This is a genomic window from Streptomyces sp. R35 (assembly GCF_041053035.1).
In the GTDB taxonomy this organism is placed as follows: Bacteria; Actinomycetota; Actinomycetes; order Streptomycetales; family Streptomycetaceae; genus Streptomyces; species Streptomyces lutosisoli.
The window spans coordinates 7,930,111-7,987,781 of sequence record NZ_CP163440.1 but is presented as its reverse complement, the minus strand read 5'-3'; the positions used below and the strand labels follow the sequence as shown (position 1 = coordinate 7,987,781).

At 70.4% G+C, this 57,671-nt stretch carries 44 protein-coding genes (2 of these 44 only partly in view); 13 read left to right on the top strand and 31 right to left on the bottom strand.

Annotation, left to right across the window (positions count from 1 at the left end):
- The 6 genes from AB5J50_RS36195 to AB5J50_RS36170 form a co-directional block, all read left to right on the top strand.
- On the top strand, positions 1-1,231 hold the 3' portion of the coding sequence (locus AB5J50_RS36195) for an SCO5717 family growth-regulating ATPase (RefSeq protein WP_369262732.1). 2,294 nt of this gene lie to the left of the window's left edge; the window shows 1,231 of its 3,525 coding nt (coding positions 2,295-3,525); its start codon lies beyond the left edge, outside the window; it ends in the stop codon at positions 1,229-1,231.
- A 307-nt stretch (positions 1,232-1,538) separates the two neighbouring features.
- Positions 1,539-3,392, top strand: coding sequence for an ABC transporter substrate-binding protein (locus AB5J50_RS36190; RefSeq protein ID WP_369262730.1), 1,854 nt, complete (start codon positions 1,539-1,541; stop codon positions 3,390-3,392).
- A gap of 59 nt (positions 3,393-3,451) precedes the next feature.
- Entirely contained in the window at positions 3,452-4,519 is a 1,068-nt protein-coding gene (locus AB5J50_RS36185) for an ABC transporter permease (protein ID WP_327432142.1), read from the top strand.
- Positions 4,520-4,542: 23 nt separating this feature from the next.
- Entirely contained in the window at positions 4,543-5,481 is a 939-nt protein-coding gene (locus tag AB5J50_RS36180; protein WP_327435230.1) for an ABC transporter permease, read from the top strand.
- Positions 5,478-6,497: an ABC transporter ATP-binding protein gene (locus AB5J50_RS36175; protein WP_369262728.1), complete on the top strand. Its 1,020-nt coding sequence runs from the start codon at positions 5,478-5,480 to the stop codon at positions 6,495-6,497. Before AB5J50_RS36180 ends, AB5J50_RS36175 begins: the two co-directional genes overlap by 4 nt.
- Positions 6,494-7,501 (top strand): ABC transporter ATP-binding protein, encoded by a 1,008-nt coding sequence (locus AB5J50_RS36170; RefSeq protein WP_369262726.1) that lies wholly within the window; start codon positions 6,494-6,496, stop codon positions 7,499-7,501. The genes AB5J50_RS36175 and AB5J50_RS36170 overlap by 4 nt, the downstream gene beginning before the upstream one ends.
- A gap of 65 nt (positions 7,502-7,566) precedes the next feature.
- On the opposite strand, the gene AB5J50_RS36165 is transcribed toward AB5J50_RS36170, so the two are convergent.
- The 9 genes from AB5J50_RS36165 to rimP form a co-directional block, all read right to left on the bottom strand.
- Complete coding sequence (locus AB5J50_RS36165; RefSeq protein ID WP_369262724.1) at positions 7,567-8,520, bottom strand: bifunctional riboflavin kinase/FAD synthetase; 954 nt, start codon at positions 8,518-8,520, stop codon at positions 7,567-7,569.
- A gap of 170 nt (positions 8,521-8,690) precedes the next feature.
- A complete protein-coding gene (locus AB5J50_RS36160; protein WP_369262722.1) occupies positions 8,691-12,311 on the bottom strand; it encodes a trypsin-like peptidase domain-containing protein in 3,621 nt (1,206 codons plus the stop codon).
- A 284-nt stretch (positions 12,312-12,595) separates the two neighbouring features.
- Positions 12,596-13,501 carry a tRNA pseudouridine(55) synthase TruB gene (truB, locus tag AB5J50_RS36155; RefSeq protein WP_369262720.1) on the bottom strand — a complete coding sequence of 302 codons (906 nt, stop codon included), beginning with the start codon at positions 13,499-13,501 and terminating at the stop codon, positions 12,596-12,598.
- The gene (gene rbfA, locus AB5J50_RS36150; protein WP_369262718.1) at positions 13,498-13,956 is read right to left on the bottom strand and encodes a 30S ribosome-binding factor RbfA; all 459 of its coding nucleotides are present in this window, start codon (positions 13,954-13,956) and stop codon (positions 13,498-13,500) included. The genes truB and rbfA overlap by 4 nt, the downstream gene beginning before the upstream one ends.
- A 33-nt stretch (positions 13,957-13,989) precedes the next feature.
- Positions 13,990-14,283: a DUF503 domain-containing protein gene (locus AB5J50_RS36145; protein ID WP_327432135.1), complete on the bottom strand. Its 294-nt coding sequence runs from the start codon at positions 14,281-14,283 to the stop codon at positions 13,990-13,992.
- 263 nt (positions 14,284-14,546) lie between these two features.
- Complete coding sequence (infB, locus tag AB5J50_RS36140; RefSeq protein WP_369262716.1) at positions 14,547-17,690, bottom strand: translation initiation factor IF-2; 3,144 nt, start codon at positions 17,688-17,690, stop codon at positions 14,547-14,549.
- A gap of 148 nt (positions 17,691-17,838) precedes the next feature.
- Positions 17,839-18,117, bottom strand: a complete 279-nt coding sequence (locus tag AB5J50_RS36135) for a YlxR family protein (RefSeq protein ID WP_327432133.1) — start codon at positions 18,115-18,117, stop codon at positions 17,839-17,841.
- 102 nt (positions 18,118-18,219) lie between these two features.
- A complete protein-coding gene (nusA, locus tag AB5J50_RS36130) occupies positions 18,220-19,230 on the bottom strand; it encodes a transcription termination factor NusA (protein ID WP_327432132.1) in 1,011 nt (336 codons plus the stop codon).
- 2 nt (positions 19,231-19,232) lie between these two features.
- The gene (gene rimP, locus AB5J50_RS36125) at positions 19,233-19,739 is read right to left on the bottom strand and encodes a ribosome maturation factor RimP (RefSeq protein WP_369262714.1); all 507 of its coding nucleotides are present in this window, start codon (positions 19,737-19,739) and stop codon (positions 19,233-19,235) included.
- A gap of 354 nt (positions 19,740-20,093) precedes the next feature.
- On the opposite strand from rimP, the gene AB5J50_RS36120 reads away from it, so the two are divergent.
- Genes AB5J50_RS36120 through AB5J50_RS36110 form a run of 3 tightly spaced genes read left to right on the top strand, consistent with a single transcriptional unit; the run spans position 20,094 to position 22,147 of the window.
- The gene (locus tag AB5J50_RS36120; protein WP_369262712.1) at positions 20,094-20,684 is read left to right on the top strand and encodes a hypothetical protein; all 591 of its coding nucleotides are present in this window, start codon (positions 20,094-20,096) and stop codon (positions 20,682-20,684) included.
- Between the two features lie 35 nt (positions 20,685-20,719).
- Positions 20,720-21,208 (top strand): ferritin-like domain-containing protein, encoded by a 489-nt coding sequence (locus AB5J50_RS36115; RefSeq protein WP_369265605.1) that lies wholly within the window; start codon positions 20,720-20,722, stop codon positions 21,206-21,208.
- A 27-nt stretch (positions 21,209-21,235) separates the two neighbouring features.
- Complete coding sequence (locus AB5J50_RS36110; RefSeq protein WP_327432128.1) at positions 21,236-22,147, top strand: aminoglycoside phosphotransferase family protein; 912 nt, start codon at positions 21,236-21,238, stop codon at positions 22,145-22,147.
- 35 nt (positions 22,148-22,182) lie between these two features.
- On the opposite strand, the gene AB5J50_RS36105 is transcribed toward AB5J50_RS36110, so the two are convergent.
- From AB5J50_RS36105 to dxr, 11 genes are all read right to left on the bottom strand, one after another.
- Positions 22,183-22,425, bottom strand: coding sequence for a ferredoxin (locus AB5J50_RS36105; RefSeq protein ID WP_369262711.1), 243 nt, complete (start codon positions 22,423-22,425; stop codon positions 22,183-22,185).
- A 1-nt stretch (position 22,426) separates the two neighbouring features.
- The gene (locus AB5J50_RS36100) at positions 22,427-23,644 is read right to left on the bottom strand and encodes an NADH-ubiquinone oxidoreductase-F iron-sulfur binding region domain-containing protein (protein WP_369262709.1); all 1,218 of its coding nucleotides are present in this window, start codon (positions 23,642-23,644) and stop codon (positions 22,427-22,429) included.
- Positions 23,641-24,225, bottom strand: coding sequence for a ferric reductase-like transmembrane domain-containing protein (locus AB5J50_RS36095; protein ID WP_369262708.1), 585 nt, complete (start codon positions 24,223-24,225; stop codon positions 23,641-23,643). The genes AB5J50_RS36100 and AB5J50_RS36095 overlap by 4 nt, the downstream gene beginning before the upstream one ends.
- Positions 24,222-25,364 carry an FAD:protein FMN transferase gene (locus tag AB5J50_RS36090; RefSeq protein WP_369262706.1) on the bottom strand — a complete coding sequence of 381 codons (1,143 nt, stop codon included), beginning with the start codon at positions 25,362-25,364 and terminating at the stop codon, positions 24,222-24,224. The genes AB5J50_RS36095 and AB5J50_RS36090 overlap by 4 nt, the downstream gene beginning before the upstream one ends.
- Positions 25,364-25,750, bottom strand: a complete 387-nt coding sequence (locus AB5J50_RS36085) for a hypothetical protein (RefSeq protein WP_369262704.1) — start codon at positions 25,748-25,750, stop codon at positions 25,364-25,366. Before AB5J50_RS36085 ends, AB5J50_RS36090 begins: the two co-directional genes overlap by 1 nt.
- Positions 25,751-25,902: 152 nt before the next feature.
- Positions 25,903-27,600, bottom strand: coding sequence for a proline--tRNA ligase (locus AB5J50_RS36080; RefSeq protein ID WP_369262703.1), 1,698 nt, complete (start codon positions 27,598-27,600; stop codon positions 25,903-25,905).
- A gap of 71 nt (positions 27,601-27,671) precedes the next feature.
- Positions 27,672-28,241 (bottom strand): GNAT family N-acetyltransferase, encoded by a 570-nt coding sequence (locus tag AB5J50_RS36075; RefSeq protein ID WP_369262702.1) that lies wholly within the window; start codon positions 28,239-28,241, stop codon positions 27,672-27,674.
- Between the two features lie 119 nt (positions 28,242-28,360).
- Positions 28,361-29,209 carry a GNAT family N-acetyltransferase gene (locus AB5J50_RS36070; RefSeq protein ID WP_369262700.1) on the bottom strand — a complete coding sequence of 283 codons (849 nt, stop codon included), beginning with the start codon at positions 29,207-29,209 and terminating at the stop codon, positions 28,361-28,363.
- Positions 29,210-29,499: 290 nt separating this feature from the next.
- Positions 29,500-30,657, bottom strand: coding sequence for a flavodoxin-dependent (E)-4-hydroxy-3-methylbut-2-enyl-diphosphate synthase (ispG, locus tag AB5J50_RS36065; protein WP_369262698.1), 1,158 nt, complete (start codon positions 30,655-30,657; stop codon positions 29,500-29,502).
- A gap of 162 nt (positions 30,658-30,819) precedes the next feature.
- Positions 30,820-32,124 carry an RIP metalloprotease gene (locus tag AB5J50_RS36060; protein WP_369262696.1) on the bottom strand — a complete coding sequence of 435 codons (1,305 nt, stop codon included), beginning with the start codon at positions 32,122-32,124 and terminating at the stop codon, positions 30,820-30,822.
- Positions 32,121-33,377 carry a 1-deoxy-D-xylulose-5-phosphate reductoisomerase gene (dxr, locus tag AB5J50_RS36055; RefSeq protein WP_369262694.1) on the bottom strand — a complete coding sequence of 419 codons (1,257 nt, stop codon included), beginning with the start codon at positions 33,375-33,377 and terminating at the stop codon, positions 32,121-32,123. Before dxr ends, AB5J50_RS36060 begins: the two co-directional genes overlap by 4 nt.
- A 188-nt stretch (positions 33,378-33,565) precedes the next feature.
- On the opposite strand from dxr, the gene AB5J50_RS36050 reads away from it, so the two are divergent.
- Positions 33,566-34,015 carry a lamin tail domain-containing protein gene (locus tag AB5J50_RS36050; RefSeq protein WP_327432116.1) on the top strand — a complete coding sequence of 150 codons (450 nt, stop codon included), beginning with the start codon at positions 33,566-33,568 and terminating at the stop codon, positions 34,013-34,015.
- Here AB5J50_RS36050 and secA read toward each other — a convergent pair.
- From secA to AB5J50_RS36030, 4 genes are all read right to left on the bottom strand, one after another.
- Positions 34,012-36,768, bottom strand: coding sequence for a preprotein translocase subunit SecA (gene secA / locus AB5J50_RS36045; protein WP_369262692.1), 2,757 nt, complete (start codon positions 36,766-36,768; stop codon positions 34,012-34,014). The genes AB5J50_RS36050 and secA overlap by 4 nt on opposite strands.
- Positions 36,769-36,804: 36 nt before the next feature.
- The gene (locus tag AB5J50_RS36040) at positions 36,805-37,209 is read right to left on the bottom strand and encodes a hypothetical protein (RefSeq protein WP_369262690.1); all 405 of its coding nucleotides are present in this window, start codon (positions 37,207-37,209) and stop codon (positions 36,805-36,807) included.
- Positions 37,210-37,419: 210 nt separating this feature from the next.
- Positions 37,420-39,351: an acyl-CoA dehydrogenase family protein gene (locus AB5J50_RS36035; RefSeq protein ID WP_327432113.1), complete on the bottom strand. Its 1,932-nt coding sequence runs from the start codon at positions 39,349-39,351 to the stop codon at positions 37,420-37,422.
- A gap of 154 nt (positions 39,352-39,505) precedes the next feature.
- Positions 39,506-40,312, bottom strand: coding sequence for an endo-1,4-beta-glucanase (locus AB5J50_RS36030; protein ID WP_369262688.1), 807 nt, complete (start codon positions 40,310-40,312; stop codon positions 39,506-39,508).
- A gap of 212 nt (positions 40,313-40,524) precedes the next feature.
- Between AB5J50_RS36030 and AB5J50_RS36025 the strand changes: the two genes are divergently transcribed.
- The gene (locus tag AB5J50_RS36025) at positions 40,525-41,538 is read left to right on the top strand and encodes a LacI family DNA-binding transcriptional regulator (protein WP_369262686.1); all 1,014 of its coding nucleotides are present in this window, start codon (positions 40,525-40,527) and stop codon (positions 41,536-41,538) included.
- Between the two features lie 157 nt (positions 41,539-41,695).
- Entirely contained in the window at positions 41,696-43,747 is a 2,052-nt protein-coding gene (locus AB5J50_RS36020; protein WP_369262684.1) for a TIM-barrel domain-containing protein, read from the top strand.
- A 93-nt stretch (positions 43,748-43,840) separates the two neighbouring features.
- Here the strand turns inward: AB5J50_RS36020 and AB5J50_RS36015 are convergent, their stop codons facing one another.
- The 7 genes from AB5J50_RS36015 to AB5J50_RS35985 all read right to left on the bottom strand — a co-directional run bounded on the left by AB5J50_RS36015 (position 43,841) and on the right by AB5J50_RS35985 (position 55,062).
- Complete coding sequence (locus AB5J50_RS36015; protein WP_327432109.1) at positions 43,841-44,557, bottom strand: hypothetical protein; 717 nt, start codon at positions 44,555-44,557, stop codon at positions 43,841-43,843.
- 34 nt (positions 44,558-44,591) lie between these two features.
- Entirely contained in the window at positions 44,592-46,814 is a 2,223-nt protein-coding gene (locus AB5J50_RS36010; protein ID WP_369265604.1) for a glycoside hydrolase N-terminal domain-containing protein, read from the bottom strand.
- A gap of 89 nt (positions 46,815-46,903) precedes the next feature.
- Positions 46,904-48,898: a beta-galactosidase gene (locus AB5J50_RS36005; RefSeq protein WP_369262682.1), complete on the bottom strand. Its 1,995-nt coding sequence runs from the start codon at positions 48,896-48,898 to the stop codon at positions 46,904-46,906.
- Positions 48,898-51,117, bottom strand: a complete 2,220-nt coding sequence (locus AB5J50_RS36000; RefSeq protein WP_369262681.1) for a 1,4-beta-glucanase — start codon at positions 51,115-51,117, stop codon at positions 48,898-48,900. The genes AB5J50_RS36005 and AB5J50_RS36000 overlap by 1 nt, the downstream gene beginning before the upstream one ends.
- 245 nt (positions 51,118-51,362) lie before the next feature.
- Positions 51,363-52,310, bottom strand: a complete 948-nt coding sequence (locus AB5J50_RS35995) for a carbohydrate ABC transporter permease (RefSeq protein ID WP_369262679.1) — start codon at positions 52,308-52,310, stop codon at positions 51,363-51,365.
- Entirely contained in the window at positions 52,307-53,356 is a 1,050-nt protein-coding gene (locus AB5J50_RS35990; protein WP_369262678.1) for an ABC transporter permease, read from the bottom strand. The genes AB5J50_RS35995 and AB5J50_RS35990 overlap by 4 nt, the downstream gene beginning before the upstream one ends.
- 26 nt (positions 53,357-53,382) lie before the next feature.
- Positions 53,383-55,062 carry a Tat pathway signal sequence domain protein gene (locus AB5J50_RS35985; RefSeq protein WP_369262677.1) on the bottom strand — a complete coding sequence of 560 codons (1,680 nt, stop codon included), beginning with the start codon at positions 55,060-55,062 and terminating at the stop codon, positions 53,383-53,385.
- 363 nt (positions 55,063-55,425) lie between these two features.
- Between AB5J50_RS35985 and AB5J50_RS35980 the strand changes: the two genes are divergently transcribed.
- Positions 55,426-57,671 carry the 5' portion of a glycoside hydrolase family 3 C-terminal domain-containing protein gene (locus tag AB5J50_RS35980; protein WP_369262676.1) on the top strand. Its footprint extends 610 nt past the window's final position, so the window shows 2,246 of its 2,856 coding nt (coding positions 1-2,246); the start codon lies at positions 55,426-55,428; the stop codon falls past the right edge of the window.

Below are 57,671 nucleotides of genomic sequence, written 5' to 3'. Positions count from 1 at the left end.
GTCCTCCGACCGGCTGCTCAACAACAAGAAGCAGAAGGCGAAGAGCGGTCGGCCCGCGGCGGGCGGTGGCCGGTTCAAGCTCGGCGGGAAGAAGGAGGAGGCCGAGCGGCAGCGGAAGCTGGATCTGATCCGGACGCCGGTGCTGTCGTGCTACCGGATCGCCGTGATCAGCCTCAAGGGTGGCGTGGGCAAGACGACCACCACCACCGCGCTCGGCGCGACGCTCGCCACCGAGCGGCAGGACAAGATCCTCGCGATCGACGCCAACCCGGACGCCGGTACGCTCGGCCGCCGTGTGCGCCGCGAGACCGGCGCCACCATCCGTGACCTCGTCCAGGCGATCCCGTACCTCAACTCGTACATGGACATCCGGCGGTTCACCTCCCAGGCCCCGTCGGGTCTGGAGATCATCGCCAACGACGTCGACCCGGCCGTGTCCACGACCTTCAACGACGAGGACTACCGGCGCGCGATCGACGTTCTGGGCAAGCAGTACCCGATCATCCTGACCGACTCCGGTACGGGTCTGCTGTACAGCGCCATGCGCGGTGTGCTCGACCTCGCCGACCAGCTCATCATCATCTCGACGCCGTCGGTCGACGGTGCGAGCAGCGCCAGTACGACGCTGGACTGGCTGTCGGCGCACGGGTACGCGGATCTGGTCTCGCGGTCCATCACCGTCATCTCCGGAGTGCGTGAGACCGGCAAGATGATCAAGGTGGAGGACATCGTCAGCCACTTCGAGACCCGTTGCCGCGGTGTCGTGGTCGTGCCGTTCGACGAGCACCTGGCCGCGGGCGCCGAGGTCGACCTCGACATGATGCGGCCCAAGGTGCGAGAGGCGTACTTCAACCTCTCCGCGATGGTGGCCGAGGACATCGCACGGCACCAGCAGTCGCACGGGCTGTGGACGAACGACGGCAACCCGCCGCCGGTGGCCGCCCCGCCGATGCCGGGTCAGCAGTACATGCCGGGTCAGCCGGTCCCCGGGCAGCCGATTCCTGACCAGGTCCCGCAGCAGCCCCAGCAGCCGCAGCCCGGACAGCCGTACGCCCAGCCGGGACAGCCCTACCCCCAGCAGCCGGGTCAGCCCTATCCGCAGCCCGGTCAGGCATACCCCCAGCAGCCGCAGCCTCCGCAGGCGCAGCCCGGGCAGCCGTTCCAGCCGGGGCAGCCCTATCAGCCCCACCCGGGCCAGACTCCTCCCCCGCCGGCACCCCCTCAGCAGTAACCCGATCGGCTCAATCCGAGAGGCCGATTCCCGCGAAGGCCCGCACCGTCCCGAGACGGTGCGGGCCTTCGCGCGTCCAGGTGCGTTTCGAGCCGTCAGGCCTTCACCTGGGGTGCTTCACCGGTATGGACCAATGAGCGAAAAATGGCCGTCAACTCGTTATTTCCGCAGGCCACATGGGGTGCATGCGCCGTTGACGTGCGGAGACCGCCGCTGATAGACACACACATCAACCCCGCCGGCGTCACCCGATCAAGTCGTTCAACCAGCCATCTCTGTGCAAGCGATGACGCGAGGTCACCGACCCATGAACACACAAGATCACCACCACAGAGGGCGTCCGCGCCCCCGTCTTTCCCGGCTCATCGCCGCCGCGGGCGCCGCCGCGCTCACCCTCACCGCCGGTCTCGCGACCCCGCTCAACCCGGCGCCGCAGCAGGCCCAGGCCAAGGAGGGCAAGAAGGTCCTCACGGTCGCTGTGGCGCAGAGCGTCGACTCGCTGAGTCCGTTCCTGGCGTCGCGGCTTGTCAGTACGAGCATTCACCGGCTCATGTACGAGTACCTGACCAATTACGACCCGGCGGACAACCACGCGATCCCGGGCCTCGCCACCAAGTGGGAACCGTCCGCCGACAAGCTCACCTGGACCTACACGATCCGCTCCGACTCCAAGTGGTCGGACGGTCAGCAGGCCACCGCCGAGGACGCGGCGTGGACGTTCAACAAGATGATGACCGACGAGGGCGCGGCGACGGCCAACGGCAGCTTCGTCGCCAACTTCAGGAAGGTCTCGGCTCCCAGCCCCACCCAGCTCGTCATCGAGCTGAAGAAGCCGCAGGCGACGATGGCCGCGCTCGATGTGCCGATCGTGCCCAAGCATGTCTGGGAGAAGGTCGGGGACTTCACGAAGTTCAACAACGACAAGAGCTTCCCGGTCGTCGGCAACGGGCCGTTCATCCTGACGGACTACAAGGCCGACAGCTACGTCCGCCTCAAGCCCAACAAGAGCTTCTGGCGCGGCGCCCCCAAGTTTGACGAGCTGCTCTTCAAGTACTACAAGGACGGTGACGCGGCCGTCGCGGCGCTGCAGAAGGGCGAGGTGTCCTTCGTCTCCGGTCTGACGCCGGCTCAGTCGGCCGCCCTCAAGACCGAGAAGAACATCAAGGTCAACGACGCCCCCGGCCGCCGCTTCTACGCCCTGGCCACCAACCCCGGCGCCCAGGCCAAGAATGGCAAGCACTTCGGTGACGGCGCCGAGTCGCTGCTGAACCAGAAGGTGCGCCAGGCGCTGTTCATGGCGATCGACCGGGAGACGCTGATCAACAAGGTCTTCCAGGGCCACGCCGTCGAGGGCGAGGGGTACATTCCGCCGCGCTTCTCCACGTACTTCTGGAAGCCTTCGGCGAACCAGACGCTGTCGTACGACCCGGCGAAGGCGGCCCAACTCCTCGACCAGGCGGGCTACAAGAAGAACGGTGACGGCAAGCGCGTCGAGAAGAACGGCAAGCCGATCAACTACCGGATCCTCTGCCACGCCACCGACCCGAACGACAAGGCGGTAGGACAGTACCTGAAGGAGTGGTTCGGCAAGCTCGGCATCGGTGTCACCCTCAACTGTCTGGACAACGTGACCGACCCCTGGCTGGCGGGCACGTACGACCTCGCGTTCGACGGCTGGTCCGTCAACCCGGACCCCGACTTCGTCCTGTCCATCCACACCTGCGCGGCCCTGCCCGCCACCCCCAAGGACACGGGCGCGACGGACAACTTCGTCTGCGACAAGAAGTACGACGAGCTGTACGACCAGCAGCTCGCCGAGTACGACACCGCCAAGCGGACGGACATTGTCAAGCAGATGGAGTCGCGGCTGTACGACACCGGGTACATGAACGTCATGGCGTACCCGAACGCGGTCGAGGCCTACCGCACCGACCAGATCAAGTCGATCGAGACGATGCCGAAGGCCGCGGGCAACATCTACGGCCAGGACGGTTACTGGAGCTGGTGGTCGGCGGTTCCGGCGGGGTCCTCCGGTGCGTCCTCCGACGGTTCGAGCTCGACGGGCGTCATCATCGGCATCGTCGCGGGCGTCGTCGTCCTCGCGGGCGCCGGGGTGTTCTTCGCGATGCGCCGCCGCTCGACGGCCGAGGACCGTGAGTAGCGCACGCCCACGCTCCCGCCAAGGGGAACCCCATGAACGTACGAGCGAATGAGTAGTTCATGACCGCTGAGGCAACACCCTCGCTGGTCGAGGCGACCGACGGTCCGGCCGAGGCCGGGCCGTCGGTCCGCGGGCCGCGGGCGCGCGGCCGGACCGCGTATCCGCGCTATGTGGCGGGCAAGTTGGGCGGCGCGGCCGTCTCGCTGCTCGCCGTCCTCGTCACCAGCTTCTTTCTCTTCCGTCTGATCCCCGGCGACCCGGTCAAGTACATGACGGGCGGCCGCCAGGTGTCCGCCGAGCAACTCGCCAACTACCGCAAGGAGTTCGGGCTCGACCTGCCGATGTGGGAGCAGTTCACCGACTACTGCGGCAAGGCGCTCACCGGCGATCTCGGCACGTCGTACCAGTTCCGTGCCCCCGTCATCGACAAGATCACCGAGGCGCTGCCGAACACCCTGCTGCTCACCGGCACGGCGTTCGTCCTCTACACCGCGCTCGGCATCTTCATCGGTACGCGCTCCGCGTGGCGCAACGGCGGGCTGAGCGACCGGCTCAACACCGGTCTGGCGCTGACCCTTTACTCCATCCCGTCCTTCTGGCTGGGACTGCTGCTCATCATCGTCTTCTCCGTGGGCATGGGCCCGATCCCGGGCCTCTTCCCGACCGGCGGCATGGAGACGGGGGGCAAGGAGGGCTTCGCGTACGTCCTCGATGTCGCCCACCATCTGATCCTTCCGGTGGTGACGCTGGTCGCCGTCGAGTACGGGCAGACCCTGCTCGTCACGCGTTCGGCGCTGCTCGACGAGATGGGCAGCGACTATCTGACGACCGCGCGGGCGAAGGGCCTGCGGGACGATCTCGTACGGCGGCGCCATGCCGTCCCCAACGCGCTGCTGCCGACCGTCACGCTGATCTTCATCAACCTCGGCCGGACGGTGGCCGGTGTGATCCTCGTCGAGACCGTCTTCTCCTGGCCGGGTCTCGGCGGGCTCTTCTACCAGGCGCTGAGCGTGCCCGATCTGCCGCTGGTGCAGGGGCTGTTCTTCGTCTTCGCGGCGGCGGTGATCGTGATGAACACGCTGGCCGATCTGATCTATCCGCTGCTGGATCCACGGGTGGGCCGATGACCACGACCGAGTCGGACGGGCCGATGACAACCGAATCCACGGCGGCCGAGCCGGCCGCGCCGGCGACCGCGAAGGGCCCCCGCGCTCTCGCCCGGCAGCGTCGCCGCCACTCCGCCGCCCGCTTCTGGAAGCAGTACCGCACCCACCGGGCAGGCGTCTTCGGGCTCGCCGCCCTCGGCCTCTTCGCGCTCATCGCGCTGACCGCGCCGCTGACCGTCGGCTCCGACGTGCAGAGCGTGACGAACGCGCCGGGCGATCCGATGGAGAGCCCGAGTGCCGAGTTCCCGCTGGGGACGGATCAGTTCGGGCGCGATCTGCTCGGCCTGGTCGTGTGGGGCGCGCGGGTCTCCCTGCTCGTCGGGCTGCTGGCGGCCGTGCTGTCGGTCGCGATCGGGGCGCTCATCGGGATCACCGCCGGACACTTCCGCGGCTGGTACGCGACCGTGATGATGCGGATCACGGACTGGTTCCTGGTCATGCCGACTCTGGTCCTCGCCATCGCGCTGGCGACCGTGATGACCCGTTCGCTCGGCACGATCATCCTGGCGATCGGCGTCACGACCTGGCCGACGACGGCCCGGCTGGTGCGCGCGCAGACCCTCGCCGTGGAGTCACGGCCGTACATCGAACGCGCGAAGGCGCTCGGCGGCGGGCACTGGCACATCATGTCCCGGCATGTCCTGCCCAATGTGATGCCGCTGGTACTGGCGCAGACGACCCTGATCATCTCCTCCGCGATCCTCGCCGAGGCGACGCTCGCGTTCCTCGGGCTCGGCGATCCGACGGTCGTGTCGTGGGGCGGGCTGCTCCAGGACGCGCGGGAGGCGGGCGCGGTCAGCGCGGGCAAGTGGTGGTATCTGGTGCCTCCGGGTGTCGCGATCGCGGTGGTGGCGCTGGCGTTCACGCTGTGCGGGCGCGCGGTCGAGTCGGTACTCAACCCCAAGCTGGGGGTGGCCCGTTGAGCACTCCGGCCAGGCAGCGGCTCCTGGAAGTCAGGAACCTCGAAGTGACGTACGCCGGAGGGGCCGCCGCCGTACGCGGCGTGGACCTCTCGCTCGACGCGGGCCAGAAGCTCGGCATCGCGGGCGAGTCCGGCTGCGGGAAGTCCACGCTGGCGCTCGCGCTGCTGCGACTGCTGCCCGCGGGCACGCGCACGAGCGGGGAGATCCTGCTCGACGGCGAGGACGTGCTGAAGATGAAGTGGGGCCGGGTGCGCGCGGTCCGCTGGGCGGGCGCCTCGATCGTCTTCCAGGGCGCGATGCACTCCCTGAACGCCGTGCACCGCATCGGTGACCAGATCGCCGAGCCGATCCTGCTGCACAAGAAGGCGACCCCGGCGGGCGCGCGGAAGAAGACGGGCGAGCTGCTCGAACACGTCGGCCTGCCCGCCGCCCGCGCGGACGCCTACCCGCACGAACTCTCCGGCGGCCAGCGCCAACGCGTCATGATCGCCATGGCGTTGGCCTGCGACCCCCAGCTCGTCATCGCCGACGAACCGACCACCGCGCTCGACGTGATGATCCAGGCACAGATCCTCCGCCTGATCGAACAGCTCGTCAGCGAGCAGGAGTTGGGCCTCGTCATGATCAGCCACGACCTGGCGGTCCTGGCCGACACCTGCGACCGGCTCGCGGTGATGTACGCGGGGCGCGTGGTCGAGGAAGGGCCCGCCCAGCAGGTGTACGAGAACGCCCGGCACCCGTACGGCAAGGCCCTGTCGGCCGCCTTCCCGCGCGTCGGCGACACGGCGTCGCGGTTCGCGCCGCGCGGGCTGCCGGGCGATCCGCCGGATCCGTCGGCGCTCCCGGCGGGCTGTACGTTCCATCCCCGGTGTCCGGTGTCGCTGGACGCCTGCGCGACGCAGGACCAGGCACTGCGAGAGGCGGGCGCGGGACGGTGGGCGGCCTGTGTACACGCCGGCGCCGCGGTCCCCGATCCGAGCACCCCGGCGGAAGAAGCCAGGAGCAGCACCCCATGACGACGACCACCCCCCTGACGGCCGCTCCCCTCCTCAGCGCGCAAGGCCTGCACATCGCCTTTCCCGGACGCCACGGCGCCGCCAGGGCCCGGGCCGTCGACGGCGTCGACCTCGACATCCGGCCCGGCGAGATCGTCGCGCTGGTCGGCGAGTCGGGCTGCGGCAAGACGACGCTGGCCCGCTCCCTCCTCGGTCTCGTCCCGCCGACCGGCGGCCACGTCACCTTCGACGGCAAGCCGCTCGACTACTCCACGCGTGCCCTCAAGGCCTACCGCAAGCGCGTCCAGCTCGTCCTCCAGGACCCCAGCGGCTCGCTCAACCCCCGGCACACGGTGTACGACGCGGTGGCCGAGGGACTGCGCATCCACCGGTACGGCGGCGACGAGCGGGCGGCGGTCGCCGAAGCCCTCTCCCGGGCCGGGCTGCGCCCTCCGGAGCGGTTCTTCCTGCGCTACCCGCACGAACTGTCCGGCGGCCAGCGTCAGCGTGTCGTCATCGCGGGCGCGCTCGTCCTGGAGCCCGAACTCATCGTCGCCGACGAGCCGGTGGCCTCCCTCGACGCCTCGGTACGCGGCGAGATCCTCGCTCTGCTCCTGCGGCTGCGCACCGAACTCGGCCTGTCCGCCCTGGTGGTGACCCACGATCTGGGCCTGGCCTGGAACATCGCGGACCGGGTCGCGGTGATGTACCTCGGCCGGATCGTGGAGACCGGCGAGGTCGAACAGGTCCTGACGGCTCCCCGACACCCGTACACCCAGGCCCTGTTGTCCGTCCTCCCGGAGGCACCGGGCGATCCTGTCGTACTCACCGGCGAACCCCCGGACCCCTCCCGCATCCCGTCCGGCTGCCGCTTCCACGCGCGCTGTCAGATCCTCGCGAGCGGGGAGGCGGAGCGGGCGGGCGTGGCCGACGCGTGCCGGGGCCAGGACCTGGAGGTGCTCGGCGGGGGCGGCGGGACGCAGGTGGCGTGCCATTGGGCGCGGGCGACGGCCGCTCACTCATGACGGCGATGGGGGGCGGCCGGTGCCTTTCAGCACCGGCCGCCCCCCATCCGCGTACACCGGGAGAGCTACTCCCCGTCGTACGCCTCGATCAGCTCGCGAGACCGCTTCACGTCGTCGGCGATGGCCTCCAGCAGCGCCTCGATGGAGTCGAACTTGGCCATGCCGCGGACGTACGCGAGGAAGTCGACGGCGACGTGCAGGCCGTACAGGTCGAGGCCGACGCGGTCGATCGCGTACGCCTCGACGGTGCGCTCGGTGCCGTCGAACTGCGGGTTCGTGCCGACGGAGATCGCCGCGGGCATCGCCTCGCCCTCGACGTGCAGCCAGCCGGCGTAGACGCCGTCCGCGGGGATGGCGGTGTGCGGGAGGGTCTCGACGTTGGCCGTCGGGAAGCCGAGCTCGCGGCCGCGCTGGGCGCCGCGTACGACGATGCCCTCGACGCGGTGCGGACGCCCGAGGATCTCGCGCGCGCCCTCGACATCGCCCTCGGCGACGAGCCGCCGGGTGAGGGTCGAGGAGAAGGGCTCGCCACCGCCGGCCTCGCCCGACACATACAGGTCCACGACCTCGACCTCGAAGTCGTAGGTCTCGCCCTGCTCGCGCAGGAAGGCGACATTGCCCGCGGCCTTGTGGCCGAAGCGGAAGTTGGGGCCCTCGACGACGGCCTTGGCGTGCAGCTTGTCGACGAGGACCTTCACGACGAAGTCGGCGGGCGACAGCTTCGAGAACTCGGTGGTGAAGGGGAGGATGAGCAGCGCGTCCACACCCAGGTCGGCACAGAGCTCGGCGCGGCGGTGGTGCGGGGCGAGCAGCGGAGGGTGGCTGCCGGGGCGCACGACCTCGCTCGGGTGCGGGTCGAAGGTGACGACCACGGAGGGCACGCCCAGTTCACGGGCGCGGTCCACGGCATGCTTGATGATCAGCTGGTGTCCGCGGTGCACCCCGTCGTAGGAACCGATGGTGACGACGCTGCGCCCCCAGTCCTCGGGGATGTCCTCCAAGCCACGCCAGCGCTGCACTGTGACCGCTCCTTGTCCGAATCCGAACTCGAACCCGTGTCCGTGATTGCCTCATTCGCAGCTCTAAGGGTGCCATGCCGCGTGCGCTCGGCCTGCATCGGCATCGTGGTGTGACGTATCGCGCAGTGACTCGTCGGGCGATGCCGCGTCGCACGGGGACGAGGAGCAGGTCAGGCGGGCACCCGCACCCCGGCCAGGTTCTCGATCATGCGGCGGGTGCTCGGGCCGACCACCGCGGCCCACTCCTCGGGCGCGCCGGTCAGCCAGCGGGCCACCAGGGCGGCGAAACCCGGGACTTGGCGGGCCAGGTCGACGAGACCGCGGTCGAAGCCCGTGGCTCCGGCCGGGGTACGGACGAGGAGGAGGCCCGCGCGGTGCACCAGCTCGCGCGTGGGCTCCTCACCCCTGCGGTCCGCGCCGGCGGCGGCGGCCTTGAGGAGGGTGTCGAGGACGGCCGGGTCCCGCTCGTGCGCGAGCAGCAGATCCAGCAGCTCGCGCCGCAACGGCCGTGACGCAAGGCTGCCCGGCGCCGCGAGCACCGTCACGAGCGCCGCCCGCACCGGCGTGGGACAGCCCTCCAGCAGGCCGCTGACCAGCGGAAAGAGCACCGCGCGCGTGGTGGGCCCGTATTCCAGGCGCCGATCCACATACGCGGCCACGTGCGCGGCGGCCTCGGGGCGCAGCTCGACGGCCTCCCTCACCATGGCGGCGACGCTGCGGGCGAGGGCGGGCGTGGTGACGTCGGCGAGGGTGCGCAACACCTCGCCCATGTCGGGGCCCGACTGCCGCAGCCGGGTGCGGAAGGCGGCGAGCACCGGGTCCGGGTGGGTGGTGAGCGCGGCGACCAGTGCGCTCGCGGGCAGCTGGGGGTCACCGGCCGTGAAGCGCTCCAGGGCCCCCGGCAGATACCGGGCGCGGGTCCGCGGATCCCGTACGAGGAGACCGAGCGCTCCGCCGTGCAGCGTGCAGTCGGCGGGGCGGGCCAGCAACGCGAGCGCCGCGTAACGCAGCAGCTCCAGGTCGGCCTCGGTCCGCACGAACGGCGCGGCCCGCAACCCGTAGGCCACCGCCGCCACCCGCCGCGCCGGCCGCTCGTCGTGCGCCCACCGGTCCACCGCCCGGCACACGGCCGACGGCTCCTCCTCGGCGAGCACGGCGAGCAACTCGTCGCCGCGCCGGTGCGCACTGGCCACCAGCGCCTCCGCGAGGTCGTCCAGCGCCCGCCGCCGATGCGCGTACAGCAAGGCCTGCGCGGCGGTCGCCACGGTCGCGTGCGGGGTCGCGGGAAGGGGCCGCTCGTCGTCGAACCACTGCGTGAGATGGGGTTGTACGGCGGCGGGGCGGGCGGCGAGGAGCCGGGCCACGGCGTCCAGGCAGCGGGGGACGGCGTCGGCGGCCTCGCTTGCCTCGTCCGCCGGGTGCCGTGCCCCGTCCGCGACCACCAGGCGCCTCAGCAGGTCGAACCGCTCCGTCTCCGGCAGCGGCAGCGCCTCCCAGAAGGGCGGCCCGAACTCCCCCGGTACGGCCCTGCCCCGCTCCCGCCACCGCACGATCCGCTCGGCGAGCAGCCGCAGCACACCGATGTACGGCGTCGCGTCGGGCACGCGCAGCAGGACGTCCGCGCAGAGGTGGGTGGCCCACCAGGCGGGGTCATCGAGCGGTCCCGGTGCCTTGGGCAGCAGGTCGTCGAGGGCATGGACCAGGTCCTCCAGCCGGAGGGCCAGCTCGGCGGTGCCCTGTTGACGGGCCAGGACGAGCAGAGTCTCGACGACGGGTCCGATGCGGTGGCGGGGGACGGGAAGGAGGTGCTCCGGGGAGGACCGGGCGGCGGACCGGGAGCGCCGGGCCCTTCCCTGCGGCGCCGGAGCCGGCCGCCCCCGGTGGACCAGGGCGTGCAGGGCCGGGTCCAGGTCCAGATGAGTGCCCTGGATCCAGTCGGCGAGTTCCTCGTGGGCGAAGCGGTAGCCGTTGCCGGCGGGCACGAGGAGGCCCTCGGTGAGGACGGCGGAGGCCCAGCCGGTGGTACCGGCGAGGCAGTGGCCCGGCGCGGGGCCCCACGGGAAGACGGCTTCGAAGGACGCGCGGTCGAGCTCACCCTGCCCGGGGCCCAGACAGCGTCGCGCGGCCTCGTGCACCTGGCCGGAGACCTGGGCGGCGAGCCGCCGTACGACCGTGCCGCGCAGCCCGCCGGCGGCGGCGAGCCGGACCGCGATACGCAGGCACATCAGGTCCAGGTACGCGGCGAAGACCTCGTCGCGGCCGAGCCGCTCGGCCGGGGCGTCCGGCAGCGCGGCCCGCACCTCGGAGAACAGCCGCAGCGTCAGCGGGTGCCGTGCGTCGGCCTCCGCGAGCGCGTCCTCGGGGATCCCGGCGCGGAACCGGGCCCGCCGGGCCTCCCCCTCGCTCAGATCCCCCAGCCACACGCAGGACGGGATCAACGGGTCCGATCCGGTCTCGGCCCGGTGCAGTGACTCCCCCGGGAACTCCGCCCCCGCCTGCTCCCAGTACTCGGCCCGGCATCCGACGACGAGCCGCGCCCCGGTCTCCCGCAGCCAGGCGGCCGTCCCCTCGGTCCACTCGGGCAGCCGGTGGGCGAGGGCGGGCGGCATCTCCTCGGGACCGTCGAGGAGGAGCAGGAGCGGCCGCCCCGCGTTCCGCGCCAGCCGGGCCAACCACTCAGGACCGATGTCGCCCAGTTCACCGTCGTACCTGCCGGGAGGCAGCACATCCGCCTCCGCGGACACCCCGGAGGCCTCGCCCGAAGCCTTCCCCGAGGCCGCCACGATCCGCCCCGCCCGCTCCAGCGCCCGTGTCGCCGCGTCCGCGACGGAGGTGTCGTCGGCGAGGAGGTCGGCGCCGCGCAGCCACAGCACGGGTGCCGGTTCCGCGCCCCGGGTGCGGCGGGCGGCGAGGGCCGCCAGTTCCGTCGTACGGCCGCTGCCGGGTGGGCCGACGAGCCCGAGGACGGCGGCCGGGCCGGTCTCGAAAGCGGTGAACTCCCTGACGACGTCGGCCCGTTCGACCGGTCCGGAGGGCGCGCCGCCGGACCCCACCGACGTGGCCGCGCCCGGCCCGTCCGAGCCGACCGAGGTCGCGGTGAGCTCCAGCACCCCCGCCAGATTGAGATCGGCTCCGTAGGCGGGCACCGTCGCCGCGTTACGGTCCAGCAGCTCGACGAGCGGCCCCTCGACACCCCGCAGGGGGACGGCGAACCCCGCCGATCGGTACCCGGTGTGCAGCGCGGTGCCGAGCACCCCCACCACCGCTCCGGTCGAGGCGTCGAGGACCGGTCCCCCGGCCGCCCCGCCGCCCAGCCGGAGCGCGTCCACGCCCGCCGTGCCGATCGCCAACTCCAGGGCGTCGTCCAGGAGATGGAAGCGGTCGGTCGCCGTGTACGTCACGGCGGACGTGCCGAGCACCCGCGCCTCGCGCCAGCCGCCCGCGGCGATCCGTACATACGTGCCGCTCGCGACTCGGTCCCGCACGGTGACGGGGAGCGGGTCGAGGCCGAGACCTTCGGTGCGTACGAGAGCCAGATCGGCGTCGGGCAGCGGCGTGACGGCATCGGCGCTCACCACGCAGGTGCGGTCGCCGGGGGCGTGCAGGACGAGGCAGGCCAGGCCGTCGACCGCCTCGTGGCTGGTGATCACCGTGCCGTGGTGGTCGGCGACGAAGCCCGTGCCGCGCGGGCGCCCCGCCAGGTCGCAGACGCGTACCAGGGTCTCGTCCCGTGTGTCCCGGGTGTCGTCGGGTGCCTGTCGGCCCCCGGTCCGCGGGCCCCGTCCCGCCATGCTCGAACCTCCCCGCCGTGCTCCTGCTTCGACGGTAGGCGCGGGGTGATCAGCGGGACAGATCGCGCGGCGAACGCGCCCCCTTCCGCTCCCTCGGTTCACTCCGAGCGCCTGCCCGAAGGGGTGAATAGCCGACGGCGGATGGATACACCTCTGTGTGGGGGAACCGAGGGGGGACCGTGGAGCGGCGGGCACGAAACCCCGTGATCGCCGCTCCACGGGCGGGGCCCCGCAGGACCACCGCACCGCCGTACGTGTCGGACGCAGCGGGAGGACGAAGAACGTCAGCCGAACACGGCCAGGCTCTTCGCCTTCCCCTTCTGCTCCTCCACCAGCGCCAGGAACAGCCCCTCGGCGTCGAACACGGCCACGGCGCCCTTGCCCGCGTACACGTCGGGCATCTCCAGGCGTACGCCGTTGAGCAGCAGCCGCGCCCGCTTGGCGTCCACGTCCCAGCGCGGGAACGCGGCCGCGGCGGCCTCCGCGATCGGCATCACGGTCAGCTCCTCCTGGAGCTGGTCGAGGGTGCGCGCGGAGTCGAGCTTGTAGGGGCCGACGCGGGTGCGGCGCAGGGCGGTGAGATGACCGCCGACGCCCAGGTCCGCGCCCAGATCCCGGGCGAGCGCCCGGATGTAGGTGCCGGAGGAGCAGACGACGGAGACGACCAGGTCGAGCACCGGCGTGCCGTCCTCGGCGACGGCGTCACGGATGTCGTACACCGCGAACGACGAGACGGTCACCGGGCGGGCCGGGATCTCGAACTCCTCGCCCTCGCGCGCCCGCTTGTACGAGCGCACGCCGTCGATCTTGATGGCGCTGACCTTGGACGGCACCTGCATGATGCGGCCGGTCAGCTTGGCGATCCCGGCGTCGATGGCGTCACGCTTCACGCCGGACGCATCGGTGGAGGACGTGATGTCACCCTCGGCGTCGTCCGTCAGGGTGTTCTGCCCCAGCCGGATGGTTCCCAGGTACTCCTTCTCGGTGAGCGCGAGGTGCCCGAGGAGCTTGGTCGCCTTCTCGACGCCGAGGACGAGCACGCCCGTCGCCATGGGGTCGAGGGTGCCGGCGTGTCCGACGCGGCGGGTCCTGGCGATCCCGCGCATCTTGGCGACCACGTCGTGCGAAGTGAAGCCCGACGGCTTGTCGACAATGACAAGCCCGTCGGGCGTCTGGTGCTTCTGGGTCATTCTGCGGCGTCGCCGTCCGTCTCGTCGTCGTCCTCGTCCGGCTTCTTGTACGGGTCCGCTTCACCCGCGAAGGAGGCGCCGGCCGAGACCTCGCGCACCTTCGCGTCCGAGGCCCGCGCCTTGTCGAGCAGGTCCTCGATCGTCTTGGCGGTGTCCGGCAGGGCGTCCGCGACGAAGGTCAGCGTCGGCGTGAACTTCACGCCCGCCGCCGCGCCGACCGCCGAGCGGAGCACGCCCTTGGCGCTCTCCAGGCCCGCGGCGGCCGCCGCGCGCTCCTCGTCGTCCCCGTACACCGTGTAGAAGACGGTCGCCTCCCGGAGGTCCCCGGTGACCCGGGTGTCCGTGATGGTGACGTGTGTGCCGAGCCGCGGGTCCTTGATCCCGCGCTGCAGCTTCTGGGCCACCACCTCTCGGATGAGGTCCGCCAGCCTCTTCGCCCGCGCGTTGTCGGCCACTGGTCCGTCTCCTTCTTCGCCTTGCTTGTTTCGTCAGTCTTCGTCTTTGTGGAGCCTGCGCCGTACCGACAGCAGCTCCACCTCCGGTCGCGCCGCGACGAGCCGTTCACACCGGTCCAGTACGTCGGTGAGGTGCTCGGTGTCCCCGGAGACCACCGCGAGGCCGATCTCGGCCCTGCGGTGAAGGTCCTGGTTGCCCGTCTCCGCCACGCTCACCGCGTACTTCCGCTGGAGTTCAGCGACTATCGGCCGGATGAGAGAGCGTTTCTCCTTGAGCGAGTGAACGTCGCCGAGGAGCAGATCGAAGGACAGTGTCCCCACATACATGTGTAACCGGATGTCCCGCCGGTACGGGATAGATGGCCTGCCAATGCACTTGGCAGGGACATCAGAACCGTACATCGAACGGGTGGGGTGCTCGATGGGGTTTTTCGTCCGCGGGCCGGTGGGGGCCGTTCGCGCACACGCGGCGGAGCCGCATATCGACACAGCCCCGCGCCCCATTAAGGGGCGCGGGGAACTGCGCAATCCTTCAAACGGCGAGCTGGCCGGCGGTGACAAGTCACCGCCGGCCAGCTCACACAACCGCTTTACGAGCGCGGCTTCTCGCGCATCTCGTACGTCGCGATGACGTCGTCGACCTTGATGTCGTTGAAGTTTCCGAGGTTGATACCACCCTCGAAGCCTTCGCGGATCTCGGTGACGTCGTCCTTGAAGCGACGCAGACCGGAGATGGTGAGGCTCTCCGCGATGACCTTGCCGTCGCGGACGAGTCGAGCCTTCGTGTTGCGCTTGACCTCGCCCGAGCGGACCAGGACACCGGCGATGTTGCCCAGCTTGGACGACTTGAAGACCTCGCGGATCTCCGCCGTGCCGAGCTCGACCTCCTCGTACTCCGGCTTGAGCATGCCCTTGAGGGCCGCCTCGATCTCCTCGATGGCCTGGTAGATCACCGAGTAGTACCGGACGTCGACGCCCTCGCGCTCCGCCATCTGCGCCGCGCGGCCCGCAGCGCGGACGTTGAAGCCGATGACGATCGCGTCGGAGCCGGTCGCCAGGTCGATGTCCGACTCGGTGACCGCACCCACGCCGCGGTGCAGCACGCGGATGTCGACCTCTTCGCCGACGTCGAGCTGGAGCAGCGAGGACTCGAGAGCCTCCACCGAACCGGACGCGTCGCCCTTGATGATGAGGTTGAGTTCCTGCACCAGACCGGCCTTGAGGGCCTCGTCCAGGTTCTCCAGGGAGAACCGGACACCCCGGCGGGCGAAGTTGGCGTTGCGCTCACGCGCCGCGCGCTTCTCGGCGATCTGACGCGCCGTGCGGTCCTCGTCGACGACCAGGAAGTTGTCGCCGGCACCCGGGACGTTGGTGAGACCCAGGACCAGGACGGGGGTCGACGGACCCGCTTCCTCGACGTTGTTGCCGTTGTCGTCGAGCATCGCCCGGACACGGCCGTACGCGTCGCCGACAACCATCGTGTCGCCGATGCGCAGCGTGCCGCGCTGGACCAGGACCGTCGAGACGGCACCGCGGCCACGGTCGAGGTGGGACTCGATCGCAATACCCTGCGCGTCCTGCTCCGGGTTGGCCCGCAGGTCGAGCGAGGCGTCCGCGGTCAGGACCACGGCCTCCAGCAGGGAGTCGATGTGCAGACCCTGCTTGGCGGAGATGTCGACGAACATGGTGTCGCCGCCGTACTCCTCGGCCACCAGACCGAACTCGGTCAGCTGACCGCGCACCTTGACCGGGTCCGCGCCCTCGACGTCGATCTTGTTGACCGCGACCACGATCGGCACACCGGCCGCCTTGGCGTGGTTCAGCGCCTCGATCGTCTGGGGCATCACACCGTCGTTGGCCGCCACCACGAGGATCGCGATGTCGGTCGACTTCGCACCACGGGCACGCATGGCGGTGAACGCCTCGTGACCCGGGGTGTCGATGAAGGTGATCTTGCGCTCTTCGTCGTTGACCTGAGTCGCGACCTGGTACGCACCGATGTGCTGCGTGATACCGCCGGCCTCGCCCGCGACGACATTCGTCTTGCGGATGGTGTCCAGCAGTCGGGTCTTACCGTGGTCGACGTGACCCATGACGGTCACGACCGGCGGACGCGCGACGAGGAACTCCTCGCCACCCTCGTCCTCGCCGAACTCGATGTCGAAGGACTCGAGCAGCTCGCGGTCCTCCTCCTCGGGGCTGACGATCTCGAGGACGAAGTTCATCTCGTCCGCGAGGAGCTTCAGCGTCTCGTCGGAGACGGACTGCGTGGCAGTGACCATCTCGCCGAGGTTCATCATCACGCCGACGAGCGACGCCGGGTTGGCGCCGATCTTCTCGGCGAAGTCGGTGAGGGACGCACCGCGCGACAGGCGGACGGACTGTCCGTTGCCGCGAGGCAGCATCACGCCGCCGACCGACGGGGCCTGCATGGCCTCGTACTCCTGGCGCCTCTGCCGCTTCGACTTGCGACCACGACGCGCGGGACCGCCGGGGCGACCGAAGGCGCCCTGTGTGCCACCACGGCCACCCGGACCACCGGGACGACCGCCGAAGCCGGGACGACCGCCGCCGCCACCGCCCGGACCACCGGGACGACCGGCGAAACCGCCACCGCCGCCACCGGGACCGGCCGGACGACCGGCGAAGCCGCCACCGCCGCCACCGGGACGACCGGCGAAGCCGCCGCCACCCGGACGACCGCCGCCGCCACCGGGACCACCGGGACGACCGCCGCCGCCACCGGGACCGCGGCCACCAGGGCCACCACCGGGACGCGGGCTGCCCGCAGCAGGACGCTGCGGCATCATGCCGGGGTTCGGACGGTTACCGCCGGGACCGGGGGCCCCACCGGGACGCGGAGCCTGCGGACGAGGCATGCCGCCGGGGGTCGGACGGGCACCGCCCGGACCGCCCTGCGGACGCGGAGCGCCGCCGGGACCGCCCTGGGGACGGGGAGCACGGTCACCACGGTCCTGACCCGCGCCCTGCGGACGCGGACCGCCGGGGGCACCGGCGCCACCGGGACGCGGGGCACCGCCCGGACGGGGCGCCTGCGGGCGCGCCATGCCGGTGGAGCCACCAGAGGTGAACGGGTTGTTGCCCGGACGCGGGCCGGCCGGACGAGCGCCGGGACGCGGAGCCTGGCCGCCGGGACGCGGGGCGCCCTGACGGTCGCCGCGCTCGGGACGGTCACCACGGCCCTGGCCACCCTGGCCGGGACCGGCCGGACGGGCACCGGGACGCGGAGCCTGGCCGCCGGGACGCGGGGCGGAACCCGGACGGGGACCTGCGGCCGGAGCCGCGGGAGCCGACGGGGGCGCTGTGAACTCGGCTGCGACCGGAGCCGGAGCCGCCGGAGCGGGCTTCGGCGCGGGCTTGGGACCCGGACGCGGGCCCGGAGCGGCCGCCGGAGTCACCGGGGTGACCGGAGCCGCCGCGGCGGGCGTCTCGGCCACGGCCGGCTTCGGGGCCGGCGGGCGCGGGGCAGCCGGACGGGCCGCCTGAGCCGGAGAGGGGGCGCCCGGCTTGGCCGGGGCAGCCTTGCGCGCGGGGGCGGGCTTGCCGCCACCGCTGCCCTGCTGGAGGGCGTCAGTCAGCTTGCGTACAACGGGCGCCTCGATCGTCGAGGACGCCGAACGGACGAATTCACCGAGTTCTTGGAGCTTGGCCATGACGACCTTGCTCTCAACCCCGAACTCCTTGGCGAGTTCGTATACCCGGACCTTAGCCACTTCGCTCCTTTTAGGTCCGGGATGCGTCCGGACCGTCGCTACTTCATGGGCGTACTCATCGCGTGCTCATCGAGTGCTCATCGCAATCTCGACCTACTTCCAACTCGCGGGGGTACCAGGGCCGCACGGGGGTTCCGTACGACGCTTCTTACGGTGTTGCCTGCTCGACGTAGAGGCGCAACGCCGCTGTGTCGAGCGCTCCCGGGGCACGCAGCGCCCGTGGGATCGCCCGGCGGCGGACCGCCAGGTCGAGACAGACCAGGGCGGGGTGCACATAGGCACCCCGGCCGGGCAGCGTACCGCGATGATCGGGGACACATTCACCCTCGACCGCCACGATGCGCAGCAGATCCTTCTTGGCCGCTCGCTCCCGGCACCCCACACAGGTGCGCTCAGGGCATGCGCGGGCTCGCGTCCGGCCAGACACTCTTTAGTCTACCTCCCCGTACCGACCTCACCCCTTTGGGGCAAGAATCGAACGGTTGTTGTCGTGATCTAAGCCACCTGCGGCTCAGATCTATTCCCGCTGCTATTCCCCGGACCGCCGCGAGGTCTCCTCGGACGGCTGCTCGGTGTCCGGACGGATGTCGATCCGCCAGCCCGTGAGGCGGGCGGCGAGGCGGGCGTTCTGCCCTTCCTTGCCGATCGCCAGCGACAGCTGGTAGTCGGGGACCGTCACGCGCGCGGAGCGGGCCGCGAGGTCGACGACCTCGACCTTGGAGACACGGGCCGGGGAGAGCGCGTTCGCGACCATCTCGGCCGGGTCGTCCGACCAGTCGACGATGTCGATCTTCTCGCCGTTCAGCTCGGCCATGACCTGGCGCACGCGCCCGCCCATGGGGCCGATGCAGGCGCCCTTGGCGTTCAGGCCGCTGCGGGTCGACCGGACGGCGATCTTCGTACGGTGGCCGGCCTCACGCGCGATGGCGGCGATCTCGACGGAACCGTCGGCGATCTCCGGCACCTCGAGCGCGAAGAGCTTCTTCACCAGATTGGGGTGCGTACGGGAGAGGGTCACGGACGGACCGCGGACACCCTTCGCCACCCGAACGACGTACGAGCGCAGCCGGAGACCGTGCTCGTAGTTCTCACCCGGGACCTGCTCCTGCACCGGCAGGATGGCCTCCAGCTTGCCGATGTCGACCAGCACGTTCTTGGGGTCGCGCCCCTGCTGGACCACACCGGTGACGATGTCGCCCTCACGTCCGGCGTACTCACCGAGCGTCGCGTCGTCCTCCGCGTCCCGCAGGCGCTGCAGGATGACCTGCTTGGCGGTGGTGGCGGCGATCCGGCCGAAGTCCGACGGGGTGTCGTCGAACTCGCGTGCCTCCTGCCCCTCCTCCAGCTCCTGGGGGTCCTCCTTCGCCCACACGGTCACATGGCCGGTCTCCCGGTCGAGCTTCACGCGCGCGTGGCGGCGGCTTCCCTCGGTGCGGTGGTAGGCGATGAGGAGGGCCGACTCGATCGCCTCGACCAGCAGGTCGAAGGAGATCTCCTTCTCCCGTACCAAGCCCCGCAGGGCACTCATGTCGATGTCCACGGCTACGCCTCCTCTGCGTTCTCTTCGTTCTTGTTCTTGCGGCTGAACTCGACCTGGACGCGCGCCTTGACGATGTCCGCGAAGGCGAGCCGCTTGGCGGTGGGCTTGCGCCCCTTCACGCCCGGCACCTCGACGTCGATGCCGTCGTCCTCGACCGTCAGGATGCGCGCGACCAGCTCGCCATCGTCCTGCAGCTGGAACTTCACCAGCCGGTCCGTGGCGCGTACGTAGTGACGGTGCTCCTTGAGCTCGCGCTCGGCACCGGGGGTTCCGACCTCGAGGGTGTACTCACCCGCGCCCATCGCGTCCGTCTCGTCGAGCTTCGCCGAGAGCGCGCGGCTCACATCGGCGATCGCGTCCAGGTCGGCACCCTCGTCCGAGTCGACGACGACACGCAGCACGCGCTTGCGCCCGACCGAGTCCACCTCGATCTCCTCGAGATCGAGTCCCTGAGAGCTGACGAGCGGTTCCAGCAGTTCTCGCAGCCTCTCGCTCTGGGTGGTGCTCATCCGGGTGACTCCTCGGCCGCGTGTGCTGTTGTGGGTAGGTCGTGTGTCAGGTCAAAGGGTATCCGGTCGCGGGGGGTGTTGCCGTCCACCGTGACGGGGTGAGGGTGCCGCGGGTTGTTCGTCGGCTGCGGGCCGGTGGGGGTTCCCCGCGCCCCTAAAAGGAGCGCGGGGAACTGCGCAATCTTTTGAGCGGGGGTCTGGGGGCACAGCCCCCACGGATGGGACGGGTAGGGGCGGCGGGGGCGAAACCCGTGTCCCGGGAGAGGCGCTGGCGAGTGATCGGGTGGGGCGCGGGTACCGTGATCACGGGCGTATCGCCCTCCCTTTCGTACGAGCCCTCCGAGGACGTCTGCCGTGCCGTTCACCCTGCCGTCGCGCACCCCCCCGGGCCCGCGCCGAAGGAGCCTGCTCGCATCGGCCGCAGGCACCCTCGCCCTCGCGGGCTGCTCCACCCCCGAGCAGTCCACCGACACCACGGCCGGCAGCCCCTCGGCCGCGGACCGGGCACGCGCCCGCGCGGCCCGCGACAGCGAGACCCTGGCCGGGCGCTACACCGCCGTGATCGCCGTGCACCCGGCGCTGGCGGAGCGGCTGCGCCCCCTGCACGCGGAGGTCGTACGGCACGCGCAGGCGTTCGGGGGTACGGGGAGCGACCCGTCGGCATCCCCTTCGGTGACCGCATCGCACCCCGCATCACCCTCCGCCTCGCCCTCCCCCTCGGATTCGGCGTCCGCGTCGGCCGCGTCGGCGCACCCGAGCGCCTCCCCCTCCGTACCGGTCCGGGAGAAGGACGCCCTCATCGACCTCGCCTCAGCCGAGCGCACCCTCGCGGACGAGCGCACCAAGGCCTTGCTGGAGGTCCCGGGAGAGCTGGCCAGGCTGCTGGCCAGCGTTGCGGCGGCCGGGGCCGCACACGCGTTTTTGCTGACGGAGGGGGCCAAGTGAGCGGGACCAGGGAAACCAAGGGCGCCAGGAGCACCCTGAGCGCCAAGAAGGCCCAGAAGGCCGCCGCGGCCAAGGAAGCCGAGCTCAAGGCCCTGCAGGCCGCGCTGGGTGCCGAGCACGCCGTCGTCTACGGATACGGCATCGTCGGCGGCAAGATCGGCGCCGGCAGACAGGGCGAGGCGCGGGCGGCGTACGACGCCCACCGGGCGCGCCGGGACGAGCTGGCGCGCGCCGTGCGGGACCTGGACGGCAAGCCCGAGGCCTCGGCGGCGGCATACGCGTTGCCGTTCGCCGTGAAGGACTCCGGCACAGCCGTACGGTTCGCGGCAGAGCTGGAGGAACGTGTGGCCGGGGTGTACTCCGACCTCGTACGCGCCTCCACCGGCGACCAGCGGCGCACGGCCGCCGAGGCGCTGCGGGAGGCGGCGGTGCGGGCGGTGCGCTGGCGCGGCGAGAGCGTAGCCTTCCCTGGGCTCGCCGAACGGGCGGCCACCCCCTCCGCGTCGGCACCCTCGCAGACGTAACGCGACCTGGAAGGAAACAACTCGCGCATGGCTTTCGAACCGCCGCAGCGCCTCGTGCGGGCGCTCGGCGAGACGCAGCACAACGGAGGCGGCGGAGCCGGTGACTGGCTGGACAAGCTGCCCGAGCTGGCCCAACAGGCCGTGGATCTACGCGAGTTGACCGTGGAGCGGGTGCAGGCGCCCGGCGGGCGCAGCAGCCTGGTCGTGCTGGTGCGGCTGATCGACGGGACGCCCGCCGTGCTGAAGCTGGCGCCCGAGCGGGCCCGTCCGGAGAGCGAGCGGGCCGCGCTCGCCCACTGGGACGGACGGGGCGCGGTCCGGCTCCTCAATCCCGGCGACACCCACGGCGTACTGCTGCTGGAGCGGCTGCACCCGGACATGTCCGTGCGGTCGCTGCCCGAGGCGAAGGCGCTGCTGGAGGCGGCGGGCACGCTGCGGCGGCTGTGGGTCGAGCCGCCCGCCGCCCATGTGTTCGAGACCGTCGCCGAGCGGACCGGCCGGCAGGCCGAGGCGATGCGGGCGAGCGCCGGTGCCGACGCCGAGGTCGGCCCCCTGGTGGAGGCGGCGCTCGCGGCCCGCGACGCGCTGCTCGCCGACCCGCCCGAGGAGCGGCTGCTGCACGGCACCTTCCGGCAGAGCAAGGTGCTCGCCGCCGAGCGGATGCCCTGGCTGGCCGTGGGCCCCGATCCGGTGGTCGGTGAGTGTGCCTTCGACCTGGCCCGGCTGGTCCGCGACCGGGTGGAGGATCTGATCGCCTCGCCCTCGGGCTCGTCGATCACCCGGCGGCGGGTGAAGCGGCTCGCCGAGTCCCTGGAGGTCGACCAGGAGCGGCTGCGGGGCTGGACCCTGTTCCGGGCGGTCGAGTCCGGGGTCCGGGCGCGCCGGGTCGGACGTCCGCAGGACGCGGAGCTGCTGCTGGAGTTCGCGGGCTGGCTCTGACGCCCCCTTACTGGCTCAACTCCCCTCTTACTGGATCAACTCCCCTGCGTCGTGGTGAGTTTGAGGGCGAGCACCGGGCAGTCGGCCGCTGCTCTGCGGGCGCGCTTCAGGGTCGTACGAGGGACAGGGCCCCGGTCGAGCACGGGGTAGTCCCACTCGTCGAGCACGATGTGCTCGGGGAGGAGTTCGGCGCACAGGCCATGGCCCTGGCAGGCGGTCCAGTCGATGTCGAGTCGCGGATCGGTACCGGCGGTGGCTGTGGCGGTGGCGGCTTTCATGTCAGCTCCGGCTTCCGGGGACGGGCAGCAGGGGGGTGCGGTCGGTCGCCGTGCAGTGACCGGAGGCATGGGCGTCGAGTTCGGCGGCGAACGTCGTGAGTGCGCTGCGGACCAGCCGGACCGTGCCGTCGGGGTGGTGGCAGGCGCCGCGGCCCTCCACGAGTCCGGCCCAGCGGGCGACGTCCTCGCGGGCGGTGCCGTGCGGTCCCGGGGACGCCAGGGTCCGGAAGGCGGCGGCGATCCGGGGCAGGCCGTTGAGGCAGGGGCCGCACTGGCCTGCCGATTCGAGGGCCAGATAGCGCAGGACGCGGGCGGTTTCGGCGAGGCCGCAGCGGTCGGCGGGCAGGGCCGCCAGGACGCCCGCGCCGAGGTCGGCCATGCTCAGCGGGCGGGTCGCGGCCTCGACGGCAGGGATCCATGTGCCGTGGTAGCCGCCGATCAGGACCGCGCCGATGCCGTCCAGTGGCAGCAGCCGGTGCAGGGGCATCCCGAAGGGCGCCTCCACGACCCGTACCTCGCGGCCCGGCACATGCACCGTGCACAGTGCGCTGCCCGGTTCGGCCGGCGTGCCCGCGGAGCGGAACCAGTCGGCGCCGTAGCGGGCTATGAGGGCGAAGTGGGCGAGCGTCTCCACGTTCTGGACGAGGGTCGGCGCCCGGTGCACGCCCTGTTCGCGCACTGGGGGGCGCTGGTGCCGGGGCAGCGCGGCATGCCCGGAGATGTACTGGGTGAGGGCCGAGGACTGGCCGGAGAGGAAGCGCTTCGGGACGCGTACCGTGCGCACCGGCAGGGGGTCCCGGCGCTCGGTGAGTGCCGTTTCGAGCGGCGTCGCGCCGTCCTCGACCGCGAGGTACGCCTCCCCCGCGCCGACCGCCTCGGCCGCCAGCTGCAGCCCGTCCAGGACGAGATGGGGAGACAGCCGCAGCAGCGTCCTGTCTTTCGCGCTCGCGGGCTCGCCCTCCGCGCCGTTCGCCACGACGACCGGGGCGCGGCCCGTGCGGCGACCTGCCTCCGCGACCGCGGCCAGCTTGCGGTACGTGGGGAACGCGGCGCCGCCGCGGCCGGTGAGCCCGGATTCGGCGAGCGTGCGCAGCAGGTGGGCCGGGTTGCCGTAGGACAGGGGGCCGTACCGCTGCTGGTGGGTGGTGAAGCCGGCCGGGGTGCCGCCGGGGGCGAGCAGCCTCGGCGGCATGTAGATGTCCGTGAAGGTCATGGTCATGAGCGGGCTCCCTCGGCGGTACGAAGCAGTGCGGACGGGGTTCGCCGGGAGGCGCGGGCCGCCTGGGTGACGCGGATGCCGGACGCCATGAGGACGGCGGCCACGCAGGAGACCGTCAGCCAGAGCATCCAGGTGGCACCGGCGTCGGTGCCGATACCGATGCCGTGGATCAGCGCGATCGGCCAGGAGGCGTACGCCAGCCAGTGCACCGCTCGCCAGGTGCGGTGGCCCAGACGGGCGCGGAGCAGGCTGGTGATCAGGACCGCGAGCAGCAGGTCCAGGGCGACGGTGCCGAGGCCCAGCCAGAGGGGCTGGTAGTCGGAGACGAAGGGGACGACGGTGTCGAGGGTGGTGATGTTGACGTAGCCGTCGGCGATCGCCGCGGTGATGTGGAGGGCGAGGAAGGTGGTGGCGGAGAGGGAGAGGGTGCGGTGGAGGGTCACTGTGCCGAAGCGGGGGAGGCCGGGGAGACGGCCGCGGAGTCTTACCGCTGTGCCGAGCAGGACGACGACCGTGAACAGGACGAGCGAGACCGCGCCGGTGGCTCTGTTGGCGTACCAGAGGATGGAGGAGTCGGTCATGCCGCGGCCCGCGTGGTGGTCGAGGTCGGCGCGGTGGTCGAGGTCGGCGCGGTGGTCACGGCCCGCGCCTTCGGCGCTTGTTCGCCCCCGCCGCCCCTACCCGTCCCATCCCTGGGGGCTGCGCCCCCAGACCCCCCTTCGGCCTGAACGGCCTCGTCCTCAAACGCCGGACGGGCTGAAAGTGCGGGCCCGATGGGTCGCGAAGTGGGCCAGCCCGGGGTCGTGAGGACCGTTCCGTCTCGCGCCACCAGCCTTGCCGGCAGGCCCAGCCGGGTCAGCCAGCGTGTCGCGTTCTTGCCCTTCACCAGGGCCGCTGTGCTCGCCGCGTTGGCGTCGGCGCAGGTGGCCGCCGCGACCGAGACGGTGCGCCACGGCGTCTCGGCGGGCAGGCCCGTGTGCGGGTCGATGATGTGGTGGAGGTCGTGGGTGCCGCGGCGCCAGCGGCGGGCGGTGGTGCCGGGGGTCGCGAGGCCGCCGCTGCGGACGCCGACCGTGGCGTACGAGCCCGGTGCCGGGGTCTCGTCGACCGGGCCCGTGGCGTCCTGGACGCGGATGCGCCAGCCGCCCGCCGGTGGTTCGCCCGCGACGGCCGTGTCGCCGCCGAGGCTCACCAGGACGCCGCACCCCGCCGCCTGGGCGAGCATCGCGGCGGCCTTGTCGGCGGCCCACGCCTTGGCCGTGGCGCCCAGGTCGAGGCGGACCCCGGCTGGGATGGTAACCGTGCCGGTCGCGCGGTCCAGCCGTATCTGACGCCAGCCGGGTATCGGGCGCACGGTCAGCCGTACGGGGCGGCCGTCCTCGTGGAGCAGCTGGAAGTCACGGTCGTAGCCGAGGGCGTTCATCGCCGAGCCGACGGTCGGGTCGACGGCGCCGTCCGTCGCTTCGGCGGCGCGCAGCGCGACGGCCAGTGCCTCGGCCAGCAGCGGGCTGACCTTGACCGGTCGCCCTGCGGCGCTGTCGAGGGCCGCCAGCTCGGAGTCCGGGCGGAAACGGCTGCACGTGGCGTCGACCTCGGCCAGCTGCCGGGCGAGCAGCAGGTTGCAGGGGTCCAGCAGCGCCGGGTCGGTGACGACCAGCCGGACGCTCGTGCCGAGGGCACGCCACTCGGCGGCGGCCGTGGGACGGAAGGCCGTGCTCATCACGACGCCCCCGAAGTGGAGTCGGCCGAGCCGCTGCTGCCGGAGGAGGTCAGTCCGTCGGACGACGCCTGAAGGCCGGAGGAGGAGTTCGACGAGGAAGAGCCCCCTGAGCTCCCTGAGCTCCCCGAGGAGGACGAAGACGACGACGAGTCCGTGTCGCTGCTCGAACCAGAGCTCGTACTCGTGCCTGAACTCGTGCTCGAACTCGAACTCGTCGAACCTGTGCTGCCGGACGCCGTCGTGTCGGCGTCCGCGGCCGCCTGCATCGAACCCACCAGGGCGAACACCCCGGCCGCCGCCGCCAGTGTCACCGCCGCTGCCGCGGCCGCCGTACGCCGTGCCCCTTTGCGGACCGCCGCGGCGGCTCCCCGCTCGCTGCCTGTCATGGCTGCTCCCCTCCCGAGTGACGCTCTGTCACGTCCTACGGTCGGGGAGCAGCCTGAGAGAAGTCTGTGAGGCACCCATACGCCTCGGAAGAAGTCTCTGAGAGACGTCTTTAATTGCAGACTTCAAGCACTTCGGCTACGGGAACCTCCGCCTACTGGGCCGTCAGGCGGGCGATCGCCTCGTCGACGGTCAGCTCCTCGCGCTCGCCGGTGCGGCGGTCCTTGAGCTCCAGGACACCCTCGGCCGAACGGCGGCCGGCCACCAGGATCTGCGGTACGCCGATGAGCTCGGCGTCGGTGAACTTCACGCCCGGGGAGACGCCGGCGCGGTCGTCGACCAGGACGCGGACGCCGGCCGCGGCCAGCTTGTCGGAGACGTCGAGGGCCAGTTCGGTCTGGAGGGCCTTGCCCGCGGCGACGACGTGGACGTCGGCGGGGGCGACCTCCTTGGGCCAGACCAGGCCCTGCTCGTCGGCGTGCTGCTCGGCGAGGGCGGCGACGGCGCGGGAGACGCCGATGCCGTAGGAGCCCATGGTCACGCGGACCGGCTTGCCCTGCTGGCCGAGGACATCGAGGTTCAGGGCGTCGGCGTACTTGCGGCCGAGCTGGAAGATGTGGCCGATCTCGATGGCGCGGTCCAGCTTGAGGCCGGTGCCGCAGGAGGGGCACGGGTCGCCTTCCTGGACGACCACGGAGTCGACGTACTCGTCGACCTCGAAGTCACGGCCCGCGACGACGTTCTTCGCGTGCAGGCCCTCCTTGTTGGCGCCGGTGATCCAGGCGGTTCCGGGGGCGATGCGCGGGTCGGCGAAGTAGCGGACCTTCTCCAGGCCCTGGGGGCCGACGTAGCCGCGGACCAGGTCGTCGCGGCCCACGAAGTCCGTGGCGGTGACGAGTTCGACGGGGGCCGGGGCGAAGTGCGCCTCTACCTTGCCCATGTCGACCTCGCGGTCGCCGGGGACGCCGATCGCGACGATCTCGCCGTCCACCTTGATGAGGAGGTTCTTGAGGGTCTCGGAGGCCTGCACGCCCAGGTGGGCGGCGAGCGTCTCGATGGTGGGGGTGTCGGGGGTCGGGATCTCTTCGAGGGCGGGCACACCGGCCGCGTCCACGGGCTGCAGCGGGTACGTGATCGCCTCGGTGTTGGCGGCGTAGTCGCAGTTCGGGCAGTCGGCGAAGGTGTCCTCGCCGGCCGCGGCCGGGGCGAGGAACTCCTCCGACTTGGAGCCGCCCATGGCGCCCGCGGTCGCGGCGCAGATGCGGTAGTCCAGGCCGAGGCGCGCGAAGATCTTCTGGTACGCCTCGCGGTGCAGGGCGTACGACTGGGCGAGGCCCTCGTCCTCCAGGTCGAAGGAGTACGAGTCCTTCATCAGGAACTCGCGGCCGCGCAGGATGCCGGCGCGGGGGCGGGCCTCGTCGCGGTACTTGGTCTGGATCTGGTAGAGGATCACGGGCAGGTCCTTGTAGGACGTGCACTGGTCCTTGACCAGGAGGGTGAAGATCTCCTCGTGGGTGGGGCCGAGGAGGTAGTCGCCGCCCTTGCGGTCGTTGAGGCGGAACAGCTCGGGGCCGTACTCCTCCCAGCGGCCGGTCGCCTCGTAGGGCTCCTTCGGCAGCAGCGCGGGGAGCGAGACCTCCTGGCCGCCCATGGCGTCCATCTCCTCGCGGACGATCCGCTCGACATTGGCCAGGACCTTCTTGCCGAGCGGCAGCCAGGACCACACGCCGGCGGCTGTGCGGCGCACATAGCCGGCGCGCACCAGCAGCTTGTGGCTGAGTACCTCGGCGTCCGCCGGGTCGTCGCGCAGTGTCTTGACCATCAACCGGGACATGCGCTGGACCTGGGCCATGATTCTTTACTCCTGCTGCTGAAGGGTGATGGCAGGAGGTTAGCCGGGCGGTACGGGACGGTGGAAATCGGTTAACGGCGGCGCAGGGGCAAAGGGGCGCCCATCACGGCGTACGGCTTGGGGGCGCTGGGGAACAGGACCTGTCGGGCCAGGTCCTCGTAGCCGAGGGAGTGGTAGAGGCCGCGGGCCGGGCTGTCCGTGTCGATCGCGGAGAGGATCGAGCGGGGTTCGGCGGCGCTGTCCGTGATGCCGGTGATCAGGGAGCGGCCGATGCCATGGTTCTGGTAGCGCGGGTGGACGTGCAGTTCGGTGATCACGAAGGAGTTGTCGAGCCAGCCGTCGTGGCCCCGGCTGCGCAGATACGGCTCGACGACGGTGGACCACCAGTGCGTACGGTCGTTGGGCATGCCGTAGACGAACCCGACGAGCCGTCCGTCGGCCGTCGTCGCGCCGAGCGAGCGGGCGCCCGGGTAGGTGAGGTGACGCAGCACGATCTGCCGGCGTACGGCGACCTCTTCCGCCCCCAGCCCGAAGGCGATGGCCTGCACGGCGAGCGCCTCGTCGACGCGGGCGGCGAGATCCAGGGGGCCGATGACCACGTCGCCGGGGTTGCGGTGGCCCTGACCGGGGAAGCGCGGCATGCGGGGACTCTACAGGGAGGGTGGGGGTTGTCGTTCTGGTGCGGGTCCGTTGTGGCTGGTCGCGCCCACGCGGCGGAGCCGCACAGGTCACAGCCTCGCGCCCGTTACGGGGGCGCGGTTCAGAACAGGACGCTCATGAAGGCGCCGATCTCCTGGAAGCCCACCCTGCGATACGTCGACCTGGCCGCCGTGTTGAAGTCGTTGACGTAGAGGCTGGCGATCGGGGCCACGTCGGCGAGGGCGTAGCGCAGGACGGCGGCCATGCCGGGGGCGGCCAGGCCTTGTCCCCGGTATTCGGGCGCGACCCAGACGCCCTGGATCTGGCAGGCCCGGGTGGTCGCGGCGCCGATCTCCGCCTTGAAGACGACCTTGCCGTTCTGGTCGAGGCGGGCGAACGAGCGTCCGGAGCCGACGAGTTCGGCCACGCGTGCCTGGTAGAGCAGCCCGCCGTCACCGGCGAGCGGCGAGACGCCGACCTCCTCGGTGAACATGGCCACGCAGGCCGGCATGATCGTCTCCATCTCGTCCTTGCGGATGCGGCGGACGTACGGATCCGGGGCGATGTCGGCGGGGAGCCGGTCGGTGACCATCAGTGGCTGGTGGCCGCGGACCTCGCGGGCGGGGCCCCAGCTCGGTTCGAGCAGCCGCCAGAGCTGGGCGGTGGGTTCGGCGGGGCCGACGATCGAGGAGCAGCGGCGGCCGGCTCTTCTGGCCCGGTCGGCGAAGCCGCGTACGGCCCGCGGGGTGGCGCAGATCGGTACCAGGTTGGCGCCGGCGTAGCACAGGGACTGGAGCATGCCGTCCTCGTACCAGCCCCACATCTCGCCGCCGAGCCGCCATGGGTCGAGGCCCGCGATCTGCACCCGGGACGCGACGAACGCGTTCGCGACCGGCTCGCGGTCGAGGACGGCGAGCGCGGCGTCCAGGTCACTCGGTTCGAGGACCCTGGTGGTGGTCTGGGTCAACACGTGCGGGGGCCTCACCATACGGTCTGCTGATCTCCGCACTGTACCTGGCGAGATTGAGCCGCGCCGCCCGTTGTCCGGGGCGGTGTTCGCCCCCGCCGCCCCTACGCCCATCCCCAGGGGCGCTGCCCCTTCGCCCCCGGGTGCGGGTGGGTGGGGGCTGGTCCTAAAGATTGCGCAGTTCCCCGCGCCCCTTGAGGGGCGCGGGGAACTGCGCAATCTTTAGGGGGTCTGGGGGCGCAGCCCCCAGGAACGGGATGGGACGGGTAGGGGCGGCGGGGGCGAAAGACGCCTCAGCCGGCCACCGACACCGACGGCTCGCCGGAGGCCACCCCCGCGGCTTCCATCTGCTCGGCGAGCTTCAGCGCTTCCTCGATCAGCGTCTCGACGATCTTCGACTCGGGCACGGTCTTGATGACCTCGCCCTTGACGAAGATCTGCCCCTTTCCATTGCCGGAGGCGACGCCGAGGTCGGCCTCACGCGCTTCGCCGGGTCCGTTCACCACGCAGCCCATGACGGCGACACGGAGCGGGACCTCCATGCCGTCGAGCCCGGCGGTGACCTCTTCGGCCAGCTTGTACACATCGACCTGGGCACGGCCGCACGACGGGCAGGAGACGATTTCCAGGCGCCGCTGCTTGAGGTTCAGCGACTCCAGGATCTGCATGCCGACCTTGACCTCCTCGGCCGGAGGTGCCGACAGGGAGACGCGGATCGTGTCGCCGATGCCCTCGGAGAGCAGCGCGCCGAAGGCGACGGCCGACTTGATCGTGCCCTGGAAGGCGGGGCCCGCCTCCGTCACACCGAGGTGCAGCGGGTAGTCGCACGCGGCCGCCAGCTGACGGTAGGCGTTGACCATGACCACCGGGTCGTTGTGCTTGACCGAGATCTTGATGTCCCGGAAGTCGTGCTCCTCGAAGAGGGAGGCTTCCCAGAGGGCGGACTCGACGAGCGCCTCGGGGGTCGCCTTGCCGTACTTCTGGAGCAGTCGCCGGTCGAGCGAGCCGGCGTTCACGCCGATCCGGATCGGGGTGCCGGTGTCCTTCGCGGCCCGCGCGATCTCCTTGACCTGGTCGTCGAACTGCTTGATGTTGCCGGGGTTGACGCGGACGGCGGCACAGCCGGCCTTGATCGCCGCGAAGACGTACTTCGGCTGGAAGTGGATGTCCGCGATGACGGGGATCTGGGACTTGCGGGCGATCGTCGCGAGCGCGTCCGCGTCGTCCTGCGTGGGGCACGCCACCCGCACGATCTGGCAGCCGGACGCGGTCAGCTCGGCGATCTGCTGGAGCGTGGCGCCGATGTCCGACGTACGCGTCGTCGTCATCGACTGCACCGACACCGGTGCGTCTCCACCCACGGCCACGGTTCCGACCTGGATCTGCCGGCTCTTCCGGCGCTCGGCCAGCTTGGTCGGAACGGACGGCATGCCGAGAGAAATCGCAGTCATCTGCTGTGCAACCCCAAGTTGTGGATCAAGGTCCCGGAATCGTGGGCTCCAGGCTTCGAGATTACGGCACGGGCATACGCCCGAGCACATCACGCCTCTAAACCCACCCAATGGATGGCGGCCGGACACCCAGGGTGCCCGGCCGCCGCGAACAGTGCCTTGCTAGGAGATTTTCACCGGGTTAACCACGTCCGCGATGAGCACCAGAACCGTGAAGCAGACGAAGATTCCGGCCACCACGTACGCGATGGGCATCAGCTTCGCCACGTCGAAGGGGCCCGGGTCGGGCCGCTTCAGGACCTTCGCCGTGTTCCGCCGCAGCGACTCCCACAGGGCGCCCGCGATGTGCCCGCCGTCGAGCGGGAGCAGCGGGAGCATGTTGAAGAGGAAGAGGGACAGGTTGAAGCCGGCTACCAGAAGCAGCATCATCGCGACCTGCTGGGAAGCGGGGATGTCCAGCGTGAAGACGTCACCGCCGATGCGGGCCGCGCCGACCACGCCCATCGGGGAGTCGGCCTTGCGCGGGGCGTCCCCGAAGGTCGCGTTCCACAGGTCGGGGACCTTGCCGGGGAGCGCGACCAGCGACTCGACGCCGTTCTGCATCATGTCGCCCATGCGGTCCACGGACTGCGAGAAGGACTGCTGGACGATGCCGGTGGCGGGCGTGAAGCCGAACCAGCCGGCGTAGACGTAGTCACCTTCGACATAGCCGCCGTTGCCGTCGGTCTTGCTGACCTGGTTCTTGACCAGGTGGGCGGTCAGGTCGACCTGCTCGCCCTTGCGCAGCACGGTGACCGTGACGGCCTTGCCGGGGTTGGCGCGGATGTCGGACTGGAGGGCCGACCAGTCGGCGACCTCCTTGCCGTTGAACGCGATGATCTTGTCGCCGCCCTTGAGGCCGGCGGCCTGGGCGGGTGCGACGGGGTCGCTCTTCTTGCACTCGTCGCGGTTCTCGCTGGCCTGGATGACGCAGGGCGAGACCGCGCTGACCGTGGTGGTCTGGGTCTGGACGCCGAACGTCATCATCACGCCGAGGAAGATCGCGACGGCCAGGATGAGGTTCATGAAGGGGCCGGCGAACATCACGATCACGCGCTTCCACGGCTTGCGCGTGTAGAAGAGGCGGCTCTCGTCGCCGGGCTTGAGCTCCTCGAAGGCTGCCGACCTGGCGTCCTCGATCATGCCTCGGAAGGGGGAGGTCGAGCGGGCCTCGATACGGCCGTCCGGACCGGGCGGGAACATTCCGATCATGCGGATGTAGCCGCCGAGCGGGACCGCCTTCACCCCGTACTCGGTCTCGCCCTTCTTGCGTGACCAGATGGTCGGGCCGAAGCCGACCATGTACTGCGGCACGCGGATGCCGAAGAGCTTGGCCGTCGACAGATGTCCCAGCTCGTGCCACGCGATCGAGATGAGCAGGCCGATCACGAAGACGACTATGCCGAGGATCATCATCAGGGTCGTCATGCACGAGCCTCCGCGGTTGTCGTCCGTACCGTCAGTTCACGGGCCCGGGCGCGCGCCCAGGTCTCCGCTTCGAGGACGTTCGCGACGGTCAGGGAAGTTCCCGTATCCGGTGTGCCGTGTTCCTCGACCACCCGTGTGACGGTCTCCATGATCCCGTTGAACGGCAGTGTGCCGTTCAGGAACGCGTCCACGCACTCCTCGTTGGCGGCATTGAACACCGCCGGGGCCGTACCCGCGAGCTGCCCCACGTGCCGGGCGAGCCCGACCGACGGGAACGCGTCGTTGTCGAGCGGGAAGAACTCCCAGTTCGACGCCTTCGTCCAGTCGAACGCGGGGGCCGCGTCCGGGACGCGCTCGGGCCAGCCGAGCCCGATGGCGATCGGCCCGCGCATGTCGGGGGGCGTCGCCTGGGCGATCGTCGATCCGTCCGTGAATTCCACCATCGAGTGGACATACGACTGGGGATGCACGACCACCTCAATGCGGTCGAAGGGAATGTCGTAGAGGAGGTGGGCCTCGATGACTTCCAGTCCCTTGTTGACCAGGGTCGCGGAGTTGATCGTGATGACCGGGCCCATGGCCCAGGTGGGGTGCGCGAGAGCGTCGGTGGGTGTGACGTCCGCCAGCTCCGCCTTCGTACGACCGCGGAAGGGGCCACCGGAGGCGGTCACGACCAGCTTGCGCACATCGGCGCGGGTGCCGGAGGCCAGCGCCTGGAACAGGGCGGCGTGCTCGGAGTCCACGGGGATGATCTGGCCCGGCTTGGCCAGCGCCTTCACCAGCGGGCCGCCGACGATGAGCGACTCCTTGTTGGCGAGCGCGAGCGTGCGGCCCGCCTCCAGGGCGGCGAGGGTCGGGGCGAGGCCGATGGAGCCGGTGATGCCGTTGAGCACGGTGTGGCAGTCGGAGGCGGCGAGCTGGGTGGCGGCGTCCGCTCCGGCCAGTATCTCGGGAAGCGTCTCGCCGGGGGCGTACTGCGCCGCGAGGGCCTCGCGCAGCGCCGGTACGACATCCTCGCGGGCGACGGCGACGGTCCGCACGCGCAGCCGGTGGGCCTGCTCCGCGAGGAGTCCGACCCTGCCGCCGGCGGCGGAGAGCGCGGTGACCCGGAACCGGTCGGGGTTGCGCAGCACGAGGTCGATGGCCTGGGTGCCGATCGAGCCGGTGGAGCCGAGGATCACGACATCCCGGACTCCGTCCACGGGGTCGAAGACAAGATGCGGATCAGCGAGGGGGGCTGGACTGTCGCTCATCCCTCCATTGTGGCCGCAACGCGTCCCCGGCAGGACAGCGCGCCCCCACTTCCTGCCGCGTTACCACTTCGGGGTGCCCGCTGGGCCAGAACCCCCCTTCGTGAACCTTCCGTGAAGATCATGTGATAGCACTTCACCACTGGCCGGTGGATGACCGGCCGGGGAACGACACCCTGGGGGGTTTCTTCATGCGGATACGCGCTGCCCTGCCCGCGCTCGCGGGCGCCGTGGTTCTCACGGGCACGATTCTCAGCACTCCGGCGCAGGCGGCCGGGAGTGTCTACATCTACGAGGTGTACTACGACAGCCCCGGCTCGGACGGCGGCTCCAACGCGAGCCTGAACGCCGAGTGGGTCAAGATCAAGAACTCGACGTCGTCGACGGTCTCCCTGAAGAACTGGAAGATCAAGGACGCCACGGGCCACACGTACACCTTCCGTGACGTGAAGATCGGCGCCGGCAGCACCAAGAAGGTGCACACCGGCAGTGGCTCCGACACCGCGAGCGACAAGTACTGGGGCAGCTCCTGGTACGTGTGGAACAACACCGGAGACACCGCGAAGCTCTACAAGGCGAGCGGTACGAAGGTCGACTCGTGCACGTGGTCGTCGAAGGGCAGCGGTTACAAGTACTGCTAACGCCTGCGCCGACGCTGCCTACGGGCCTTGGTGCGCGCGCGGGGCGGAACGGGGGCGTCCCGCGGCGGTACGAGTTCGGGCTGGTCCGGCGGCGCGTCGGCCAGGGTGAAGTCGCCCTCGACCACGCCCTCGGCGGTGTCCAGCGTCGGTGCGGTGAAGTGGAGGCCGTCGGTACGGCCTGGGCGTTCGGGGGTCTCGGCGCCCGGGACCGTGGCGTCGAGGTTGAAGACGTAGCCGACGGACTCCTCCTTGATGGCGTCGGTCATCGCGCCGTACATGTCGAAGCCCTCGCGCTCGTACTCGACGATCGGCTCCCGGCCGAGGGTCCAGCGCAGCCCGATGCCGTCGCGGAGGTAGTCCATCTCGTAGAGGTGCTCGCGCCATTTGCGGTCGAGGACGGAGAGGACGACCAGGCGTTCCAGGTCGCGCAGGGCCTCGGCGCCGAGTTCGGCCTCGCGCTGCTCGTACCGGGCGTGGATGTCGTCCGTCACCGCCTCGACCAGGCCGTCGGCGGTGAGGTTCGCGCGGTCTCCGGCCTCCTCCTCCAGGTCCTCGACGGTGATCCCCATCGGGTACAGCTGCTTGAGCGCGCCCCACAGCCGCTCCAGATCCCATTCCTCGGGGAAGCCCTCGCCGGTCTCCTGCTCGATGTACGCCCGGACCGTGTCGTCCATGAAGTGGACGATCTGTTCGCTCAGGTCCTCGCCCGCGAGGACGCGGCGGCGTTCGGCGTAGATGAGGGTGCGCTGGCGGTTGAGTACCTCGTCGAACTTCAGGACGTCCTTGCGGGACTCGAAGTGCTGCTGCTCCAGCTGGGCCTGGGCGGAGGCGATGGCGCGGGTCACCATCTTGTTCTCGATGGGTACGTCGTCGGGGACGTTCGCCATGGCCATCACCCGGTCGACCACGTTGGCGCGGAACAGCCGCATCAGGTCGTCCTGGAGCGAGAGGTAGAAGCGGGAGGCACCGGGATCGCCCTGGCGGCCGGAGCGGCCGCGCAGCTGGTTGTCGATGCGCCGTGACTCGTGGCGCTCGGTGCCGAGGACGTAGAGACCGCCGAGTTCCTTGACCTCGTCGTGCTCCGTGGCGACCGCCGAGGTGACCCGTTCGAGCACCTTCTGGCGCTCCTCGGGCTCCGCGTCCTCGCCGGTCTCCGCCCGTGCCATCGCGTCCGGGTTGCCGCCGAGCATGATGTCGGTGCCGCGGCCCGCCATGTTGGTGGCGACGGTGACCGCTCCCCTGCGCCCGGCCTGCGCGACGATCTGGGCCTCGCGCTGGTGGTTCTTGGCGTTGAGCACCTCGTGCCGGATGCCCTGCCTCCGCAGCCGCGCGGAGAGCGCCTCGGACTTCTCGACGGAGGTGGTGCCCACCAGGACCGGCTGGCCCAGCTCGTGCTTCTCGGCGATGTCCGCGAGGATCGCGGCGTACTTCGCCTCCTCGGTGCGGTAGATCTGGTCGGGGTCGTCGCGGCGGACCATCGGCCGGTTCGTGGGGATCGGGACGACGTGCAGCTTGTAGATCTGGTGGAACTCGGCCGCCTCGGTCATGGCGGTGCCGGTCATGCCGGCCAGCTTCTCGTAGAGGCGGAAGAAGTTCTGCAGGGTGATCGTGGCGAGCGTCTGGTTCTCGTCCTTGATCGTCACGCCTTCCTTGGCCTCGATCGCCTGGTGCAGGCCCTCGTTGTAGCGGCGGCCCGCGAGGATGCGGCCGGTGTGCTCGTCGACGATCAGCACCTCGCCGTCCACGACGACGTAGTCCTTGTCCTTCTTGAAGTGCTCCTTGGCCTTGAGGGCGTTGTTGAGGTGGCCGATGAGCGGGGTGTGGTCGGACTCGTAGAGGCTGTCGATGCCGAGCTGGTCCTGGACGTACTCCACTCCCGGGTCCAGGACCGAGACCGTGCGCTTCTTCGGGTCGTACTCGTAGTCGTACTGGGTGCGCAGCTGGGCGAGACGGTCCTTGTCCGCCGGCGTGGTGAACTGCTCCTCCAGTACGCTCACGCCCTTCATCCGCAGCGCGAACGCGGCGAAGGCCTCGTACCAGTGCGTGGGCTGATCGGCCGGACCCGAGATGATCAGTGGGGTGCGGGCCTCGTCGATGAGGATCGAGTCGGCCTCGTCGACGATCGCGAAGTGGTGCCCCCGCTGGACCAGTTCGTCCTGCGACCACGCCATGTTGTCGCGCAGATAGTCGAAGCCGAACTCGGTGTTGGTGCCGTAGGTGATGTCGCAGGCGTACTGCGCGCGCCGCTCGGCCGGGGTCGACTGCGTCTTGATCACGCCGACGGTCAGCCCCATGAACCGGTACGCGCGCCCCATCCACTCGGCGTCCCGCTCGGCCAGATAGTCGTTGACCGTGACGAGGTGAACTCCCTTGCCGGTCAGGGCGTTCAGATACACGGGCAGCGTGCCGACCAGGGTCTTGCCCTCCCCCGTCTGCATCTCGGCGATGTTGCCGGAGTGGAGCGCCGCGCCGCCCATGATCTGTACGTCGAAGTGGCGCATGCCGAGGACGCGCCGGGCCGCCTCGCGCATCGCGGCGAAGGCCTCCGGCAGCAGGTCGTCCAGGCTCTCGCCGCCCGCGTACCGCTCCTTGAACTCCGGGGTGAGCGCCTGGAGTTCCTCGTCGGTCAGCGACGTGAACTCCTCCCCCAGGGAGCCCACCTGTTCGGCGATGCGCTCCAGGCGGCGCAGCATCCTGCCCTCGCCGGCCCGCATGATCCTTCCGGTGAGGGCGTCCAGACCTTTACCTGCCATGGGAATTCCCCCAGAACTGAGCACAACTGGGCATTTCTAAACGGCGTCCACGAGCATTCGTATCCAGCGATGGGTCGGCTGGAGAATCTGGACGCCCTGTTGATTCGCTCTGATCACTTCACGCGGCACGGGGTCCTCGACCACGTCGAGCGCGGCACGGAAGAGCTGCTGAATGACGGGCCGTTCACCCGGCCGTCCGGCGTCGAGCAGGCCGTCGATGTCGCGGAGGTCGATTCTCCGGATCCGTACGGCGTCGAAGGAGGCCACGGGCGGCCTGGGCGCCTCGTCGACCAGGGACAGCGCACAGTCGTTCAGCAGGACCGCGAGCGCGTCGCGGTGTGCCCCGGAGGTCTCCGGCGCGGCCTCGCGCATTTCCTGCGCCGGCGGCCGCACCTTGTCGCGTACGGTCCGCAAGGCCCGTACGAGATCCATCTCATTCAAGGCCCGTACGAGATCCATCTCATTCAGCTGCCGCCACGCCTCCCCGCGGGCGCGCGTCAACTGTACGGAAATGCCGTGACTGTTTTCTTCCCCGACTCCTTGGCGCATCCGCTGTCCCCGTTCGCCATTCCGTTCATTGTTGACGCACAACTTCCGTGCGGCAAGCGGCAGAATGGCGAACGGGACTGCGGTGAATTCCTGGGGAAAGGGTCAGCGAATGGGTCGGTGGACGTTCTCCTTCGTGGCCGGCCCCGGCGTCGCGTCCGCGATCCAGGGGCCCTCGCCGGAGGGGTCGATGACGCCCTGCTCCAGCCATGTATAGGTGCCCGACAGGACGCCCTTGACCACGTTGCGGTCGACGCCGTCGGTGTTGGTCCACAGGCGATCGAAGAGCTCGTCGACGCGGATGCGGGACTGACGGCAGAAGGCGTCGGCGAGTTGGTAGGCCTCGCGGCCGTACTCCTCGGTGGTGCGCAGGTGTTCGGCGCGGACGCAGGCCGCGCTCATCGCGAAGAGTTCGGCGCCGATGTCGACGATCCGGCCGAGGAAGCCCTGCTTGGTCTCCATACGGCCCTGCCACCGGGACATGGCGTAGAAGGTGGAGCGGGCGAGCTTGCGGGCGCTGCGTTCGACGTACCGCAGATGCGGGGACAGGTCCACCTGCTGGTTGAACTCGCCGTACGAGCGCGGGAGCTGGCCCGGTCCCGCCACCAGCTTCGGCAGCCACTTGGCGTAGAAGACACCGGCGTTCGCGCCCGCCTTCGCCTTGTCCGAGAGGGACTTGTCCGGGTCGATCAGGTCGCCCGCGACCGACAGGTGGGCGTCGACGGCCTCGCGGGCGATCAGCAGGTGCATGATCTCCGTGGAGCCCTCGAAGATGCGGTTGATGCGCAGGTCGCGCAGGATCTGCTCGGCGGGGACCGCCCGCTCCCCGCGGGCCGCGAGCGACTCGGCGGTCTCGAAGCCTCGGCCTCCGCGGATCTGGACCAGTTCGTCGGCCATCAGCCAGGCCATCTCGGAGCCGTACAGCTTGGCGAGGGCGGCCTCGATACGGATGTCGTTGCGGTTCTCGTCGGCCATCTGGGAGGACAGGTCGAGGACGGCCTCCAGGGCGAAGGTCGTGGCCGCGATGAAGGAGATCTTCGCGCCGACGGCCTCGTGGAAGGCGACCGGCTTGCCCCACTGCTCGCGCGCCGCCGACCATTCGCGGGCGATCTTCAGACACCACTTGCCCGCGCCCACGCACATGGCGGGCAGCGAGAGACGGCCGGTGTTGAGGGTGGTCAGGGCGATCTTGAGGCCCGCGCCCTCGGGGCCGATACGGTTCGCGGCCGGTACGCGCACCTGGTGGAAGCGGGTGACGCCGTTCTCCAGGCCCCGCAGGCCCATGAAGGCGTTGCGGTTCTCGACGGTGACGCCCTCGGAGCCGGCCTCCACCACGAACGCCGTGATGCCGCCCTTGTGGCCCTCGGACTTCGGGACGCGCGCCATGACGACGAGGAGGTCCGCGACGACGCCGTTGGTCGTCCAGAGTTTCACTCCATCGAGGACGTAGTCGTCGCCGTCCGGTACGGCGGCCGTGGCCAGCCGCGCCGGGTCGGAGCCGACGTCCGGCTCGGTCAGCAGGAAGGCGGAGATGTCGGTGCGGGCGCAGCGCGGCAGGAAGGTGTCCTTCTGCTCCTGGGTGCCGAAGAGCTTCAGCGGCTGCGGTACGCCGATCGACTGATGCGCGGACAGGAGTGCGCCGATCGCGGGGCTCGCGGAGCCGACGAGGGCGAGCGCCTTGTTGTAGTACACCTGGGTGAGACCGAGGCCGCCGTACTTGGTGTCGATCTTCATGCCGAAGGCGCCGAGCTCCTTGAGCCCGTTGATGACCGCGTCGGGGATCAGGGCCTCGCGCTCGATACGGGCCGAGTCGATCTTCGTCTCGCAGAAGTCGCGCAGCTTGGCGAGGAACTCCTCGCCGCGCTGCGCGTCCTCGTCGGGCGGGAGCGGGTGCGGGTGGATCAGGTCGAGCCGGAAGCGGCCGAGGAACAGCTCCTTGGCGAAGCTGGGCTTGCGCCAGTCCTGCTCGCGCGCGGCCTCGGCGACCTGACGGGCCTCACGTTCGGTGACTGTGGGCTGGTGGGGTGTTGCGGACATGAGGCTCACCTCGCCGCGAATAGGGATCTTGGGGTCGTACACCGTTCTTCGGAGCGATCGTTACTGACCGGTGCTACTCGATCGTATTTACCTGATTCCGGAAGACCCCACCAGTCCTCGCGCAGCGTTCGGCCCAATGCGCGCCCCCCTGGGGTCAGCCGATGTCCACCGAGTACGACTTCGTGTCGAGTCGGCCGGAGCCGCGGAAGACCTCGCTGCCCGACTCGATGCCGGAGAGGTACTTGTCGTTGCTCAGCAGCTTGCGGCGGACCAGCGCCTGGGTGAAGTCGTTCAGGTCGAGAGAGGCGTTCGTGGTGTTCGTGCGGCGGACGAAGGAGTACACCTTCCAGCCGATGTCACCCTGGTAGATGTCCCACATGGCGCCGTCGAGGCTGACGCTGCCGTACTTGGTGCCGAGCGGGCCCGCGCCGCCCTGCCGGTTCAGCCAGACCATGATTTCGTCGGTGGGCTGGTCCTGCCAGTCCGCGTTGTTCTTGGCGTGCAGCCACAGGTCGTACGCGACGTTCATGGTGCCCGGGCCGGAGCTGACCGAGAAGTTCCAGCTGGTCTTGACCGGCTTGCGGTCGCCGACCCGGATGGGCAGCTCGGTGGCCGCCTTGTCGGCCTTCCAGCCCCAGTGCCAGCCAAGGACCGTACTGGCGTACGACTTGACGTTGTTCTCCTTGCCGGCCTTGCTGGACCAGGTGTAGCTCGTGCCCCAGCCGATGGTGTCACCGGACCGCGAGGTGTCCCAGACGCACTGGGTACCCGTGCCGTCGTCCTGCCCCCAGAGGTTGTTGTTGACGTAGTACTTGCCCATCGTGACGGTGTCGAAGGCGCCGCACTTCTTGCTGTCCTCGCCCGCCTGGGCGATCGTGACGGACGCGGCAGCTGCGAGCGCCACCGAGCCTGCGAGGAGCATCTTCGCCTTCTTGGACAGGCGCGGTCGACGGTGTTGCATCGGGGGTCCTTCCGGGGGACGGTCTGTGTACGCCCCTCAGTGGTCACCGCAGGCCCGGGAGGTTGCCGTGACGCACTCAAGAATTTAGTTGTCGAAGCGCTTCGACAACCTATGGACACCGATTCTCCACCGAGCTAGTGTCAAGCCACCCTCACTCGCCCTATCCGCAATACGCGCACTGTCGAAGCGCTTCACAAAGCTTGGAGAGCTGGATGGTCACCCTCGCCGAGGTCGCCCAGCACGCCGGAGTCTCGGCGAGCACGGTGAGCTATGTCCTCAGCGGCAAGCGGTCCATCTCCGCGGGTACCCGGCAGCGGGTCGAGCGGAGCATCCAGGAGCTCGGCTACCACCCGAACGCGGGCGCCCGGGCCCTGGCGAGCAGCCGGTCCAACATCATCGCGCTGATGATTCCGCTCCGTACCGACATGTACGTCCCCGTGATGATGGAGATCGCCATCGCGGTGGCGACCAACGCCCGCACCCACGGGTACGACGTGCTGCTGCTCACCGGCGAGGAGGGTCCCGACGCGGTACGCCGGGTCACCGGCAGCGGGCTCGCCGACGCGATGATCCTCATGGACGTCGAACTCGACGACGAGCGGCTGCCGTTGCTGCGCGGAACGGACCAGCCGTCCGTGCTCATCGGCCTGCCCGCCGACACCTCCGGACTGACCTGCGTCGACCTCGACTTCGGTGCGACGGGGGCGCTGTGTGCCGAGCATCTGGCGACCCTCGGCCACCGTGACATCGCTGTCATCGGCGAGGCGCCCGCGGTCTACGAACGGCACACCGGTTTCGCCGAGCGCACACTCGACGGACTGCGGTCCCGCTCAAGGGAGTTGGGCCTGCGCGTGCTGCACCGCCCCTGCGAGGGCGGCTTCGACGCGATGTCCCTGACCCTGGCCCGGGTGTTCGACGAGCGCCCGAGCACCACGGGCTTCGTCGTGCAGAACGAGTCCGCGGTCGAACCGCTGCTCGCGCTGCTGCGCCAGCAGGGCCGCGCCGTCCCCGAGGACGTGTCGGTGATCGCGATCTGCCCGGACCAGGTCGCCACGCAGGCCTCGGTGCGACTGTCCTCGGTCGCCATCCCCGCGCAGGAGATGGGCCGGCACGCCGTGGAGCACCTGATCGCCAAGCTCGAAGGGCACGGAAAAGACGAAGTCGTGCTCATCGCACCCGAGTTGACGGTACGGGCGAGCACGGGCCCGGCGCCGACCGCTTCCTGACTCCCCACCCGCTCGCCGTCACTTCCCCTTCTCCTTCCCCTTCTTCTGACTCTTCCTCACGCCGTACGCCATCAGGGCGCCCGGCACCCCAACCTGCCCCGGCACTGTCAGAGCCGCGCCGGGTCTGTCGCCACTCCTTCCTTCAGGAGCACCCCACGTGAATCAGCCTGCCGAAAACCAGACCAGTCACAGCACGGTCAGCCTCGCGCAGTCCTCCCCGACCGTCGGCACGTTCCGCGAGCGGGACGGCGCGCTGGAGTGGAGCGGCCGCCAGGAGACCGTCCGTATCGAGCCGTGGGGCCCGGACGCGGTCCGCGTGCGCGCGCGGCTCGGGGGCCCGGTCGTCGAGGACCTCCCCGGCGCGCTTCTCGACGCGCCTCAGGCCACCGAGAGCACCGTCAAACTCCACGACGGCGAAGGCCAGTTGACGGTCGGCGCGCTGACCGTCGAAGTCAGCGCCGAGGGACTCATCCGCTTCCTGAGGACGAGCGACGGGAGTGAACTGCTCGCCGAGGAACGCGCCCACTTCTGGTGGCCCGGCTCGCGCCTCTACACCCCGGCCGGCAACGGCCACCACCGCCTGGAACAGCGGTTCGCCGCGTACGAGGGCGAGAAGCTGTACGGCCTCGGGCAGCACCAGCACGGGCTCCTCGACCAGAAGGGCGCGGTCCTGGACCTGGTCCAGCGCAACGCCGAGGTCACCGTCCCGGTGCTCACCTCCAGCCGCGGCTACACCTTCCTGTGGAACAGCCCGGCCATCGGCCGCGTCGAGCTCGCGGGCAACGGCACCCGCTGGGTGGCCGACTCGGCCCGCCAGCTCGACTACTGGATCACGGCCGGCACCCCCGCCGACGCCCAGCGCCGCTACAGCGCCGCCACCGGCCGTACGCCGATGCTGCCCGAGTGGGCGGCCGGCTTCTGGCAGTGCAAGCTGCGCTACCGCACCCAGGACGAACTCCTCGAAGTGGCAAGGGAGTACAAGCGCCGCGGCCTCCCGCTGTCCGTCATCGTCTGCGACTTCTTCCACTGGACCCACCTGGGCGAGTGGAAGTTCGACCCGGCGGAGTGGCCCGACCCGGCGGCCATGCAGCGGGAGCTCACCGAACTCGGCGTCAAGCTGGTCGTGTCCGTGTGGCCGTCGGTCTCGCCCCTCTCCGAGAACCACCAGCTCATGGAGCAGCGCGGCTACTTCATCGGCACCGAGTACGGCCCGATGGCGCATGCCGACTGGCCCGACAAGGGGGTCGCGTCCACCGTCCAGGTGGCCTTCTACGACGCGACGAACCCCGAGGCACGCGACTTCCTGTGGTCGCGCGTGAAGGACAACTACCTCGACGCGTACGGCATCACGGCCTTCTGGCTGGACGCCTGCGAGCCGGAACTGAAGCCGGGCTTCCAGGAGAACCTGCGCTATCACGCGGGCCCCGGCCTCGAAGTCGGCAACATGTACCCGCGCGAGAACGCCCGCACCTTCTACGAGGGCATGCTGGCCGCCGGTGAGACGGAGGTCGTCACCCTCAACCGCTCGGCGTGGGCGGGCAGTCAGCGCTACGGCGCCGCCCTGTGGTCCGGCGACATCGGCACGGACTTCGCGACCCTGCGCCGCCAGATCGCCGCCGGCCTCAACACCGCGCTGTCCGGCATCCCCTGGTGGAACACCGACATCGGCGGCTTCCACGGCGGCGACCCGACCGACCCCGCGTACCAGGAGGTCATGGTCCGCTGGTTCCAGTTCGGCGCGCTGTCCCCACTGATGCGTCTGCACGGCTTCCGCGACCCGGGCATGCCGCTCGGCCCCGACATGACCGGCGGTCCGAACGAGGTCTGGTCCTACGGCGAGGAGGCCGGCGCGATCCTGGAGAAGTACCTGCGGCTGCGCGAGCGCCTGAAGCCGTACGTACTGGACGTCATGCGGGAGGCCCACGAGGAGGGGCTGCCGGTGATGCGCCCGCTGTTCCTGGAGTTCCCGGACGACCAGGCCACCTGGTCGGTGGACGACGCGTATCTCTTCGGCCCGGACCTGCTGGTCGCACCGGTGCTGACGGCGGGCGCGACGGCCCGTACGGCGTACCTCCCGGCGGGCGCGCACTGGACGGACGCGTGGACCGGTGAGACGTACGAAGGGGGCGCGGCCGTGACCGTCGACGCCCCGCTGGACCGCATCCCGCTGTTCCTGCGGGACGGGGCGCGGCTGCCCGTAGCGGAGTAGCCGCGCGGAAAAGGGAAGTGCGGCCGGTCCCGGGGGAGGGACCGGCCGCACTCTCATGCGCGGCTGCCGTTCGGTTGCACGGCTACCGTTCGGTCAGCTGCTGCTGACCGTCAGGTTGTTGGTGACGAAGTCGAGACCGCCCGAGGACGAGGTGATCTCGAAGCCGAACTGCACGTCACCGATGGTCTCGCTGCTCGACATCCAGCCCTTGGTGTTCGCGATCCACTTCAGGATCGGCAGGATGTTGATGGTGCCGGACGTGGAGTCCGAGGAGCGCAGGAACGAGAAGACGTCGTTCGAGCCGTTGTTGCCCTTGTAGACGGTCCACGTGTTGCCGTTGAGCGTGAGGGTGCCCTGGGAGGTACCGAGCGCGCCGACGTTCCCGTTGTAGTTGACCCAGAGCATGGTCTCGTAGTCGTAGTCGGTGTCCCAGATGTCGTACGACGTGTTGTAGTCGCCGGACGACGGCACGGTCACGTTGTACGTGCTGGTGAGGGACGACAGCGACGCGATCGTCTTGCCGACGACCTTCTTGGAGTTGGGGTACGACTTGATGCCGCTCGTGACGGGGTGGTTGGCCCACACTCCCCAGTTGGTGCCGGAGTTGGCCCAGATGCACTGGCTGCCGGCGCCGGAGCCCCAGATGTTGTTGTAGAGCGTGTACCCGTCGAGGGTGGTGTTGCCCCACTGGTCGCAGGAGCTCCAGACGGCTGCCTGGGCGGGGGCGGAGGCGAGGCCGATGGTCGCACCGAGCGCGAGCGCGGGGGCGATGAGGGCCTTGGTGATCCTGTTCAGTGTGCGACGTGCCATGGTGTCCCTTCCATGGGTGGGGGATCAGGGGGTGTTACCGCGGCCCCAGGGTGAGGACGCGGTCTTCTCCGGCGCTCAGGGAGAGCGGTCGCGCGCCGGTGGAAGTCCTGAGATCGATGCGGCAGGTGCGGCCCGGCCGGACCACGGCCGTGGCACCGTCCGGGCTCCACGTGAGGTCGACCTCGGCGCCGAACCTCGTGCGGATGCCGCGGAGTTCGCCGCTCGGGTAGGCGGCGGGAAGCGCGGGCAGGAGTACGAGCCGGTCCGGGGTGGACTGGATCAGCATCTCGATGAGCACGGCCGGGAGCGTGTGGGCGGCGTCCGCGTTGTAGACGTGCCGTTTCGGGTAGTGCCCGCTCATCAGGGAGACGTGGAAGAAGTCCCCGGCCAGGACGTTGTCCAGGGCTCCCGCGACCCGCTCTGCGTCCCTCAGCCGGGCGGCCACCAGGGCGTGGTGGAGGTGACCGTGCGCGGAGTCGTTCTCGGCGCCGCGCAGTTCGAGCGCGCGATGGGCGGCCGAGGCCAGTTCCGGGGTGTCGTACGGATTGATCTCGTCGAGCGGCCAGACGCCGTAGAGGTGGCTGAGGTGGCGGTGGTCGTAGGTGTCGTCGAGGCCGGGCCAGGCCCACTCGGCCAGCGCGCCCTCGGCGTTGACGCGGTGCGGCGGCAGCCGGTCGGCGAGCGCGCACCAGCGCTCGGCGTCGGGTCCTGGGTGGTAGTCGGCCGCCGCGCGCAGGGCATGGCGGGCCGCGGAGAGGTCCATGGCGGCGTTGAGGGTGATCCAGCTCGCGTGGGCGGGACGGTTCTCCGGGGAGTACGACGGCACGATCACGAGGTGTCCGGCGTCGTCGGTCCGGGTGAGGAAGTCCTCGTAGAAGTAGGCCACTTCTGCGAGCGCGGCGGCCAGCCGCGGGTCGCGTGCGCCGCGGGTCTCGTCGTGGTCCACGAGCGGTTTCAGGAGCCAGTCGGCGCCGGCGGTCCACGCGTGCAGGGGGTATTCGCGGCTGAGGTGGTAGATGTGCCCGGACTCGCCGTCGGTGTGCGCGGGGGCCACGACTCCCCGCGTGCCGAAGATCGCGCGGGCGTTGTCGCGCCAGTGCGGCAACTGGCCGTGGATCAGGGCGGCATGGGCCTCGGTGACCTCGGGGAGCGCGGCCGCGGCGGCCGACGCGGTCTGGAGATTGAGGTTGGCGTCCGTGGTGAACGCCCCGGACCAGGCGGTGTCCCAGTCGCCGGTCCACAGTCCGGTGAGCCGCGGCGGCAGCGTCCCGGCGGCGGACAGCAGGTGGTAGCGGCCGGCCGCGAAGAGCCGCTCCAGGAGCGCCGGGCTCTTGGGCAGACGGACCAACTCCGAGCCGGGGAGCGCCCGTTCGGTGTCGTCGGCGTGCAGATCCAGGGCGGTTCGGAGGTAGGCGGGGCGGTGGAGGGCGGTATGGCGGGCGAGGAGGTGGGCGTACGCGGCCTCGACGGCGTCGGTCTCGGTCTCGACGTCGGCCTCGGCGTCGGCGTCGGCGTCGGAGGAGGCGTCGGGCAGCAGGGCCCTCAGCTCGCGAGCCTCGGCGAGGGCGTCCAGTTCGCCCGTGTGCCGCCGTACGCGGGTGAGCAGGAGCAGCGAGCGAGCGCCCTCGACCCGTACTCCGGCGAGCGCGGTCCGGGTCCGGCCGCCGGTGACCACGGCGAGGGTGACTCCGGTGTACGCCATGTCGCTGTCCGGGTAGCGGGCGCGCAGGGTCAGAACGGCGCCCTCGGCGGTGAGCACGGCGCTGTGTCCCACCGCCAAGTCACCGGGTGCGCCCGGCAGTCGGTGGTCGAGCGTCACGTCGACGGTGAGGCCGGGTTCGGTGACGTACTGGACCACGACGTCGTCGGCGCGTGAGACGAAGACCTCGCTGCGCCATCCGCCGTGCTCGGCGCCGACGACCCCGGTGGAGAAGTCGACCTCCCGCCGGTACGCGCGCCACTCCGTGGCCGCGCGGCACAGCCGCACCTGGAACGCCGGGTGGAAGGGCTGCACCCACAGCAGCGGCCGCCCGTCGGTGAACTCCTCCCCCGCCGTGACGTCCCCGGCCAGCAACCGGTCCTGTATCTCCGGCAGCCGGTGGGCGAGCGCGGGCGGACGGGCGTCCGCGCTGCCGTTCGGGCGGACCAGGCTGTGATGGTTGACGACAACCCGGTCGTCGTTCGGATCACCGAACACCATGACGCCGTGCGTGCCGTTCCCGCTCAGGTAGGCGTCCTCCCAGCGGGCGGCGGGCATCGACTCCCAGGTGCCGTGAACAGGCTCAGGGATGGGCTCGCGGACGGGCTCGTGCGTGGGCTCATGCGTGGGCTCGTGGACGGGCTCGCTCATGGAGCCGCCTCCAGCACGGCCACCCCGTACCGCGCGAGCTCCACGCCTCCGGTGACGTCCTCGCCGGTCAGCAGGTCGCGATGGCGGCCGGGCACGGGCACGGTGACCGTGTCCCGCCCATGATGGAGCAGGAACAGCAGATCACCGCGGCGTACGGCCTCCACGCCCGCCGGAAGGCCGTCGAGCGGCGGCCGGACGCCCGCGCCCTCGGCGATCCCGGCGATCAGCGTCCGCAGCGCGTCGGGCTCGGGCAGAGTGGAGAAGTACCAGGCCCGCCCCTTGCGCAGCACCGCGGGCAGACCGTCGAGCTCGCCGCCCTTGTACGGGACGACGGCGTCGACGTCGTCCGCCGCCTCGATCTCCTCGGACCACAGCGTGCCGCGGAAGCCCTCGACATCGGCCTTCTCGTCGGCGTCGAGCGGCCACCACTCGTGGAGCGTCCGGATGCCGAAGAGTTCACGGAGCCGCTCGTCCATGCCGCCGGGCCGCACCCGGTCGTCCTCGTCGGCGACACCGGTGAGGAAGCCGGAGACGAGGGTGCCGCCACCGCGTACGTACGCCACGAGGTTGTCGATCGCCGCGTCGGTCAGGAGATACAACTGCGGTACGACGACGAGCTTGTACGCGGACAGGTCGTGCTCGGGGTGGGCGAAGGACGCGGTGGTGTTCGCCTCCCACAGGGCGCGGTGCCAGGCGCGTACGACGGCCGGGTAGTCGATCTCGGAGGAGAGCCGGCCGGCCTGCTGGCTCGCCCACCAGGCGTTCCAGTCGAGCAGTACGGCGACATCGTCTCCGCGCACCTGACGGTCCGCCACTTGGGGGCTCAGCAGGGCGAGTTCGGCGCCGATCCGCTTGACCTCCTGGAAGGTCCGGCCCCGCTCCCCCGCATGGCTGACCATGCCGGAGTGGAACTTCTCCGCGCCCTGCCGGGACTGGCGCCACTGGAAGTAGCAGACGGCGTCGGCGCCGCGGGCCACGGCCTGGAGGGACCAGAGACGGTTGAGGCCGGGCGGCTTGGGGTGGTTGACGCCGCGCCAGTTGACCGGCCCCGCGGCCTGTTCCATGATCATCCAGGGGCCGCCGCGGGCCTGGGAGCGGGTCATGTCGTGGATCAGCGCGGAGTACTGGCCGCCGAACGGATCGCGCGGGTCCGGATAGATGTCGACCGAGACGACATCCTCCTGCCCGGCCCACTCCCAGGCGTCCTGGCCCTGCCAGAACGGCATGAAGTTGCTGGTCACCGGTATGTGCGGGGTGTGCCGGGCGACGATGTCCCGCTCGGCGACGAAGCACTCCATGAGCGCGTCGGAGGTGAAGCGCTTGAAGTCGAGCACCTGGCTGGGGTTGTTCATGTAGTGGGCGTGGCGCGGCGGGAGGACGCTCTCCCAGATGTCGTAGCCCTGGCTCCAGAATGCCGTGCCCCAGGCGGTGTTGAGGGCGTCGAGTGTGTCGTACTTGTCCTGGAGCCAGCGGCGGAAGGCGGCGGCCGCCGTGTCGCTCCAGTCGTACGTGCAGTACTCGTTGTTGATGTGCCACATCGTGAGCGCGGGGTGGCTGCCGTAGCGCGCGGCGAGGTCCTCGGTGATGGCGGCGGCGTAACGCCGGTAGACGGCGCTGGAGTGGGCGAAGTGCTGGCGTCCGCCCCACCACTCGATCCGGCCGTCCTCGTCGCGGGGCAACGTCTCCGGATGGAGCCGGCCCATCCACGGCGGGGGCGAGGAGGTGGGGGTGGCCAGGACGACACCGATGCCGTTGTCGTGCAGCAGGTCCATCAGCCGGTCGAGCCAGCCGAACTCCCTTGCCCCTGGGGTGGGTTCGAGCCTGGCCCAGGAGAAGACGCCGACGGTGACGGAGTTGACGCCCGCCTCCTTCATGAGGCGTACGTCCTCGTGCCAGGTCTCCTCGGGCCACTGTTCGGGGTTGTAGTCGCCGCCGAAGAGGATGCGGCCGCGGGTGGCGTCGCTCAGGCTCGGCCCCTTGTCCGTGAGCATCAGACAGGCTCCCCGTACTGAATGCCGCGCCCGTTCGTGCCGAGGTACACCCGGCCGTACACCCGCGGGTCGCCGGTGATGACCTCGCCGATCCAGCCCCACTGGTGGGCGTCGTCGTTGATGCGGACCCAGGTCTTGGCCGCGTCGTCGGAGCGGTAGACGGCGGTGATGGTCTCCGTCGCGCCGACTTGGTAGATCGCCGGGTAGTCCGCGCCGTCGGCCGCCTTGCCGAAGCCAAGGGTGTACGAGGCCCAGCAGCTGGCGACCTTGTCGAAGCCCGCGCCACCGTCGATGGACCGGTAGAGCCCGTTCCACTTGACGGAGAGCCACAGGTCACCGGAGCGCCCGGGCGCCGCGGCCAGCTTGAACTGGCTGTCGCCGGACGGCAGTCCCTCCGCACGCTTGGTGAAGGAGAGGCCACTGTCAGTGCTGGCGTATAGCGTTCCTGTGTCGGTGTCGTATGCGTAGAAGAGCGTCGGGTCGGCCGGGTCGGCGACCGGCGTGGCGCCCTTCGGGAAGGAGGAGACCTCGGACCAGGTCGCGCCGTTGTCCGTGGAGCGGTGAGCTGCGTACTTCGTGCCGTCCCAGTGCACGAAGGACCACAGCAGCGTACCGCCGTCGGCACTGGTGGCGATCGGCCCCGGTGCGCTCTTGGCGATGTCGGGCTGGCCCGCGAAGGGCGCCCAGGTCTGCCCGCCGTCGTGGGAGTACGCGCCGTTGCCGTTGTCGCCCCAGCCCGCCCGGACGGCGTACGACGGCTTGGCCGCGGCCTGCGCGAGTCCCGTCGCCGACCCGAACACGGGGTTCGCCGCCATGCCGCGCGACGGAGACGCCGTGAGCCGCTCGTGGTACATCACGCCGATGTCCCCGAGCCCGCTGAGCAGATGCGCCTCCCCGGCCGGGGGCGAGATCAGCTGGCGCACGGCCGTCTCCTCCAGGCCGCGGATCTGCGGTGCCCAGTTCTTGAGGTCACGGGTGCCGTAGAGGGTCGCGCCGGTCCCGTACACGATGTGCTTCGAGTCGTACGGGTCGACGGCGACGGCCTGGATCCACCAGCCGAACTTGGGCTTGTCGCCGCCCCAGTTGAGGAAAGGAGTCTCGGATACGTCGAACACGGCCGCGTCCTTGAGGGACGTCCAGGTACGGCCGCCGTCGGTGGACCGGAAGACGGTGTCGCCGTCGGCCCACCGGTTGTTGGTCGACACGACGACGGTGCCCGCACGGCAGGCGTCGGTCGCCACGCCCCCGTAGGCGAAGGTGTCCGCCGATCCGTCGGACGTCGTGCCGCCCGGCTTCACGGGGCTCACATCGGTCCACTTGCCGGTGGCGGTGCGCAGCTTGTGCACGCTGCCGTCGGACTGGCCGTTGGGCCCGGGCGCGTTGCCGTACGTCACGTACAGCTCGCGGGTGTGTGTGTCGTACGCGGCGCGGAGCGGGACCTTGGCGGAGGTGCCGGACGGCTGTCCGGGTACGGCCTCCCAGGTCGTGCCGTCGGCCGTGCGGTACAGGTTCGCCGTGCCCGAGGTGCCGTCGCCGTCGCCCCAGCCGGCGTAGACGGTGCGCCCGGCCGCGACCAGGAAGGTGACGCCCTGCCCCGACGAGCTCGCGGTCGCCGGGAAGCCGCTGACGGCCGCCCACGTGGCACCGCGGTCGGTCGACTTGAGCAGCCCGTCGTGCCGGGTGCCCAGCCACAGGGTGTCGCTGTCGCGCGGGTCGACGAGGAGTCGCTCCCCCGCCCCTCGCCCGTCCTCGTTGGCGCCGAGCTTCACCGACAGGTCGGTGCGGGTCCAGGTGGCGCCGCGGTCGTCGGAGCGCAGGACGGCGCCGTTGCTCGCCCACGACTGGGCGTAGGTGCCGACGGCGAGGTACAGCCGCTCGGGGTGCGCGGGGTCGACGGCGAGCGCCTCGACGCCGATCAGGTTCCAGTCGTCCCAGCCGAGGTGGTCGATGAGCGGAGTCCACTGGGCGGTGCCGTTGTCCCAGCGGTAGGCGCCGCCGATGTCGGTACGGGCGTAGGCGAGACCGCGCACGGCCGGGTGGAACAGCACCCCGGTGACAAAGCCGGTCCCACCGATGACGGCGTTGCGCCAGCGGTAGGAGGGGGCGACGGCCCTTTCGGCGGCCTGCGCCTGGGACCCCAGCGCGGGGACAGCGGTGAGCGCGGCAGCGGCCGCGGTCCCGGCGAGAACGGCTCGTCTGCTCAGGCGGGGCGTGCGCATGACATACCTCGTTCAGAAAGAGAGGAGAGGGGAAACGCCCTGCTTTTAGGGGCGCGGGGAACTGCGCGACCAGCCACAACGGACCCGCAGCTCACAGACGACCAGAGTTTTGAGGCTCACCCCGCGGAGCGGAGCCGCCGCGGCCACCCGCTGATCAGGAGCAAGGCGACCGCGGCGGAGCTGAAGGAGCCCGCGGCGGAGCAGAGGCGGCCGCAGCGGGCCGGAGGACAGACGGCTGACGCCAGTCAGCCCTTCACGGCTCCGGTGAGCATGCCCTTCTTGAAGTGCCGCTGGACGAACGGCGAAAGGATCGCGACCGGCAGCAGCGCCATCACCATCACGGCCATCTGGATGGCGAGCGGAGACAGCTGCCCGGTGTTGATCTGCGTGGCGAGACCGACCGGCCGTTCCTGCTTCTGCACCAGCTGGATCATGACGTTCTGCAGCGGCATCATGTCCTGGTCGGTGAGGTAGATGGAGGCGTTGAACCAGGCACTCCAGTAGCCGACCGCGTAGAAGAGGGAGATCACCGCGAGCACGGCGCGGGAGAGCGGCATCACGATCTTCCACAGGATGCGCCAGTCGCCGGCGCCGTCGATGCGGGCGCTGTCGATGAGTTCGGGCGAGATGCCCATGAAGAACGACCGCAGCACCAGGATGTTGAAGACGCTCACCGCGCTGGGAAGGATCAGCGCGAGATAGGTGTCGGTCAGCCCCAGGGCCTGCACCAGCAGATAGGTCGGGATGAGACCGGCGCCGAAGAACATCGTGGCGAGCAGCAGCATCAGGAACCAGCGGTGGCCGGTCGATCCGACCCGCGACAGGCCGTACGCGCACAGCACCGAGACCGCCATGCTGAACAGCGTGCCGACCAGGGTGACCCCCAGGCTGACCATCGCGGCGCGCTGGACCTGGCCGCCGCTGAGCAGTTCCTTGTAGGCGACGAAGGTGATGCCCTTGGGGATCACCACCAGGCCGCCGGCCGCGTCGATGGTCTTCCTCGACTGGAGGCTGGTGACGATGACGATCCACAGGGGGAAGAGGATCGCGAAGGCGGCCAGGGTGAGGGCGAGGCCCTTGCCCGCGAGGCCGGGCTTCGACGGCTCCTCCTCCCAGGGCGGGCGGGGCGGAGCCGCCCAGCGGCTCGGCCTGTCGGCGGGCTTGTTGGCGGGCTTGTCGATGACGGCGGTCATTTCTTGTACACCCCCTGCTCACCCATGAGGTGGGCGACCTTGTTGGCGGTCAGCACGAGCCCCAGGCCGACGATGCCCTTGATGAGTCCGGCGGCAGCGGCGTAGCCGAAGTCCTGGTTACGGATGCCGTTCCACCAGACGTAGGTGTCCAGGACCTCGGAGGCTCCGGGGCCCACCGAGTCGCGCTGGAGCAGCAGTTGCTCGAAGCCGACCGTCAGCGCGTCCCCGACACGGAGGACAAGCAGCAGGGCGATCACCGGGCGCAGGGCGGGCAGCGTGATGTGCCACATCCGCCGCCAGCGCCCGGCACCGTCCATGGCGGCGGCCTCGTACAGATCATTCGATACGGAGGACAGGGCCGCGAGGAAGACGATGATGCCCCAGCCCGCGTCCTTCCAGACGCCCTCGGCCGTCACCAGGAACTTGAAGATCCCTGGATCGGTCATCAGGTCGATGCCCTTGTGCCCGTGTTGGCGCAGGGTCTGCGCGATGACGCCCGCGCCGCCGAAGATCTGCTGGAAGACCGTGACGACGAGGACCCAGGAGAAGAAGTGCGGGAGGTACATGATCGCCTGGGCGACCGCCCGGACCCGGGGCCTGACCACGCTGTTGATGAGCAGCGCGAGCAGGATCGGGATCGGGAAGTACAGCACGAGCTGGAGGAAGAACAGCACGAAGGTGTTCTGCACCGCGTGCCAGAAGGCCGAGTCCTCGAAGATGCGCTGGAAGTTCTCGAAGCCGACCCAGGGACTCTCGAACATGGCGACGAAACCGTTGTCGCTCAGGTACGGGTCGTAGTCCTGGAAGGCGACGACGTTGCCGAGGACCGGTATGTAATTGAAGACGAGGATCAGCGCGATGGCCGGCAGCGTCATCAGGATCAGGGTGCGGTCGCGTCTGAACCGGATCCGGAAGCTCAGCTTTCCGGCCCGCTTCCCGGCCCGCTTGCCGGCGGCCTTCGCGGCGGCCCCGTCGGGCGAATCGCCCGACCTCTTCTTACTCGTCTTCGCCTCGGCCCTGCTCCGAGGCACCGTGCTGTGGGACACGGCCTTCTCCTTGCCTCAGCCCTGGGTCACTTGGCCGTGGAGCCGTTGTCGTCGAGCAGCTTCTTGTACCAGGCCCGCAGGTCGTCGCCGCCCTTCTTCTTCCAGTCGGACACCGCCTGCTGCATGTCGCTGATCTTCTTGCGGCCGCGGACGATGTCGTCCTCCAGCTGCTCGAAGTCGTTGGCGAGGTTGGTCCAGCGGTTGGGCTCGGTGATGGTGAGCCCGTAGAAGGAGGACTTCTTGGTGAAGGCGCCCATGCGCTGCTGCCACTCGACCTGGAGCTTGGCGATCTCGGGCAGGTCGGGGTGGGCGAGGTAGGCGGCCGGGTCGCCGGTGTAGTCGTAGGCGCCGTTGACCTCGTTGGTGCCCTTGGTGGTCTTGGTGGGCATGCCGTTCTTCAGCGTGTAGTCGGTGCCCTCGACGCCGTAGACCGTGAGCATGTACTCCTTGGTGCCGTACGGCGAGGCGCAGTAGTTGGCGAGCGCGAGGAAGTCCTTGATCTGCTGCTTCGACGCCTTCTTGCTGACGAAGGTGAAGATGCCGGCGGGCTGGGTCGCCCAGAGCGTGGGGTCGCCGCCGTCGGGGCCGAAGATGTCGAACGCGGCCATCTCGAAGTCGGACTTCTGGGTGCGCTGTTCGGCCGTCGAGCCGTACCAGTAGGACAGGTCGCCGTTGAAGACGAGTGACTGGCCGGCGGTGAAGCGGTTGGACGCGTCGCCCTTGACGGCCTTGGCGTCGGGGTGGACGACGTCGGCGTCGTAGAGCTTGCGCATCCACTCCAGGGCTTCGAGGTACTCGTCGGTCTCGATGCGGTTGACCAGCTTGCCGTCCCGCAGGTCCCACCACAGCGCCTTGTCGCTGCCGTTGAGGACGCCGTAGATGTTGAAGGCCGTCCACTTGAGGTCGTCGCAGGCCCACACCTTCGCCTTGGCGTCGGTGGCCTCCTTCGCCCAGGCGATGAACTCGTCGGGCGTCTTGGGGAGGGTGTAGCCCTTCTTGGCGAAGATGTCCTTGCGGTAGAAGGGCGCGATGTTCGTGACGTACGAGGCCGGCATCGGGATCGCGCGCAGCTGGCCGCCGAAGATGGAGCGCTGCCAGGCGTCGGTCGGTACGGCCGCGAGGTTCGGGTAGTCCTTGACCTTGTCGCCGGACAGGTAGGGGCCGAGGTCCGCGAACTTGGCGTTGATGGCGCTGGGTATCTTGCCGTTCAGGTTCCAGCCCGGGACGACCACCACGTCCGGGATGTCGCTGGAGGCGAGGATCGCGCCCAGCTTCTCGTCGTAGGTGTTGCCGTCCTGGTTCTGCCAGGTCACCTTGACGCCGATGGCGTCGTTCATGGCGGTGTAGTACGCGTTGTCGTTGGCCGGCGGGCTGCCCCAGAACGGCGACATGATCTTGAGGTCGGCGCCGCCGCCCAGCTTCTTCGGCACGGACGTCTTCAGCGCGTTCAGGTCGATCGCCTGGGTGAACCCCGCCGCCGACCCGTTCTTCGACGGAAGGTCGGGCGTCACGACGCTCGACGCCACGAACGTCGGAAGGATCTTCTGGGCAGCCTTCCCGGAGGTGGTGCCCTCCTTGTTGCCGTCGTTCCCGCCGCCGCAGGCGGCGAGCAGCGGCATTCCGCCGGCCACGGCGGCCGCGGCGACCGCCGTGGAGGCGAGGAAGCTTCTCCGGCTGGGAGCGGAGGTGGCGGAGTTCGGCGTCATTGCGTCAACCCTTCATGGCGCACAGCAGGACACCCGGCGGGGGAGCCGTCGGCTGCGGTGTCTTGAGTGGAACTGGCTGAGCTGAAGCGGTCGTCGGAGGATGACGCCCTCCGAGGAGGACCGTCCGTCTGTCGAAGCGCTTCGATGTTGCTGCGAGGTTAAGTGAACGCTCGGGGGTGCACAAGAGTCGATTCCAAGATTCCTCGGAGGTATCGCGTAACAGAGCGGCTCCGCCTGGCACTTGAAATCACGGTGAGGAAACGGAGTTGTTGCGCCGGGGTGTCTTGACACCCACCCCTCGGTCGAATGAGCATCGAAGCGCTTCGAAAGCGCCCCGTCGCTCCACCGCAAAGGGATCACCACGTGACCGCACAAACGCCGCCTACGCCGCCTTTCCGTGATGCGCGGCTGCCGTTCGCGAAGCGCATCGACGACCTGTTGGCACGGCTCACGCTCGACGAGCGCATCGCGTTCCTGCACCAGTTCGCGCCCGCCGTCGAGCGGCTCGGCGTCGCCGCCTTCCGTACCGGCCAGGAGGCGCTGCACGGCGTGGCCTGGATGGGCCCGGCAACGGTCTTCCCGCAGGCCGTGGGCCTGGGCGCGACCTGGAACGACGACCTCGTACGCCGTGTCGGCGAGGCCGTCTCGACCGAGACCCGCGCGATGCGCGCCCGCGACGACCGCGTGGGCCTCAACGTCTGGTCCCCCACGGTCAATCTGCTGCGCCACCCGCTCTGGGGCCGCAACGAGGAGGGCTACTCGGAGGACCCGAAGCTCACCTCCGCCATCGCCACCGCGTACACGCGCGGTCTGCGCGGCGACCACCCGGCGTACTGGCGTACGGCGCCGGTCCTCAAGCACTGGCTCGCGCACAACAACGAGACCAACAGGGACACTTCGTCCTCCTCGGTCCGCCCGCGCGTGCTGCACGAGTACGATCTGCGCGCCTTCCGCGAAACGGTCGAGGCGGGCGCGGTGGCCGGCGTGATGCCCGCGTACAACCTGGTCAACGGCCGCCCCAACCACGTCTCGCCCTATCTGCGCGAGCACCTGCGTACGTGGAGCGACCAGGACCTCCTTGTCTGCTCGGACGCGGGCGCGCCCTCCAACCTGGTCGACTCCGAGCACTACTTCGACACCCACGAGGAGGCCACCGCGGCCGCGATCCTCGCCGGCGTCGACAGCTTCACCGACCACGGCACGGACAGCTCGAAGATCGTCGAACGCGTCCAGGGCGCCCTGGTCCAGGGACTGCTGAGCGAGGCCGACATCGACGAGGCGGTCCGCCGCCAACTGGCGATCCGCTTCCAGCTGGGCGAGTTCGACCCGCAGCTGGACCCCTACGCGGACATCACGGCCGCCAAGGACTTCGACACCCCGGCCCACCGCACCCTCGCCCAGGAGGCGGCGGAGCAGGCGATCGTGCTCCTCAAGAACGACGGCCTGCTGCCGCTCTCCGAGGACGCCCGTATCGCCGTCGTCGGTCTCCTCGCCGACGAGTGCAAGCTCGACTGGTACAGCGGCACGCTCATCCACCGCTCGACTCTCCTGGAGGGCCTGTACGAGCGCTTCGGCGCCGAGCGCGTGGACTTCGCGGAGGGTGTGGACCGGGTACGTCTGAGGACGTCGTACGGCACCTATCTGTCGGTGCCCGCCGTCGGCGACGCGGCCGACGAGGTGCGCGGCGCCGAGGGCGCGCTGGACCCGGCGCTTCTCGCGGGCCGCACGGACCTGCCCCCGCTGACCGCCGACGCGGCCGGCACCGAACTGGCACTGATCGACTGGGGCGAGGGTGTGCTGACGCTGCGCGCGCCCGACGGCCGCTATCTCTCGGTCGCCGACGACGGCTATGTCCGTGCCTCCGCCGATCAGCCCGGCGGCTGGGTCGTCCAGGAGACATTCCACCTGGAACCCTCCGAATCCCACGAGAACGGTCACCTCCTGAAGCACGCAGGGACGGGCAGGTACGTCTCTGTCGCCGCCGACGGCGTGAAGGTTGCCGCCGAGAACGCGGAAATCTTCGAGCTGGAGTTCGCCGAGCGCGGGGAGGACGCGGTCGCCCGCGCGGCGGCCTCCGCCGATGTCGTCCTCGTCGTCGCGGGCAACGACCCGCACATCAACGGCCGCGAGACGGAGGACCGCACCACGCTCCGGCTCCCCGCACACCAGGAGCGCCTGCTGCGCGCCGCCCGCGACGCGAACCCGAACACGGCACTGGTGCTGGTCTCCGCGTACCCGTATGCGGTGGATCCCGGCGACCTCCCGGCCGCGCTCTGGACCGCCCACGGCGGCCAGGCGGCGGGCACCGCCCTGGCCCGCGCCCTCGCCGGCGACGTCTCCCCCGCGGGCCGCCTCCCGCAGACCTGGTACGCCGCCGACGAGGACCTGCCCGACCTCCTCGACTACGACGTCATCGGGGGCCGCCAGACGTATCTGTACTTCGAGGGCACGCCGCTGTTCCCGTTCGGACACGGCTTGTCGTACACGTCGTTCGCATACGCAGATCTTCACATCCAGCAGCGCGCGGGCGCGCTGGCGGTCTCCTTCACCGTCAGCAACACCGGCGAGACGGCAGCCGACGAGGTGGCCCAGCTCTACACCCGCGCGGT

Coding starts and splice junctions, on each gene's coding strand:
- truB (WP_369262720.1), bottom strand. CDS start 13,501: ATGACCCAGAAGCACCAGACGCCCGACGGGCTTGTCATTGTCGACAAG.
- AB5J50_RS36050 (WP_327432116.1), top strand. CDS start 33,566: ATGCGGATACGCGCTGCCCTGCCCGCGCTCGCGGGCGCCGTGGTTCTC.
- AB5J50_RS36000 (WP_369262681.1), bottom strand. CDS start 51,117: ATGCGCACGCCCCGCCTGAGCAGACGAGCCGTTCTCGCCGGGACCGCG.
- AB5J50_RS36095 (WP_369262708.1), bottom strand. CDS start 24,225: ATGACCGACTCCTCCATCCTCTGGTACGCCAACAGAGCCACCGGCGCG.
- AB5J50_RS36080 (WP_369262703.1), bottom strand. CDS start 27,600: ATGGCCCAGGTCCAGCGCATGTCCCGGTTGATGGTCAAGACACTGCGC.
- AB5J50_RS36075 (WP_369262702.1), bottom strand. CDS start 28,241: ATGCCGCGCTTCCCCGGTCAGGGCCACCGCAACCCCGGCGACGTGGTC.
- AB5J50_RS36190 (WP_369262730.1), top strand. CDS start 1,539: ATGAACACACAAGATCACCACCACAGAGGGCGTCCGCGCCCCCGTCTT.
- AB5J50_RS36170 (WP_369262726.1), top strand. CDS start 6,494: ATGACGACGACCACCCCCCTGACGGCCGCTCCCCTCCTCAGCGCGCAA.
- AB5J50_RS36185 (WP_327432142.1), top strand. CDS start 3,452: ATGACCGCTGAGGCAACACCCTCGCTGGTCGAGGCGACCGACGGTCCG.
- AB5J50_RS36060 (WP_369262696.1), bottom strand. CDS start 32,124: ATGACGACCCTGATGATGATCCTCGGCATAGTCGTCTTCGTGATCGGC.
- AB5J50_RS35995 (WP_369262679.1), bottom strand. CDS start 52,310: ATGACCGCCGTCATCGACAAGCCCGCCAACAAGCCCGCCGACAGGCCG.
- AB5J50_RS36180 (WP_327435230.1), top strand. CDS start 4,543: ATGACAACCGAATCCACGGCGGCCGAGCCGGCCGCGCCGGCGACCGCG.
- AB5J50_RS36030 (WP_369262688.1), bottom strand. CDS start 40,312: ATGCAACACCGTCGACCGCGCCTGTCCAAGAAGGCGAAGATGCTCCTC.
- AB5J50_RS36090 (WP_369262706.1), bottom strand. CDS start 25,364: ATGAGCACGGCCTTCCGTCCCACGGCCGCCGCCGAGTGGCGTGCCCTC.
- dxr (WP_369262694.1), bottom strand. CDS start 33,377: ATGAGCGACAGTCCAGCCCCCCTCGCTGATCCGCATCTTGTCTTCGAC.
- rimP (WP_369262714.1), bottom strand. CDS start 19,739: ATGAGCACCACCCAGAGCGAGAGGCTGCGAGAACTGCTGGAACCGCTC.
- secA (WP_369262692.1), bottom strand. CDS start 36,768: ATGGCAGGTAAAGGTCTGGACGCCCTCACCGGAAGGATCATGCGGGCC.
- AB5J50_RS36100 (WP_369262709.1), bottom strand. CDS start 23,644: ATGACCATGACCTTCACGGACATCTACATGCCGCCGAGGCTGCTCGCC.
- AB5J50_RS36160 (WP_369262722.1), bottom strand. CDS start 12,311: ATGGCGGGACGGGGCCCGCGGACCGGGGGCCGACAGGCACCCGACGAC.
- AB5J50_RS36035 (WP_327432113.1), bottom strand. CDS start 39,351: ATGTCCGCAACACCCCACCAGCCCACAGTCACCGAACGTGAGGCCCGT.
- AB5J50_RS36010 (WP_369265604.1), bottom strand. CDS start 46,814: ATGCCCGCCGCCCGCTGGGAGGACGCCTACCTGAGCGGGAACGGCACG.
- ispG (WP_369262698.1), bottom strand. CDS start 30,657: ATGACTGCGATTTCTCTCGGCATGCCGTCCGTTCCGACCAAGCTGGCC.
- AB5J50_RS36105 (WP_369262711.1), bottom strand. CDS start 22,425: ATGAAAGCCGCCACCGCCACAGCCACCGCCGGTACCGATCCGCGACTC.
- AB5J50_RS36005 (WP_369262682.1), bottom strand. CDS start 48,898: ATGCTCACGGACAAGGGGCCGAGCCTGAGCGACGCCACCCGCGGCCGC.
- AB5J50_RS36025 (WP_369262686.1), top strand. CDS start 40,525: ATGGTCACCCTCGCCGAGGTCGCCCAGCACGCCGGAGTCTCGGCGAGC.
- AB5J50_RS36110 (WP_327432128.1), top strand. CDS start 21,236: ATGGCTTTCGAACCGCCGCAGCGCCTCGTGCGGGCGCTCGGCGAGACG.
- AB5J50_RS35985 (WP_369262677.1), bottom strand. CDS start 55,062: ATGACGCCGAACTCCGCCACCTCCGCTCCCAGCCGGAGAAGCTTCCTC.
- AB5J50_RS36145 (WP_327432135.1), bottom strand. CDS start 14,283: ATGTATGTGGGGACACTGTCCTTCGATCTGCTCCTCGGCGACGTTCAC.
- AB5J50_RS36085 (WP_369262704.1), bottom strand. CDS start 25,750: ATGACAGGCAGCGAGCGGGGAGCCGCCGCGGCGGTCCGCAAAGGGGCA.
- AB5J50_RS36015 (WP_327432109.1), bottom strand. CDS start 44,557: ATGGCACGTCGCACACTGAACAGGATCACCAAGGCCCTCATCGCCCCC.